The following is a 54,947-nucleotide window of genomic DNA, read 5'->3' on the forward strand; positions in this document are numbered from 1 at the left end:
TTGATGACGGCGCCAGCGAGGCCGCGCGCGACAAGTCTGCCGCCAGCGTCATAGGCCCGGTCGGCAAGGAAAAGCGCCAGCGTCTTCAACCGCGCGTGTTTGGCCGCCAGCTGAATCTCGCTGCCATGGGTCACGAAGACGACGAGACCAGCATCGACCGTGGCGATCGCATCCATCATCAGATCGGCCAGCACAGGATCGCGATTGACCATATTGCCCATGGCTGCGTGGAAGCTGATATGGGAGACAGTGACACCCTCGGCTTTGGCGATCGCCATCAGGGCGCCGAGCTGATAGAGCATCTGCTGGCGAAGCTCATCTGCCTGAAACGCTATTTCGCGTCGGCCGAACCCCAGCCGGTCGGGCAGGCCCGGATGCGCGCCGATGCCGACGCCGTTCAGTTTCGCAAGCCGGACCATGCGCCCCATCGTCTCGGGATCGCCGCCGTGGAAACCGCAGGCGATGTTGGCCGACGAGACGAGTTTCATCATCGCTTCGTCGTCGCACAGCCGGTAGGGACCAAATCCTTCGCCCATGTCGGAATTCAGATCGATCTTCATCAGCTCCTCCTTTTGAGGCCTCTTGGGCGACACGCATTAGGCCATCGCCTTCAGGGCGCGCTTGACCATTCGGGATGTCTGCCTGACATCGTCGACATAGCGGGCGATAGCCTGCTCCACCTTGCGCGCCTCCGCATGCGTCGAGCGAACGAACTTCAGGCGGGCGCCGATGCGGGCTTGGGCAAGCCGCCAGAGATCGCATTCAATCACGCCGGCGATCTTCGGATATCCGCCGGCGGTGTTCGCATCGCTCATCTGCACGATCGGTTCGCCGCCGGGCGGAACCTGGATCACGCCGGGCACGACGCCGTGGGAGCGCATCTCGATGGACGCCGTCGGCTTCATCGGCTCGCCTGATAAGCGGTAGCCCGTCCGGTCGCTTCGGGAGGAAATCCTCCAGGTCCGGCTCCAAAAAACTTCGCCATCGCCTGCGAAAAGATCGTGCTCGCCGGCCGGCAGGGCGCGGATCGGCAGCGTGCCGTCGACAGCAGCCGGGAAAACATCGCGCAGTGCCACGGCCGGTTCGACGACGGCAAGACCCGAGGCCGGCAGCATGGCGATCTCTGCGTCCTTGCCGACCGCGATCCGGTCGCCCTTCGCCAGAGGCCGGCCGGCATTGCCCCCGAAGCTACCGCGAAGCGACGTGCTTCGCGAACCCATGACAACGGGGATATCCAGCCCGCCTCCGAGCGAAATATAGGAGCGCGCGAGCCGCGGGGGCTGCTTCAGTTCGAGAACCTGTCCGGGCTCCGCGACGTAGGCGTACCAGGCAAGCAGTTCCGATCCATCCAGATCAGGATTGCCGTCGGCGCCGGTCACGGCAAAGACCACCCGCCGCTCGAAACGCAGGCTGAACGGGAAGGTCTGCACCTCTATCGCGGCTGCATTTTCATCATTGCCAACGAGAATGTTGCCGATGCGGACCGCGAGCGGATCCATCGCGCCGCTGGCCGATACGCCGATGTCGCGATAGCCGGGGCGGCCAAGATCCTGCACTGTGTTGAACGGGCCGCTTTCCAAGATCTCGATCATAGCTCGATCCTCGCTGGCAGGAACCGCACCGTATCTCCCGGCGCCATCATGGCGGGGCTCGGCAACATGGGGTCGAACATCTGCAGTGCCGCGAAGCCGATGGAATTCCAGCCGTTCGGACCCGTGAGCATGGCGACGCCGGTCTGCATGCCGCCGATGGTCACGCAGCCCTTCGGCATCTTCAGCGAGGGCACGGTCTTTCGCGGCATGTAGATGCGCGGATCGAGGCCATGCAGATAGCCGAAACCGGGAGCGCTGCCCAAGGCGAAGACACGGTAGGTCGCTTCGTGATGGATGCGAACGACTTCGCGATCGCTCAAGCCCGAGAGATCGCAAAGGGCCGGCAGATCCGTCGCATATTCGCCGCCATAATGGACGGGAATCTCGATGGTCTTGCCCTTGAGATCGATGCTGCGCGCATTCTCCCATGCCTCCAGCAGCCGGGCGACCACCACATCAGGATCCTCGGGCGTCTCCTTGAAGATCACCAGCAGGTTGGTCATGCCCGGAATGTTTTCGGCAAGGTCCGGCCAACCTTTCACGGCCTGGGACAGAGCCCAGATCCGCCGCTGCGCGATGAGATCGAAATCACCAGGGGCCTCGAGCAGGAAGGATCTGGCGCCGATCGAGGAAACCCGCGCCAGGCTTTTGGTGGCCGGAACGATCTCGCGTTGCGATGCATGTCTGTTCGTCGTGACGATCATGATGGGAGCCCGATTTCGAACAGAGGATCACCGAATCCGACCAGTGCGCCGGGCTCGGCGAGCAGCCTGGTCAAAATGCCGGAACGGCCGGCGCGAAGGGGAAGCAGGATATGCCCTACCCCGACAAAGCCGACGATATCCGCATCGGATACGGAGCGCGACAGATTTTGCGGCGCGGCGGAGGTGGGATGCTCGACATAGAAGCGGCCCGCCATCGGCGCCTTCACGACGTCCGCTACAGAGCCGGGAGCCAAACCGGGAGCACGGGGCGTCGCTTCGGTCGAACTGATCCGGGCGCCGTCTTTTCCGGCGACGAGGATGCGAAGCTGTCCGCCCGGCCGGGAAATTTCGAGACCGTCCACGCCGGCGGCCGTCAGCGCTTCGGTGAGCAATGCGATGGTCGCCGGATCGTTGAAATCGATCGCGCTCATGCCGCCCTCCGCAGTTTCAGCCATTGTTCGAGATAGTGAATGTCAGTCTCGCCGCGCGCGAATGCGCCATCCTCGAACAGAGCGCGCAGGAAGGGGATATTGGTGGAAATCCCCTCGACCTCAGTGCCGGCAAGCGCCTCGCGCATTCTTGCCATCGCTTCGGCCCGCGTCGGCGCATGGACGATCAGCTTGGCGATCAAAGAATCGTAATAGGGCGAGACCTTGTAGCCGGCATGAATATGCGTATCGACGCGGATGCCCGGTCCCGCCGGCAACGCCAGATGGGTGACGACACCGGCTGACGGCAGGAAACTATCCGGATCCTCGGCGTTGATGCGGCATTCGAAGGAATGGCCTTCGCAGGTCACATCGCCTTGGATGAGATCCAGGACGTGACCCTGCGCCACCCTTATCTGTGCCTGGACGATATCGACACCGCTCGTCATTTCGGTGACGGGATGCTCGACCTGAAGTCGCGTATTCATCTCGATGAAATAGAAAGCGCCGTCCTCATAGAGGAACTCGAAGGTTCCGACGCCCCGGTAGCCGATCTGAAGGCAGGCCTGCACGCAAGCCATGCCGACCGGCTGGATGATGTCGGGCGCGATTCCCGCCGCCGGCGCCTCCTCCACCACTTTCTGATGGCGGCGCTGCATCGAGCAATCCCGGTGTCCGAGCCACACGGCATTGCCGTGATCGTCGCAAATGACCTGTATCTCGATGTGGCGCGGATGCTCTAAGAATTTCTCCATGTAGAGCGACGGTGAGCCGAAGGCGTTGCGGGCCTCTTCCCGCGTCAACGCGATTGCTTCATGGAGCAAATCGGCCTTCGGCACGACGCGCATACCGCGTCCGCCGCCGCCGCCGGCTGCCTTGATGATGACGGGATATCCGATTTCCAGCGCTATGCGCTCGATCGTGGCGGGGTCATCGGGCAGCGCGGTGTCCGGACCGGGAACGCAGGGGACGCCGGCGGCTATCATCGCCCGCTTTGCCGAAATCTTGTCGCCCATGATGGCAATCGAGGAAGATGTCGGACCAATGAAGATCAGGCCGGCCCTTTCGGCGGCGTCGGCGAAGGCGGCGTTTTCCGATAGAAAACCGTAACCCGGATGAATGGCGCCGGCACCGGCCAGACGCGCCGCCAGAAGGATGGCATCCTGATTGAGATAGCTCTTGGCAGCACTCGACGGGCCGATGCAGAGAAAGCTGTCCGCAGTGCCATAAGGCGCTTCCCTGTCCGCCTCGGAGCAGATGGCGACCGTCTTCAGGCCGAGTTCGCGGCAGGCGCGCTGGATCCGGACTGCGATCTCGCCGCGATTGGCGATCAGAACGGTATCGAAGCGGAGCCCGGCAGCAGCGGAATGTTCGGACGTTTCGGGCATCAAGCAATCTCCGCCAGCAGATCGCCGGTCTCTACCTCGCCGTCGTCGATTTCGGTGAGATGCGTGATGCGCCCCGATCGCGGCGCGGCGATCGTGTTGAAGACCTTCATTGCCTCGATGATGAAAAGCGTTTGCCCCTCTTCCACCTCGTCGCCGATTGCGACGAATGGCGGTTCCCCAGGCGCCGGGGTCCGGTGCAGAACGCCGAAGACCGGCGCCTTCACCGCAAAGGTTTTCTCAGGCTTCGAAGGCATATCGGAGCCGGCACCCTGGGCAAGGCTTGTCGTCGATCCTGCCTCTTGCCGGGGCTCGGCAGCAGCCTCCTGACCCGGCGACGTGCGGAAAATCCGAACCGTCACGTCCTTTTCCGTCACGGTCAGCTCGGTAATGTTCGATCGTCCAACAAAGTCGATCAGCGTCTTGATTTTCGAGAGGTCCATATGCGTGCTCGGAATTTCAAATTCCACCGCGCATAGCTGAAGTCTCAGATCGCCCGGCGTTGTGATTTTCGTAGCACGACGCGCCGACTGATGGGGTCAGACGAAGTTTTGATGGAGCGTGATCTGCGCCCCATGGGAACATATCACCGAAGGCTCGCGAAATTCTCTCGACGGCAGCAGCTGCCGCCGGAATCACCAGGCGACTTTGAATCCTTCTCGAGAAGTTAAGCGTCATCGAACTGGTAGAGGCAACGGGCCTCGACGGCCTCGATGCCGGGAGCCTTGAGACCTCATGCGGAACAGCCATTCGTCGAATAGGGATAGCCAGACAGCCCCCTAGCGATGATTTGCGGAAATCTTGCGAAGATGATCTCTTATCATCGCGCGAAACTCGCGCAATGTTCGAAACCCGATGTGCTGTGCAAGTCGATGAACCGTCGTTTGAGAAACCTTACAATTGCGCGCAATCACAGCGGCACTTTCGAATACAATCATTTCCGGCCGTTCAATGACCTGCCTCGCAACTTGTTCGAGACTGTTTGGAAAGACGATCTGCCGTTTGGCGATCAGGTACTTCAGTTCCTGCAGCGTCGCGGGAGGACGACGGTCTCTATCCTGTAGCATGCGCCTCACCTTCCAAAGATCCGTCTTCCGGCAATCTCGGTGCGACCCGGATGCATAGTGGAAGGCGGCACGTCATCCCCGGTGGCGATGCGACAGTGTGAGAACATGGCCCGTCGCATCAAAGCTTGTTAATCGACCTGCACGGGCCTTCCTGTCTGCCAACTGACAGTGGCGGCCTCCGCCAGTTTCTGAGCCTGGAGGCCGTCGAGTCCGCCGGGCCTCGGTGAGCGGTTGCCGCTGTCGATCGCATCGATGAAAGCATTGATCTCATTGGCGTAGGCCTGGGCGTAGCGTTCGAGGAAGAAATATTGGACGGGATCGCCGCTAACACCACTCGCATTGGAAAGCTCGACGCTGGTTGCATGGATATTCCTCGCCGCAAGCATGCCGGCAGCTCCGTGGACTTCGATGCGCTGGTCGTAGCCATAAGTCGCCCGGCGCGAATTGGTGATAACGGCAATGCGCCCGGAAGCCGCCTGCATCTGCACGGCTGCAGTATCCACATCGCCCTCGGCCCCTATCGCCTTGTCGACGAGCGAAGATCCAAGTGCATTCACGACGACGAATTCTTCCCCCATGAGGAAGCGGGCCATGTCGAAGTCATGAATCATCATGTCGCGGAACAGACCGCCGGAGGATTTGACGTAATCGGCCGGCGGCGGCGTGGGATCCCGGCTGGTGATCGTCACGATTTCGATTTCGCCGATATCGCCGCGGCGCAGGCGCGCTTCCACACTGGTGAAATTCGGGTCAAACCGGCGATTGAAGCCGATCATCAAGGTGGACTTGTTCTTCTCGACGACGTCGAGGCAGGCATTGATGCGCTCGACCGACAGGGACACCGGCTTTTCGCAGAGGATTGCCTTGCCGGCCTTCGCGGCCGCTTCGATGAGATCGGCGTGGCTGGGGGTCGGTGTCGCAATCAGGATCGCATCGACGTTTGAGGACTTGATGATATCCTCCGCATCGGCAACCTCGGCGCCCGTCTGCGCGGCAAGCGCCTCTGCCGATGCCTTGAAGGCATCCGCCACATAGACGAGCTTCGCCTTCGGGTTCGCCGCAATAGTCACGGCATGCACCTTGCCTATCCGGCCGGCGCCGATCACTCCAAACCTGATCATTGATATTTCTCCATGAAGTGTAAGTGTTGACTACTCGAAATCTTCAAACCGTGAAGGCGTCGCGGAAACGGGCAAGCGCCGTCTCATCGTCGCCGGAAGCCCAGGCCTCCATGCCGATCGGGCCGCGATAGCCCATATCCTTGAGCGCACGAGCAATTGCCTTGTAGTTGATCTCTCCGGTACCCGGCTCCATGCGTCCCGGAACATCCGCCACCTGGATTTCGCCGATATGGGGCAGCGCGCGCCGGCATAGCTCAATCAGGTTTCCTTCGCCGATCTGAGCGTGATAGAGGTCGAGATTGAGCTTCAGCGCCGGTCGGTTTACCGACGAAACGAGCGCAAGCGTATCTTCGGCCTTGGCAAACGGTGTCTTTGGGTGATCGACTGCTTCATTGAGGTTTTCGAGCACGAAGGTGACGCCCTCTTTGTCACCGAGGTCGGCGATACGGCCAAGAGTATCGCGTGCCTTGAGCCACATAGCGCCCGTCACCTTGTCGGCCTTGACCACCGGCAAACCCTGGCCGTCGAGACCGGTCCCATGCAGGTTGAGGCGCGGGCAGTTGAGCTCTCTGGCGATCGGGATCGATTGCTTGGCCGTTCGCAGCAATTCGTCTGCGCCCGCGTCATCGGCGAGCGTACCGGTCACATAGCCCGTCATTGACGAGAAGACCGCTCCTGATCTTGCAAGGGCGGCGATGTTATGTCTCGTCCAATCCCAGATCTCGGCGTGAAAGCCGAGTTCGGTGATGCGCTTGAGCCTGTCGACGACAGGAAGCGATTTGAAGACCATCTCGGCACAGACCGCGAGCGTGAAGGGTGATGAGGCATTCGGCGAGCCGTCGTTCATGACCGTATTCCATGATTGATGATTGAGTGAAAGGCGGCGCCGGCCCTTGAAAACCAATCGAACGCCGCCTCGGAAGCAAGCCGGCTAGATCGTGCCGCCGAGTTCTTCGGACAATTGCTGCAGTTCCTTGCCGCCGGCCATGAGGTTCTGCAGCTCATCCATCGCGATATCAGCCTTGCCAAAGGTGCCAAGCGTCTGGCCGCGATTGAGGATGGTGAAACGGTCCGCGACGGCATAGGCATGGCGGACATTGTGGGTGATGAAAATGACGCCCAGACCGCTCTGTCGAACTTGGTGGATGTATTTCAGCACCATAGAGGTTTGCGCCACGCCGAGCGCGGAAGTCGGCTCATCGAGAATGAGGATCTTGGCGCCGAAGTAGACCGCACGCGCAATCGCAACGCATTGCCGTTCGCCCCCAGACAGAGTGCCCACTGCCTGATTGGGATCGCGGATATCGATGCCGATCTTGCGCATCTCTTCCCGCGTGACGTCGTTGCAATGCGTAAGGTCCAGGTGACGGAAAGGGAAGAAGCCTTTGCGAGGCTCCCGCCCCATGAAGAAGTTACGGGTGATTGACATCAGCGGGATCATGGCAAGGTCCTGATAAACAGTCGCAATCCCCGCATCGAGCGCGTCGCGCGGACTGCGGAAATTGACCGGCTTGCCTTCGACCAGGAACGAACCTCCGCTTGGGCGGACGACGCCCGAGAGCATCTTGATCAAGGTGGATTTGCCCGCGCCGTTGTCTCCAAGGAGACAAAGCACTTCTCCGGCCGACACTTGCATCGACACGCCGTTGAGCGCAATCACGGAGCCGTAGTGCTTGATGATATCGCTCACTTCGATGATCGGAGTTCGATTATTGATATCAGACATGATCAGCGCTCCCCGGTAACCTTGCGGCGGATGAAATTGTTGAAGAGAACGGCCAGCAGCAGCATCGAGCCCAGGAAGACCTGAAACCAGTCGGAATCGAATTTGGTGTAGGTCAGGCCGATCGAGACCGAGCCGAAGATGATCGCGCCGAAGAAGGCGCCAATCGCCGAACCATAGCCGCCTGTCAGCAAGCATCCACCAATGACGGCGGCAATGATCGCCTCGAACTCTTTCTGAAAGCCGCGTCTGGCGTCGGTCGAGCCAGCATCGAGCACGGTGATGATGGCAACCAGGGCTGCCGCGCATGCTGTCAGCGCAAACAGGCCGGTCTTAACTCTGTGAACGGGCACGCCGGAGTTTCTCGCCGCATTGGGATCGCCACCGGCGGCAAAGATCCAGTTGCCCATGCGGGTGCGCAGGAGGACCCAGGTCGCAGCAAGCGCAAGTGCGACAAACCACAATACGGAGACCGGGACGCCCGTGACCTTCGGCATGCCGTTGGGGAACTTGTCGATCAGATCGTGATCCGCGAGCCAGACAAATGCGCCCTTCAGCGCATCGCCGGAAAAAAAGCCCAGCAGCGGACTGTCTTTGACACGATCGCTGATGCCGCGAAGCTGCGTCGAACCGCCTGTCGCCCATTTCAGGCCGACGAGCGTCAGGCCACGGAGAATGAAAAGGAATGCCAGGGTCACGATGAAGGACGGAAGGCGCGTGCGAATGACGATCTGCCCATTGATCGCTCCCATGAACGCGGCGAAGAGCATCGTCATGACGATGGCAACCGAAAGCGGCTGGCCGAAATTCGTGAGGATGACGCCGAAGATCAGTCCGGCAAAGGCCACCATCGAGCCGATCGAGAGATCGAACTCTCCTCCGATCATCAGAAGCGCTGCTGCAATGGCAAGGATTCCCAATTGCGAGGCCGGCGCCATGATGGTCATCAGGCCGGAAAGCGAAAACATCGTCGAATCTGCGGTAAGAAAGAAAAAGACGATGACGAGAACAAGGCCTGCCACAGCACCAAGCTCTGGCCGCCGCATCATATGCGTCAGAAAACTCACTTGTTTGACGCGCTCATCGGTCTTCGGCGCAGCTGCCGTTCTCTGCTCAAGCGAAGCCATAACTCCTCCGACTGGATCGTAATTTAGGGTGGCGGGGCGCTGTTCGGCAGCGCGCTCGGTCAGCCAAACCCCCTCCCCACAAGGAGGAGGAGAGTCCGGGAGAATGCCTGACGGCAATTGCGGTTAGCGAATGCCCTTGGCGGAAAGATCCACAACTTGGGCAGCCTTTTCCTTGGTGATAAGGTTCGGGCCGGATGGAACATTCCCCCCCGGGATAAGCCCGTATTTGGCGTAGTTGGCCAAAAATACGACGGGCAGATAACCCTGTAGGAACTGCTGCTGATCGATCGCAAAAGCTGCCTTCCCATCGGCCACGGCCTTCAGGAAATCAGCTGAAAGGTCGAATGTCGCCACCTTGATCTTGCCGGTCATTCCGACATCCTCGACGGCAGCCAGGGATGGCTCGCCGGCCGTGCCGGCACCGAGCGCCATGACAGTGTCGATGGCCGTATTGGAACTCAGCGCCGCCTTGACCTTCGCGCGGACATCTGCCGGATCGTTGCTGACGGGTAGTACCGTGACCTTGCCGCCGAAACCGTCGGCAAAGCCCTTGCAGCGCAGATCGAGCGAAACATTGCCGACCTCCTGGTTCACGCACAGGCCTTCCTTGCCGCCCAGCTCTTGCAGCTTCGCGCCGGCGGTCTTGCCGGCGGTATATTCGTCCTGGCCGACATGGAGAAGTGCACCCAGCTCCTTTGAAACGTCAGAACCGGAATTGATTGAGATAACCGGGATACCGGCGGCGACAGCCTTCTTGATGGATGGGCCGAGTGCCGAGGCGTCTGGAATGGAGACGATAAGCCCATCGGGCTTCTGATTGACGGCAGCATCGATGAGCTGCCCCATCGACACCATGTCGAAGGTTTCCGGAGCGCGATAATCGACGCTGGCACCCATGTCCTTCGCCGCTGCGTTGACGCCGTTCTTGACGACCGACCAGAACGGATCATTGGCTTGGCCGTGGGTGACGGCGACGATGCGAATGTCAGCCGCGTTGGCGATTGCCGAAGAGCACATGAGCACAGCAGCAACGGCCGCACTCGTGAGAAGCGATTTCAAACCGAATTTCATTTTACCCTCCCAAAACACAGTCCGCTCCATGCGAACTTGCGAATGCTACCGGTTGCAACCCCTATTGCACCCGGTAGCAAGCTCGACAAAACTACTTTATTGTCGACGAAAATCAAGCATCCATTCCATTTTTATTTTTTTGTGGAATATTCATTCCATTCAAGAGGAGGCAGTCATGCGCAAACGGGCGACGGCGAAAGAGGTGGCGGAAGCCGCCGGCGTGTCGAAATGGACCGTCATCCGTGCGTTCACGCCAGGTGCGTCCATTGCGGACGCAAGCCGGCAAAAGGTGCTTCGGGCGGCGGAGACCCTGAACTATTCGCCCAACCTGCTTGCCCGAAGCCTCGCGACGAACACCACCCATCAGGTCGCCGTCTTCGTCGACGACTTCGCCAATCCGCATAAGCTTCCGGTTCTGGAGACGCTGACCGAGCGCCTGCAGGCGGAGGGTCTGCTGACAGTATTGATCAACATCAACCGCCATTTCGATCACGTTCACGCCTTGATCAATGCTGACCAACGACAATTCGATGCCGTGATCCTGTTCGGTACGGCCTTTCGCGAGGAAACGCTGGGTGATCGACGGCTAGGCCGAGGTTTCCCCCCGATGTTCGTTCTTGCGAGAGACAGCCAAATCCCCGGCGTTCCCGCGATTGCCTGCGATGCAGAAATCGCTCTCAGCGAGATCGTCGATTACCTGTTCGACAAGGGGTACCGCCGTCCTGGATTTATGGCGGGAGCTAGGACTCTATCGACGGCGCTCGGCAGGCGTCATCACTATGCAAATTTCTGGCGACGAAAAGGTGTCGAAGGCGTCACAGAATTGGCCGCGGAAAGATACAGCGCCCTGGCCGGCGCCGAATCGGCACGCACTTATCTGAACGCAACTTCGCCCGGATCGCGCATCGATGTACTGATGTGTGAAAATGATATTTTGGCGCTGGGAGCGATGGACGTTGCCCGCAGAGAGTTCGGTCTTGGGGTTCCGCAAGACTTGGCAGTCGTCGGCTTCGACAATATCGAACTCGGCGGGGCTCCTGCCTACGAACTAACCAGCTACGAACAGCCCACCGACGAGATGATCAACGCCATGGTCGCAATGATAACGGGCAAGCGCGATGCCGAAATGGTTGTCATGCGGGGACGGCTTGTGCCGAGGTCATCGGCATGACGTGTCTCAAGGATCTTCCCAGGAGCACCTCGCGTCGCACTTCTGACCACGATCGAATGGTGGTCATCCAGCTCTTGATGGGAATTGAACCGCAAACCCTGTGCTATGGTGGCCCGTGGGAGGGTCACCGATGAATCTCATGCTGACAAGATTCGTCTTGGGCTATCGTGAGCCTGACGCTCCCATCATTTTTAACGACGACAGTTTCGCTAAATCCAAGCCGCTGTGCCGTCGCATAGAGATGCAAAACCATCCCCTCCTCCAGACGTCACTCCCGATGTGGGGCGGAGCGTGCTCTGCCCCACGGCGCCCGCCTCCTCCAGGGATATCAGGTGAGTTTATTAGCGAGCGATGACGCTGGCGAGGAAGTCGTCACCCTAAGCTGCGACTTTGCGCTTCAAGCGCATTGAGTCTTTGCCTGGCGCCCGTCTGATGAGGAAATCCGCGTACATCCTGGCCTCCCTGTTGCGATGCGGCTACAGCGCTTCGAGTGCCAGGGCGATGCCCTGCCCGCCCCCGATGCAGAGCGTGGCGATGCCTTTCGACAGCCCATCGCGTTTCATCGAATGGAGAAACCGCGTGGTGAGGATGTCCCCCGTCGCGCCGATCGCGTGGCGATGCGCAACGGCGCCGCCTTCGACGTTGACGATATCCTCTGGCAGGCCAAGCTCGCGCATGACAGCGATCGGCACGGCAGCGAAGGCCTCATTGATCTCGATGCGCTCAATGTCGCCGAGCGTCCAGCCGGCCTTTTTCAGCGCCTTGCGAACGGCTGGAACGGGGCCAAGCCCGAACAGGCCAGACTCGACGGCGGCAACGCCATATCCTGCAAGCCGAGCCATGGGCTCGATACCTTTTGCATTGGCAAAGCCGCGCTCGGCGACGATCATCGCGGCGCCAGCGCTGTTCAGCCCCGGTGCATTGCCGGCGGTAATCGTGCCGCCCGGACGGAAGGCTGTCTTGAGCCGGGAGAGCGACTCGACGGTCGTATCCGGACGCGGCGCCTCATCCATTGCGAAACTCTCAGGCCCTTTACGGCCTTTGATCTCCACCGCAACGATTTCGTCCGTGAATCGGCCGGCATCTCGCGCGGCGGCAAAACGCTGCTGGGAACGCACGGCAAACGCGTCCTGCTCCTCACGAGAGAGCTGGAACTTGGTGACGAGGTCTTCCGTGTGCCGGTCGGAATGCTGGCCGAGGATCTGTGCCGGTCCCATGCGGTAGCCCCATCGTCCGCCATCCATCAGATAGGGCGCGCGGTCCATATTCTCCATACCGCCGGCAATGGCAGCATCGCTACCGCTGGCGGTTATTTCCAGCGCGGCGGTCAGGATCGCCTGCGCGCCCGAGCCGCAAACCCGATTGACGGTCAGCGCCGGGACGGAGACCGGAAGGTCCCCGCCGATTGCGGCCTGCCTTGCCGGATTCATCCGGTTGCCGGCTTGGATGACGTTGCCCAGCACGACCGTGCCGCCGTGAACGTACGAACATAATTTATCGTTGCCTTATGGTCACTCAATCGCTATTGTCGTACGATCGTAATCCTAACTTCAGGAGCTCATGATGACAGCAACTCCGCGGGTTGCGCTCGTAACAGGCGCCACCTCAGGCATCGGCAAGGCCACAGCGATCGCCTTGGCCGCTGCAGGTTTCCAGGTAATCGGAACCGGCCGCAACACCGCGCAACTCGCCGCGCCCGCCGGGATGACGTACCTCGACCTCGACGTGACCAGCGACGAATCGGTCGCCTCAGCGGTCAGGCAGGTGATCGAACGGTTCGGGCACATCGACGTCCTGGTCAACAACGCCGGCGTTGGCACAACCGGCGCGGCCGAGGAGTTCTCGATCACCCAGACGCAGGACGTCTTCGACATCAACGTCTACGGCGTCATGCGGACAACCAAGGCGGTCCTGCCGCACATGCGCGCCCAAGGCCGCGGACGCATCATCAATGTCTCCTCCCTCAGTGGGTTCGTCCCCAGCCCGTTCATGGCCCTCTACGTTTCGACCAAGCACGCGGTAGAGGGCTACTCCCAGTCGCTGGACCACGAGGTTCGCGATCACGGCGTGCGGGTCCTGCTCGTCGAGCCCGGCCCGATCAACACGCCGTTCGCAGGTCACAGCGTGGTGGCCGACACCCCAATGCCGCTCTACGCGGCGGGACGGCGCAACTACGACGATCTGCTGGAGAAGAACCTCAGCAGCGGCGACGACCCCGCAGTCGTCGCCACGGTGATCGTCGCGGCGGCCACCGACCGGAACCCGAAACTACGGCGCACCGCCGGCAGGACCGCCCGGATCATCAACGCGGTATACCACGTCGCCCCGGCCCGGATATTCGACCGCGTCATCCGCAGATTCAACCGGATGCCGAGCTGATCGCTGCCGAGATCCTCTAACCAGTCATTCGCAGGTTTCGCGGCAACCGGTTGTACATCACCAACGGCGGGGTCTCCGACCCCACGACTCGAAACTGCAGACCGCGAGGATGAACGTCCCGGCTCTCCTTGCCAACGCTGCACACTGACCTGGCCACAGCGGTATCCGGAGCGCAAACCGGCTAAAAGGAGGAAGGCATGGTGCGTTACACGAAAGAACACAAGCAGGAGACGCGGCAGCGGATCATTGCGACGGCCGGTCGACGGCTCAAGCGGGACGGTATCGACGGCTCCGGAGTCGCGACGCTCATGAAGGACGCGGACCTGACCAACGGCGCCTTCTACGCCCATTTCGAATCCAAGGACAGCCTCGTCGCGGAGGCGGTCACCGACCAACTGCAGACACTGCGCGCGAACATCGTCGAGCTGGCGGAGCCCGGCCCGGCCGGCCTCGAACAGCTCATGCGCTGGTACCTGTCGGCCCACCACCGGGACAACCCCGGCGACGGCTGCCCCAACGCCGCCCTGCTCGACGAAATCGGGCGCAGCGCGGACGCAATCAGGCAGGCGTACACCGACGGCGTGCTGGTCGTCATCGACGGCCTCGCCGCCCGATTGGCGCCCGAAGATCCGCCCTCGGCCCGCGTGAAGGCGCTCAGTCTCCTCGGCCTGATGGCCGGGACGCTACAACTCTGCCGCGCCCTGACCGACCGCCAGCTCTCCGACGACCTCCTCGCGCAGGGGCTCCGCAACGCCCTGGCGCTGGTGGACGCCGAACTCCGACCATGACCCTCGTTTCGGCGACAAGCCCGGCACACCCGGCGCGTCGTCCTCCATCAGACAGGAAAAAACGATGACCGAGCAGCCCTTAAACCGACAGCCGGCGGCATTTTCCTTCCTCAATGCCTGGGGCCACCGGCTAAATTTAACATTGGAGAAAACGCCGTGAAGGCATTCGTCGTCGATAAGTACAAGAAGAAAGGCGCTCTGCGCGTGGTCGCCATGGCGGAGCCGGAGTTGCAGGCCAACGACGTCCTCGTCCGGATTCAAGCTGCCGCAGTGAACCCGCTTGATTCCAAACTCCGCGACGGAGAGTTCAAACTTATCCTGCCCTATCGGCCGCCTTTCGTGCTCGGACACGACGTCGCCGGGACGGTTGTCAGGGTGGGAGCCGCCGTCAGGCGTCTAAAGGTGGGTGACGAAATCTACGCCCGTCCGCGGGATCATCGCATCGGAACATTCGCCGAATTCATCGCCATCGATGAAGCGGACGTTGCGCTGAAGCCCAAGAACCTCAGCATGGCCGAAGCGGCGTCCATCCCACTGGTCGGGCTGGCCGCATGGCAGGCGCTGGTCGAGGTAGCCAAGGTGAAGCCCGGCCAGAAGGTCTTCATCCAGGCCGGCTCCAGCGGTGTCGGGACTTTTGCCATCCAGCTCGCCAAGCACCTCGGGGCAACCGTTGCGACGACGACGAGCACTAAGAATGTGGATCTGGTCATAAGTCTCGGGGCGGATGTGGTGATCGACTACAAGACGCAGGATTTCGAGAAGGTCCTGTCGGGCTACGACCTCGTGCTGAACAGCCAGGATGCGAAGGCCCTCGACAAATCGTTCGGCGTGCTCAAGCCCGGCGGCCAGCTGATTTCCATCTCCGGTCCGCCCGATCCGGCTTTTGCCAAGGAACGCGGTCTGAACCTTTTCCTGAAACTGGTTTTGCACTTGTTGAGCCGAGGGGTCCGGAAAAAAGCCAAGAGCCTCGGCATGCACTACTCGTTCCTGTTCATGCGAGCGCAGGGTCAACAGTTAGGCGAGATCGCCACCCTGATCGAATCGGGCGCGATCCGCCCGGTGGTCGACAAGGTTTTCCCGTTCGAGAAGACCGGCGATGCCTTAGCTTACGTCGAGACAGGGCGCGCGAAGGGCAAAGTCGTCATAGCGGTCGCAGACTAGAATCCGTACCGGCCTCACCGGATTGGTGATGTCCCCTTTGCGGCATCACAGCTTCCAAAGGCCTTGCAGGAATAGATGAGGCGATCGGTGAAACTGACGCGGTTTGCAGATACTATCAGGCGGCTCGCCTGGCCATCCTTCCGAACACCAGGCGGGAGCATCCCGCCGAGCGCTATCGGACGGCGGGCTGACACCCCTGGGGGCCACCGGCAACAACAATCAGAGCGCCGCAATCGGTTCGCCTCAAAGCCTGGTCGCGTCTGGCCCGAGATCTCGATCTCAACAAGCTCCCTCGCACGACGAAAGTTATCGGGCTGGCCGACGTGACCGACGTTGCGCGACGGCTCCTTGAGGGACAGGTTCAGGGTCGCACGGTCGTCGACGTCAATGCCTAACCCTCGTGTAGTCGCGTGGTCAGCTGGCATGCGCACGAAAATCACAAGGCTTCATTGCCCACACTCTGCTGGAGATTTTTTGAATGCGTTTTCTGAAACAATCTGCCGTTTTCGCGCTCACTGTGGCTGCGGCACTCATGTCGTCGACAGCGTGGTTGAAACGCCCGCCGTTTGATCTCGACGCCGTTCCACGATAGAGGCGCGAATGACATGAGGGACGGTCAAAAAGGACTATCCGAGAAAGGGCAATGCAATGAGCGACCAGAACGACGACGATTACATCTATGACGAAGCAACCGGCGAGTGGAGGCCCGCTTCCGAAATCGCTGCGGATAAGGCCAAAGCCGCGCAAGTCCACGACGCATCCGGCAATCTTCTTGTCGACGGCGATTCCGTCGTGCTGATCAAGGACCTGAAGGTCAAGGGCGCGGGCCAGACCCTGAAGCAGGGCACCGTCATCCGGTCGATCCGGCTCACCGACAACCCGGAAGAGATCGACTGCCGCCACGACGCGATCAAGGGGCTGGTCCTGCGCACGGAGTTTGTGCGCAAGCGCTGATCGGCGATCTGCCTGGCGTTTCGGCAGGCGATAGCGATCGAGCCAAGTCGGACCGTGGGTGTTGCGCAGCCGGCGCAGGGTGCCACGGTCGTCATAGGGCGCTTCGCCCATTCACACCCGGCTCAGGATGCTTTTCCAGCGCCGCCATGTCTGGCGGCATAGTCCTGGAAGGCATTCACCTCTGCCGCCTTCTTGGCGGCCTGCTTATCGTCCGCCAACGGTCACGCGCCAACTCGCCGCGACTGTTCCACTCACTCAACATATAGGAGCGCTGGTGAAGCACTTCGCCTTATCCGCCCCTGTCTCGGTTGTCAGCGTTCAGAAAGAGGCCGGGCAGATGCGAGGCGCAGGCCATGACATGGGTGATCGCTTCCCTGTCATATTCGTCGTTTGAGCGGTAGACATCGAAATAGGTGTTCAGCCGGTCGACCCGCTCCGGCCACTGATTGACTGCCTGCAATCCCAGCGATACGCCATAATTGGCGAAGGCAATACGGACATGCGGTGCGTAGCTGGCACGCCCGTAATAACCGGGCGGGTCAATCCACAATCGATCGAGCGCCGCCAGGCTCCGTTCCGTCTGGACGCGTGCCCAATCCTCTGTCGGGAAGAAATGGCAGAGCCACAGCATCATGCCAAGACCGAGATCCTGGTCGATGTCGAGCGTGCGGTATTGCCGCTCGATCAGCGTTCGCATTTCGTCGATTTCGTCGGTCAGCGCCCTAGGGTCGAGGCAACGGTAGGAGACATATCCGTCAAAGGCATCCATGGCGCCGAGACCGTAGCCGGGATACGGCGCCCCCAGATCCTCCTCCACTTTCCAGATCACGCCGCGCCCGGGCAGGACGAAAGCCGGGTGGATCGCCTTGGCGACCGCGATGCCCTTCGCTCGGTACTCCGGCTTCACATCGCCCAGTTTGGCCAGCGCAAACAGCCACATGGCAAGATAATGAAAATACTGGCCATCTCGGTCTGACGCCTCGCCGATGCGATAGCCACGTGGCCGCCCCAGCACGCGATCGACCTCGCCGACCATTTCCTCCGCCGCATCCAGCCAGCGCTCTTCACCAGTCTGTCGGTAAAGCGACAGATAGAGCACGACACCGAACGCGTGGTCCAGAGATAGCGCAAGCCATTGGGCCAGATGCGCTCGCTGCGCATCCAGTCGAGCTTGGTCAGGACATAATCCATGTCGCGAAGCATCGTCTATTCACCGAAGGGATAGGTTTCTGGCATGCCGCGATGGTGCTCCGGCCCGAGCGGCGTCACTGCCTGGGTCTCATCGAACCAGGCGTAGGCATCGAATTGCTCGGGAAGAATCGCTTGGCTGTAGTGGCTCCACAGCTCTGTGTCTGGCCGGTAAACAACGCCGATGAAACGCTCGAGCCTCGGCTCCGAGAGGCGGCGCCTGAGCGGCTCGTGCTTGCCAGGCGACAAGTCGAGGAGGAAGCGGCGCTTGCCCGCATCATGGCACATCCTCTCATAGCTGTCGGCTCGGGAGGGGTTTACGCGCATGACCTCCATATCTCCATCCCAGTCAATGGCGGCCGCCACCGTACCGCTATGGGTGCCAAAACCGATGAGAGCCGTCTCGTCTCCGAAAGCCTCTCGGCAGAGCTGGCCGATGTTGAGCTCCTTACGCGTTGCGCCCATATCGGTAAAGCGCGCGTCACCGATATGACTGTTGTGGGCCCAGACGATCGCCTTGGCATCCGGTCCCTTCGCGTCCAGCAGATGCTGCAGCGTTTCGAACATATGAGTGTCACGCAGGTTCCAGCTTTCCGCTCCGCCATAGTACATGATGCGATAGTAGCGTTCCGCAGATGCGATCAGCCGGGCATTCTGGGTGGCATCGAGGAAGGCATCGCCGTCGTTGTCGGAATAGTCCAACCGCCTGCGGAAGAGGTCCTGGCATTGGTCGATCACCGCCTGCTCGCATTCCGCATAACCGCGGCTGAGGGCCGCCCGGCCATAAGTTGCGGGGTTCTTCTGCCAGGGCGTCAGGCAGCCGTAGCGCTCGCGCGCGACCGCTGCCGCCCGCGGGTCGACCCGATCCAGATAGTCAAGCACGGCGCCGATCGAATCGGTCATGTTGTAGATGTCGAGCCCGTAGAAGCCAGCCCGATCCTCCATGGCGTCGAGACCCGCATTGTGCTCCCGCATCCACTCCGTCAGTGCCCGAACTTCCGTGTTGCGCCACATCCAGGTCGGGAATCGTTGAAACGGAGACTCTTTACGGTCGGACACGCATCGATGTCGGACGTATCGATCAACTTTCGCCGCGTCCGGCCAATCCGCCTCGACAGCGATGATCCTGTAGCCGTGATTGGCGATCAAATGACGTGTGATCGCGGCTCGGGCCTGGTAAAATTCGACCGTCCCATGGCTCGCTTCCCCAAGCAAGACCACGCGTCGATCAACAAAGCGGTTGAACAGACGGCCGAAGGCGGGGTCGTCGAAACCGGGCAGGTCTTCGGCCGCTTCGGCGATCATCTCCGGCAGGCTCTGCTTTCGTGAGGCGCCGGGCTTGTGATTGCTCGCGGTGCGGCGTCCATCCTCGGACCATCCCTGCTCCCCGATCAGCGGCACGAACATCACAGCCCCAAGATTCGTTTCCTCGTAGCTGGTCTCGGTGCGCCGGAGGACCTTGCAGAGTGTCTGGCTGAACTCTTCACCGACAGGAATCACGAGCCGCCCGCCGATTGCGAGTTGTTCCTTCAGCGCCTCCGGCACGGCAGGACCACCCGCAGCCACCAAAATGGCGTCGAACGGCGCTTGTTCAGGAAGTCCGCGGGTGCCGTCGCCGGCAAGAACCTCCACATTGCCATAGGCGAGATCAGCCATCCGCCGCTTTGCCGACGTAGCCAAGGCCTCGTGGCGCTCGATCGCATAGACATGCTCCGCGATCTGGCCGATCACCGCGGCCGCGTAGCCGGAACCGGCTCCGACCTCGAGCACGCGATCGCCCGGGCGCACCTCCGCCGCCTCGATCATCGCGGCGACGATATAGGGCTGCGAAATGGTCTGCCCCTCCTCTATCGGGAGCGGCGCATCCTCATAGGCGAATTCTGCCATGCCTTCGGCAACGAAACGCTCTCTCGGCACGGTGCGCATCGCCTTCAGGACATGCTCATCCCGTATCCCCCGCCGTCTTATGTAGACCTCGACCATGTGATCGCGCATGCGCTGGTAGTCGACCATCCTGGCCTCCTTCCTTTTGCTCATCTTATGATCAGCCAGTTCAGCAGGCGGTGGCGACATCCAGTCAGGACCAGTGACGTTGCTGCTCCGAGACTACCGTTCGTTCAGCAGAACCTTCTCAGCTCGGGCAGCCTTTTCCCGTGCTGCCTTCCGTTCCTTACGGCTCCGCTGCCTCGCTCGCCAATTCTAGCTTCTGCATGATATCCACGTCCTCGACGCAAGCCGTGGCTCTGGAAAAATTCCCGATCGGCTTGCGCGGCTAAAGCCAAACATCATCGCCAACACTGTTACGATGTGGCGTCCTTAAAGCTCCATTTGTAGGTTGGATCGTCCTCCAGGAGCACGATCTGACGTTTCCCCACCAATTGCTCCGTCCGCTGCATGATGGCGTCGGTAACGGCCGACGGAGCTTCCTCATCATGCCATACGTCATCGTCTGCATATCGTTGATCTTCCTCGATCGCATCGATGACCATGGACGGTGTGAAGGCGGATCCGCTCCTGTTGAATTTTTCAAGAACGGCTTTGACGGCATCGACAACGAAATTCCGTTGTTGATCATCCAGCATGTTCATCTCCTATCACAGGACCAGTTTGAGCTCTTGCCGACTAAGGCCGGGAAAAGCTCAGCAACGATCGACATAGCGGTTCCCTGCGCGGTCTCGGTAGTAGCAGCGGCCGGGTTGTCCCGCGACATTCCCGATGAGGGCACCGGTTACGCCACCCACAGCCGCACCAACTGCGGCGCCGCGAACATTGCCTGTCGCTACGCCGCCGACGACGGCACCGGTGGCAGCACCGATTCCGGCCCCTCGTTCCGTCGGCGTACAAGCCGCCAATGACAACCCAACAATCCCTACGAGGAGAAATTTTTTCATTTGAACCTCCATTCCGGTTTGATCCTGATAGACGGCTATTTCCTCAGTAATTCATCGCTATGCGACGGACCGGGTGTCGGCTTTGTCGGGACCGTCACGTTAAGTCCACCGAACCAAGCCTGGCGCCTTAAGTTCCGAAGAAGCCAAAAATCAACTCCGACGGCCGGCAACTTGCGGCGCGTATTTGGGGTCCTTATGCTCATCTTGGTTGGGATTTGGTGTTTCGTCCGAGCAGATCGAACTCCGGTTCGTTGATCGGAGATACGGGCTTTACCGGTGGAGGCACCGGAGGCTTCGGATCAGGGGTGGGTTCGGGTGTTGTTGAGAGACTGAAACTCCTCTGCTTGGGGTTGAGAAAGAAAATCGTTAGGAGAGCGATTCACGGCCGATCCGCCCCCAACGGTCCAATCCGACGCAAATAGAAAAGCCGGCGCGAAGCGCCGGCCGATGTAATGGACCGCACTGAAATTACATGCCCTTTTCCTTGAGCACCTGTTCGGCATTCTCCGCAGTCACCTTCATGGTCGGCAGGACGACATTCTTTTCGACCTTTTCGCCATTGAGGTACTTGATCGCCTGGATCAACCCGTCGGCACCGGGGGTGGCGTAGAGGAAAGTGGCGGTCAGTTCGCCGTTCTTCACCCAGGTCACGCCCTCGCCCGGCAGCGCATCAATGCCGATGAACTTGATTTCCTTCTCGCGGCCGGCATCCTTGGCAGCGAGGTAGGCGCCATAGGCCATCGGGTCGTTATGACCGTAGACGAGGTCGATCTTCTCGTTGTTGCGCAGTACCGTCGCCATGATGTTATAGGCCTGGTCCTGCTTCCAGTCGCCCGATTGCTGATCGAGCAGGTTCTTGATTCCCGGCTCCTTGTCGGTGAATTCATGGAAGCCGTCATGCCGGTCATGTGCGGGCTGTGTGCCCATGCCGCCCCAGATTTCCACGATATTGCCGGTGGCCTTGCCCTTGCCGCCAAGCAGCTCCACGGCATATTCGCCGGCAGCGCGGCCGATCAACTTGTTGTCGCCACCGACGAACTGGACATACTTGTCCGTCTCGACGTTGCGATCGAGTACGAAGACCGGGATTTTCGCGTCGATCGCCTGCATCACGACGCCGGTCAGGCCTGCGGATTCCTTCGGCGAGACCAGGATGGCATCGACTTCCTGCCGAATCAGGTTCTCGACGTCCGCCACCTGCTTCTCGGTTTTGTCCTCGCCGTCGGTGATGATCAGCTCGACCTCGGGATGCTTGGCAGCCTCGGCGATGATGTCCTTGTTGAACTGCGCCCGCCAGGGCTCGATCGTAGTCGCCTGGGAGAACCCGATACGCCATTTCTTGTCCTGCGCCATCGCGTCGCCGGAAGCAACGAGCGATGTGGTGGTGAAAAGTGCGGCTGTAACAACCGCGAGTGTGAGCATGTCACGACGTTTCATTTCCGTTTCCTCCAGTGTTGAGAGACATGGTCTCCTTGGGCGGACGCTCCTCCCGGGATGCCTCCGATCTTGCAGATCCCGGCATGGTCAACCGGAAGCGCGCAAGAATGTCGCGTGCATTGCGCTCCTGGACGAGCACTGTGCCGATGATGATAAGCCCCTTCAGCACCAGCTGAAGGTTCGAATTGATGTTGTGCAGCTGCAGAATGTTGGACAGCAGACCGAAGATCAGCACCCCGCAGAAGGTGCCCGCGAGGCTGCCGCGCCCGCCCATGAGGCTGGTGCCACCAATGACGACGGCGGCGATGGCGTCGAGCTCCAGCCCGGCGCCGGCATCGGGCTTGCCCTGCCGATACTGCGCCACGTAGAGGATCGCCGCTATGCCCGCGAGCAGCCCGGACATCGCATAGGTGACGATCTTCACCTTGCCGCTGTCAATTCCCGATAGCCGGGCCGCCTCCTCGTTGCCGCCGATCGCATAGACGAAGCGCCCGAACGGCGTAAATTTCAATACGACGCCATAGATGACGATCGCCGTGATGAAGAATATGCCGGGCATCGGGATGACGCCGAAGACGAGCGAGCGCAGGATGTCGAAATCCGCCGTAGCGTTGGAGCCGGTATAGACCGGCAGCACGGCATTGTTCTGCCCAGCCGTCAGCCGCGCCACGCCGAGCGCGGTCACCATCATCGCAAGCGTGACGATGAAGGGTTGGAGCCGCCCCACGACGATGACGACGCCGTTGATCGTTCCAAACAGCAGGCCCACCGCGGGCACGACAAGCAGCACGCCAAGCACGCCGAACTTGCTCTCGCTCTGCGGCAGCAGGAAGAAGAGGAGGGCTGCGCCGATGACGAGCCCGACAAAGACCGGGACATAGACAGCCCGCACCCTATCGAGCGTAAGATCGCGTCCGTGGGCTATGGCGGTGCGGCTCTTTTCGATATTGAGGAAGACGAAACGCATGACCGCCGCGCCGATCACCAACGCTGCGAGCAGTACCGACGGGACGCCGACGAAGAACGCAGGCGTGTCTCCCGGCACGGTCAGAAGCATGGCGCAGACAACACTGCAGACCGCCATCAGCGAACCGACCGAAAGGTCGATGCCGCCGGTGATGATCACAGCCGTCATGCCGGTTGCGATCAGGCCGGTCGTGGAAACCTGCCGCAGCACATCAAGCAGATTGCCACCGGACAGAAAGATGTTCTTGCCCGAGGAGGTCACCGGCGACCAGATCACACCGATCAGGAAGATGGCGATCAGTCCCCAATAGAGCTTCGTGCGGGAGACGAGTTTCATCACTGTCATGCCGTTACCTTTTCTTGCCGTCTCAGCGCGCGCGGTGCCGCGAGCTGCATTATTCGCTCCTCATTCGCCATGGCGCGATCGAGGACGCCGGTCTGCCGCCCCTCCGACATGACGAGGATCCGATCGGCGAGATGCAGCAGTTCCGGCATCTCCGAACTCACGACTACGATGGCCATGCCCTCGCCAGCCAGCCGAAAGATCAGTTCGTAGATCTCGCTCTTGGCGCCGACATCAATGCCACGGGTCGGCTCGTCTAGCAGCAGGATGCGCGGATTGGCGGCGAGGCATTTGCCGATCACCACTTTCTGCTGGTTGCCGCCCGAGAGCGTCCCGGCGACCTGCTTCGTACCGGAGGCGCGGATGCCGAGCGTGCGCACGGCATCCGCCGCCAGCACTTCCTCGCCCGCGAAGTCACGAACCCCGAAACGCGCCAACCGCCCGACCAGCGGCAGCGCCACGTTGTCCAATACCGTGTCGTTGAGATGCAGGCCCTGCCCTTTGCGGTCCTCGGTGACGTAGCCGATGCCAAGGCGACGCGCTTCGACCGGCGAGGTCACGCTTACCGGCTTCCCGTCTATGAGGATCTGCCCATCGACCTGGCCCTCCCTGACACCCGTAATGGCCTGTAATATTTCCGTCCGTCCGGCGCCCAGCAATCCGCCGATGCCGAGTATTTCACCGGCCGCGACGTCAAAAGTGACGCCTTTCAGCACCTGCTTCCAGCCTCGACGGTCCGAGATCGACAGCCCGAGGCCCCGGACCGAAAGCACGGGCGCACGGACAGCGCTCGCGTCTCGCACATTGTCCGGGCGATTAAGATTGCGTCCCACCATGGCTGAGATGATCCCGTCTTCGTCGATCTCGCTCATCGCCCTGGTCCAGACGTGACGCCCGTCACGGAACACCGTGGTCCGATCACTCAACTGCATCACTTCGTCGAGGCGGTGCGATATGTAGATGATGCCGACACCCGACGCAGCGAGCTGCCGCATGATGGCGAAAAGCCGCTCGCACTCCCCGGGCGACAGTGCGGAGGTCGGCTCGTCCATGATCAGAATGCGGGCATTGAGAGAAAGCGCCTTGGCGATCTCGACGAGCTGCTGTTCGCCGATGCGCAGCGAACTGATCCGCGCCTCCGGATCGAGTTCGATGCCAAGATGGGCAAGCAGCCTGCGCGCTTCACGAACACAGCTTTTGCGGTCGACAAACAGCCCGGCAATCAACGGTTCACGGCCCAGGAACATGTTCTCGGCGACCGTCAGTTCGGGAACGAGATTGAGCTCCTGGTGGATGATCGCGACGCCCGCGGCTTCGGCTTCGCGCACGCTCGCAAAACGCATCTGTCTGCCATCGATCTCGATCGCACCTTCATAGTCGGTGTAGACGCCGGAAAGAATCTTCATCAGCGTGGACTTGCCGGCGCCGTTCTCACCCATCAGGGAATGTATCTCGCCGGACAGGAGATCGAAACTAACGCTATCCAAGGCCGCGATTCCGCCAAATCTCTTGGAAATGCCCTTGGCAGCCAGCAATGGCGCACCGGGCAAGTGGGGCGTGCCTACGCCCTTGGGAAAATCGCGCAAGTCTTCGTACATGACAATGACGGCCTCCCCACCATCTTTGTCCCGGCTACGAGCATGAGCTAATCTAAACGTTTCGATATTGTCAAGACGCCAAGATCTTATTTGTTGCCGTAGAGGCCGCGATGCCGTAATATTGACCGAATATTTGCACTCTAAACGTTTTGAAAAATGGCCCCAATTTCGTCGAAACGCAAGAAGACGGCACCGACCATGCTCGACGTCGCGGCAACGGCTGGCGTCTCGGTTGCCACAGTTTCCGCCTTCGTCAATGGTACGGTTCCCGTCAGCACCGAGCTGCGCGGCAGAATCGAACAGGCGATCCGATCAATCGGCTACAAGCGCAATGCCATCGCTCGCAGCCTGAAGATGGGCACGACCAAAACGATTGGGCTCGTCATCGCCGATATCACCAACCCTTTCTTCACCGATGTAACCTCAGTAATTCAGGATGTGCTGCACCGGTCGGGCTATGCCGTCATGCTCTGCTGCACCGACGAGGATCCCGCCGTGCAGGACGAACAGATTTCGCTTCTACTCGACCGCATGGTGGACGGACTGATCATCGCTCCCGCCGGCGACGATCACGCTCTCAAACGCATGCTCTCCCGCGCCGACATCCCGACCGTACTGATTGACCGGATCTGTGGCGGCATAAACGCAGATGCGGTCGTGCTCGACAATCAGCGTGCGGTGCAGGACGCCATCAATTACTTGATCAGCCTCGGCCATAGGCGGATCGGGTATATTTCTGGCTCGCTCGACACCTCGACCGGTATCGGCCGCTTGGCCGGCTACAAGGCAGCCCTCGAAAGCGCGGGGATTCCCATCAGCGATGATCTGATCCGCTTCGGCAATTTCCGCGAGCGCGACGCCTACAACGCCGCCATACAGCTCCTCGTACAGGCGGATCGGCCGAGTGCGCTGTTTTCGGCCAACAACCTCATGGTAATTGGCGTGATGAAGGCCATCCGAGACACGGGCCTCCGCTGCCCTGATGACATTTCGGTCTCAAGCTTTGACGACTTTCCCTGGGCCGATGTCTTCCAGCCGAACCTCACCACCGTCGCCCAGCCAGTCCAAGCCATCGGCGAACAGGCCGCCCGGCTCATCCTGGAACGGATTGCGCATCGGGGTGACCAACCTCCGCAACGGATCGTGCTCTCCGGACGCTTGATGATCCGCGATTCCTGCCGGCCGGTTGCTGACCCTCTTGGATCCTGAGAGCGATTAGAACGGTGCGCTCCCATCCAAGGTTCCCCGCGCGCCAAAGAGTAACCTGCGGAATGAACTGAACGGCACGTGGCCTTAGCAGGCTGCTGCAAACCCTCTGGGCGAGCTGATCTGGTAGAAGCTTTATGGCACACATCGCGCGGTGCGATTTCGCACAGGAGGTCAGGCCATATTCCTGAGCATCTGGAAAAACGGCTCAGATCTCCGATGGGAGATTCTCCGGATTCCACGCGACTTCCCATAGGTGCCCGTCCGGATCCGTGAAATATCCCGCGTAGCCGCCATAGAAAGTCTCTTCAGCTGGCTTGACGATCTCCGCTCCAGCTTGACGCGCCTGTTGCATGACCTCATCCACGTCACCGCGCCGCGACACGTTGTGACCGATTGAAAATGAGGTGCTGCTGGTCGGCGCTTTTGCCAGACCGCAATCATAGGCCAAGTCCTCCTGAGCCCAAATTGCCAGCTTGAGCCCGCCAGAGAGATCGAAAAATGCCACGGCGCCATGTTCGAATTCGCTGCCTACGATGCCTCTTGTGGGCAGCTTCAGACCCTCACGATAAAAGGCAAGTGATCGCTCAAGATCAGCAACGCCGAGCGTCAATACGGTGATTCTGGGCTTCATGGACCTTCCTCCAGTTCATTGTAGGCACGCCCTGGCTCGATGGTGTCCCGAGAGGCACGGTATCGTATCGTTCGCAGCCCATCGATAACCGACGCCAAGCGTTCGATCGCGATGGCGGGTTCTTGATATCGCTTTCCCTTTGACAGAGCGCCGTCACACTGAACTCGAGCCGGCAGACGGGACCTCAATGTCGATAAGCAGACCTCCATCCAACCAGGTTTTCTCAAGACGTCCTTTAAGCTGCTTTTCAACCATTGCGCCGACGATGACCGTGCCAAAACCTCGCTTGGCCAATCTAGGTGGGGTGGGGGCGCCAACCTCCCGCCATTGGATATTGAAGCCGAGGCCTGACGGTGCAGGCTTCCAGCTGATTGAAAGCCTGCCTTGCGCAGCGGCAAGGGCACCGTGATGGGCTGCGTTGACGGCAAGCTCATGGAGCACGAGCGCGAGTGGCTGGACGACCGGTGCAGGCATTCTGATGTCAGGCCCACTGAAAAAAGCGCGGTTGGCCGCGAACGGCGTCACCTGTTGGCGAACGAGGTCCTCCACGGAAATGCTCGTCCATCTTCGCTCAGCAAGCAGAGCGTGGGCACGGGCGAGCGCCTGCACCCGGTGTTGAATTGCCGCGGCGTAAAGGGCCGGGTCATCGGCATTGCTGAGGCGGACGATGCTGTCGACGATTGCCAGGACATTCTTCGACCGGTGGTCGACTTCCATCAGCAGGCGGTGCTCGGAGGCCTCCAGTGCCTCGATCCGCCGATATTCCGTCATATCGATTTGAGATCCAAAGAAATACAGTATCCTTCCGTCATCCCCATGGATGGGACTTAGATGCAAGCGGTTCCAGAACTGCTCCCCGTTCTTCTTATAATTAAGGATCTCTACGCTGACCTCACGCTCGCCGACGATAGCGGCACGAATTTCGGCGACGGCAATTGGAGACGTCGCGGGGCCCTGCAGGAAACGACAGTTGCGGCCTAACACTTCATGGGCCTCATAACCTGTCAGTGCGAGGAATGCCTTGTTTGCAAGCACGATCGGCTGATCGGATTTACGCGCGTCGGTGACGACCATCGGCATCCTGGTGCGTTCAAATGCGATCGCTGCCAGCTCTTTCCGATCGGCGGAGGCTGCTTTTGAAGATGCGGAAGGCAAATCCCCATGCAGTTTTTCTCTCGAATGGCCTGTCATGCTTCCACGCTCACTAAGACGTCGGCTGATAACGCGGCTCGCGTATCTTTGTTTCCGAGAAGGTCGCTCGTTTGAGTGCGCGATTCACTCACCCTACACCTGCCGAGCGAAGCGCCACAGCGGTCTTGGCCAACACGATGGCCTCCGCTATAGAAGCGGGATGTGGTCGATCGGCCTTGCAGCTCCGGAGGATCAGGCGCACCATATGATCATGAAACTCTTTTCCAATTCCAGCCGGTCACGGGAGCGCTTTCTCGAAGCCATCCTGCAAAGCGCGATCGAGTATGCAATCATCTCCACGGACCTGGATGGGCTGATAACCACATGGAACGAGGGCGCGCGACGGATCCTCGGATGGGATGAGCCCGAGATTATCGGCCAGCCCGCGGCCATGATCTTCACCGAGGAAGACAGGCAGGCCGGGACTCTCCAGCGGGAAATGGCTGCCGCATTAACGGAAGGTCATGGCAATGATGAGCGCTGGCACGTTCGCAAGGACGGCTCGTTGTTCTGGGCATCCGGGCAGATGATGGCGTTGACGTCGGACAACGGGGAAGTCGAGGGCTTCGTAAAGATTCTAAGAGATCGCACCGAGCAGCGAGAGAATAAGGAGCGACAGCGCGTCCTGATGCACGAGCTCTCTCACCGCATGAAGAATACGCTGGCGGTCGTTCAGGCTATCACCAGCCAATCCTTCCGAAACGCCAGCTCTATGGAGGATGCGGAGCAGTCGATCGCGGCACGCATCAATGCTTATTCGAAGGCACACGACATTTTGCTTCAGCAAAACTGGCTGGGCACGACCATGGCGACGATCGTCGAGGCGACCGCGATCAATCTTGGGCTCGAGGCGTCACGACGTTTCAATGCAAGCGGTCCCGCGGTTGAACTGGGGCCTCAGGCGGCTCTTTCGTTTTCCCTCGTGCTGCACGAACTTGTCACCAATGCCAACAAGTACGGCGCGCTGTCGGTCGATACCGGGACGATTGAAATCGAGTGGTCCGTGCACGGCGAGGCGGGCGAAAAGCGCCTGGACTTCAGGTGGCAAGAAGCCGGGGGCCCGGCGGTGGTGGCGCCGAACAACAAGGGGTTCGGCACGCGCCTCGTCAACTCCAGCCTGGCGGCCTTCGGAGAGGTCGCTCTTGATTACCCGCCGACAGGGTTCATCCTGAAGCTCGATGCGTCGCTCCAGAAGCTGCAATACAAGACCTATTCCGACGCCGAGCAATAAGTGGAATGCTGAGCCGGCATTGGGGAAAACACACTGCGCCAGGCTGCAGGCGTCTCAGTCTCTCCGATCGAAGGGGATAAACCGCCTGTCCTCATAGACTCGCAGATAATTCGAGTGAACAGGCTCGGCGAGCCGACGCGATTTCATGTACGCCAGTGCTGAACATATTGGCCCGCCGGCGGCTGGTTCCACGTCTACCACTACGCGCAGGTTGCCGGGTATGCCTATTGATTCCAGCCGATCCAACCTTGCTATCGTATCCTCGCCAGGCTCGTAAAGTTCACCGACGACGCGGTAGCCAATGCCCGGTTCATTGAACATCATCGGAGCGAACCAAGGGCCGGCAATCAGCATCGGATAACATTCCCGCGTCCGGAAAATTCCAAGAAACCTGGCGCCGAAAAGACCTTGCTCATGAAGAGGAAAGCCTTTTTTTAAAGTTCCAAAAACGAATAGGTTCCGTGTCATTCGGGCCAACCCCATGCGTGATCGGCTAATCCCCCACAAGATTGGAGCGATCGTGATCGCCTGCGTTTCCATCAGGTCGAGGAGGATCACGCTCAGTCACGCTTCATCACGGGTGGCGCCGTCGCCAGGTTGTCTGCTGCGTCTGTTTCGGGCAATCCTTCTACCCTTTCATTGTCCGGCTGGGCGCGGCGCGTCGCCGATCTCTCCGAAGGACGGCCGGCTCGCCCTTTAACGCGCTTGCCGACAACTGCACCGGGGTCTTCACCTCCGCCTTCGGACCGGATCGGCTCGAGCTCCATCTCCGGTGGGCGCAGCTTATTCCGGTCTTCGATAGGGTCGTTTGATTTCTTCTGCATGATCGATCGGGCCTTTCTTCAATGCCGGCGGTGATCCCAGGACGTCCGCGGCTTTCCCTACGGCTTGAGGACGACCTTTATGCAGCCGTCCTTCTTGTCGCGGAAAGTCTTGTAGAGATCAGGACCTTCTGCGAGGGTCGCACGATGCGTGATAATGAACGACGGATCGATTTCGCCCTTTTGGATGCGTTTCATGAGTAGTGGCAGATAGTGCTGCACTGGCGTCTGCGCCATTCGGAACGTCAGGCCGCGATTGATCGCCGAACCCATCGGGATCTTGTCGAGGAACCCGCCGTAGACGCCGACGATCGACACCGTGCCGAAGTTGCGGCAGCAATGGATTGCCTGGCGAAGAACGTGGGGGCGATCGGTTCCCATGAACGTAGCGACCTTGATGCGGTCAAGCCTTGAGTCCCAGCTCGCCGACGCATCGGCTTCGGTGCCAACCGCGTCGATGCACGCGTCGGCGCCGCGCCCGTTGGTCAGCTCCATGAGCTTGTCGTAGATGTCTTCGTCCATGAAATCGAGAGTGGTTGCTCCCGACGCTTGGGCAAGAGCAAGCCGTTCCGGCACGGTATCGATTGCGATAACGCGTTCGGCGCCGAGGATGAAGGCCGACTTGATCGCCATCTGTCCGACGGGGCCGCAGCCCCAGATCGCGATCGTATCCCCCGGCTGGATATTACAGAAGTCAGCGGCCATGTAGCCCGTCGGAAAGATATCGGAGAGAAAGAGCACCTGCTCATCCGTCAGTCCATCCGGCACCTTTATCGGTCCGACGTCCGCATAAGGCACGCGCAGGTACTCCGCCTGACCTCCACTGTAGCCGCCAAGAAGATGCGTGTAGCCGAACAGGCCCGCGGGTGAATTCCCCCACATCTTTTTGACCTTCAACGGATCGGGGTTGCTGCGTTCACATCCGGAATAGAAGCCGCGCTGGCAGAAGAAGCATTCGCCGCAGGAGATCGTGAAAGGCACCACGACACGGTCACCGACCTTGAGCTTTTTATTGTCATTGCCGACTTCGACGACCTCGCCCATGGTCTCGTGGCCCATGATGTCGCCGCTATGCATGTCCGGCATCACACCGTTGAACAGATGGAGATCCGACCCGCAGATCGCGCAGGCTGTTACCTTGATGATAGCGTCGCGCCCTTCCTCGATTTGAGGGTCCGGAACACTCTCGCATCGAATATCGTGTTTACCATGCCAGGTCAGTGCTTTCATGTTGCCGTCCGCCTTTCGATCCCGAGCGCAAAGCGGACGCGCCGCCTTCCCACTCTTTCGGTTTTGAAACGTCCGCGAGACGGCTTTTTCGTCCCCGGTCTTGAAACTCAAGACAGCCAAACCGTGATCCGAGGGAGTTGTTCCAGAAAGCGAGGTGGATCCGTTTGCCCGGAACAAATCCGCCTTGGGTTTGTTTAGCGGCCGAATCGACAATGGCGGGCATGAAATGAACTTCAATCTTGATCCGTATTGCGGCAGCGCTCCGGCACCTCAGCTGCTGATGTCGGATTGGAACTTCGATCCTTACCTACTGTCTGCGATAGGCGTTGCGGCTGCGTTGACTTGGCTCCCGGCGCGTCGGGAGAAGCGCGTCGGGCAGTGGCTTGTCGCCATCGCTCTTTTCACCGTCGCCTTCGTTTCCCCGCTTTGTGCGCTCAGTTCAGCATTGTTCTCGGCAAGGGCAGTTCATCATATCGTATTGATCTCGCTCGTTGCGCCGCTTGCGTGGCGCTTTCTCTTCAGCCACGCGATGCTCCTGGATCGAGTGCCGTCGATTTTCATATTCGCATTTCACACAACGATGCTCTGGCTATGGCATCTGCCCCTGCCCTATGCCTGGGCTCTCTCGGGAAGCACTTCCTACTGGATCATGGAGGTCCCACTTTTTGTGTCGGCGGCCTGGCTGTGGAAGGAGATCCTCGATGCTCGACGGCCTTCAGGCGGCGCACTTGTGGTCTGCGCCGCAACCCTTCTGCAGATGACAGCGCTCGGTGCGTACCTGACCTTTGCATCTCACCCTCTGTTCAGCCCGCATTTGCTGACGTCGCCAGCCTATGGCCTGTCGCCCCTCGAAGATCAGCAACTGGCAGGCCTACTGATGTGGATTCCCGCATCACTGCCCTTTGCTGCGGCCTTCCTGCTCAGGATTGCTCGAGCCATCAACCGGTCTGCCGGTGAGCTTTTAGCCGGACGAAACGCAGTCGTGGCGAGATTGCCGCGTTAGGCATCGGCGCATTGTGCGTGAGCACTGCGCGACAGCAGTCCAGCGATAATTGCGCCGCGCGGCAGGGAACAGTTTGGCGCTTTTGAAGTTCTGATGCCACCAACCAGGAGACCAGACCATGAAGAAGTTCATCATCGCCTCACTTGCCGTTTCGCTTGCTGGACCTGCCATGGCCCAATCCGCCGCGGAAAAGACCGGGGTCAACTCGCTGATCGGCGTTGCACCGAAGACGGCGGACTTCGTGCAGGAGGCCGCCACCAGCGACATGTTCGAGATCGAATCCAGCAAGCTGGCACTCGAGCGCGGTGATGCGGCAACCAAGGCCTTTGCTCAGCAGATGGTGACGGATCACCAGAAGACCAGCAGCGAACTCAAGGCGCTGATTACCGGCGGCAAGGTGCTGGCGCAACTGCCAAGCGCCATGACGAGCGCCCAGCAGGACATGCTCGACAAGCTGAAGGGACTTCAAGGCGATGATTTCCTTAAGCAATATCATTCCGATCAGGAATCCGCGCACGAGGACGCGGTCGACCTCTTCAAGCGCTATGGTGAAGGCGGCGACAATGCCGAGTTGAAAGCTTGGGCGGCAAGCACGAGGCCTGCGCTTGAACACCATCTGCAGATGGCGGAGGAGCTTAACAAATAAGATTGCGCCGACGCTGCGATGGAGCATTTCCGTGACTCGGAGAAAACGGAAATGCTCCAGGAACCTTTCTTTCCTCTTCAGGGTTAGGCGGCCGGACATTGGGAGCCTATGCTGATGAATTATCTCTGGCTGTTTGCAGTGGCAGGAGGAGCAGCGCTTCTCGGAATTGCCCTTGCTTTCGGAATGATCAAGCAGGACGGGCGACGGTCTGTCTTCGCCATAGCCGGTGCTTTCATCGTTGCCATCGGCGCGCTAGGACTGGGCATCTATATTGCCCAGGCGCCGGCGGCCCCGGTGCGCGCCTCGGACAGGGAGCAGTCGCAGCAAAGGCTTCCAGGTGCTGCGACGACCGAGAAGGACCTGCCGGGAAAGTGACGCCCAAACAATCGCCGATCAGCATGCTTTCTGGCTAAGGCCCAAAAACACGCCATCGGCAGGAGGTATATCGTGACGAATTTAGCGGCTGTCTCGGAGCGTGAGTTCGCCTCGGCTCTCGAGGCAATGACGGACGACGAGCTTTTCGAACTGATGGCTGATCTGGAGAAGCGGAGTGAAGCATTGAATCGAGCTTCGCCGACCGATGAGATCTTCGCAAAGATCGTTCTGGCGGAGAGCGCGATCGAAAGGCGGTTTCCCGGCCAGATGCTGTTGCCGTACAAGGAATGGAAGAACAGCCCCGACCATTTGACGCTGCAATAGCGCTTACGACTTATATCAACGAGCTACTGAACCGCAGCCAATGAGCGATGGCCGAGACCAGGCCAGCTGCGGCCTGATACTCCCGGAACATCGTCGGCATCAGCCGCAAACGCCTCCACGGACGTGCGATTGCGAACGATAACAACTCCCCGGTGAGAATGGATGAAGTGCTGGCCCTCGAGGATATGCAGCGCTTGGGTGACGCTGGAACGACGCACACCGAGCATGGTCGCCGTGTATTTTGAGTCAGTGCGATCTCCTCGCCGTCGATACGATCGTGGCACATCAAATCCACTTCGCCTTGGGGCGCCTCAATGGGAAATCCTGCCGCTCTGGCCGCCCCTCAAATCAACCATTGTCGCGCGAAGCTGTAGGAGCTCATCAACGATCCTCTGCCAACACTCGTCGTCGGCTCTGGCGATCGATAGCATCGAAGCGCGGATCGTCTGAAGCAGACGAATGAGCGCCGGGTATCGGCCGGCACCGCCGCCTGCAGCGTCGCCATCGCAGATTTCTTGAAGTTCATCAACGATCTGCCCCACGACAATCTGCCGATCGACGGCATCGAGCGCGGCCGGATCCGCGGCGATCGCCTTGAAATAGAGAAGTCTGTCCATCATAGCACACTGGTTAAGCCAATATTGACGGCAGGACGCAGCGTTTCGCAATGCGGTGCTTTCGTCGAGGTCGATACGCTGTCGAAATCCATATGCATATATCGCATCAGGCCACTGAGTTTGCGCTGGTCTCGAATGCCGCACTCGAACCAAGATACAAGTTCCCTCGCGACATACTGCGCCACCGGACTGGTAATCCCATATGACTTCTCTTGACACCATCCCTGCAAAACAGCCTGCAACATGGCGATATCACCAGGCTGCAGAGCCGGCTTCGTAATTCCAGAGTGCTGCGTCATCGTGTTCCTCCCCAAGCATATGAGGCGATCCTAAAATTCCAAATTTTCGATTTCAACCGCTGGTGCGGAACCGTACGAGTCCGGATCCCCTTCACCCTGCCGTCGGCCAGGGAACCAACGCGGCACGATCGGGTTCGGCGGATTAAATGAACGTGGTATGGCAAGCTTGAATATGATACCCACAGCCCTGCCAGAGCGGCCTGAAATGCCATTTGGCGGCATGATCACGGTCCAACCGACTTTTGCAGGCGTCCGCTATGAAATCGCTCAGTCCGGTCGCTGGAAAGACGATCGTCATCATCGGAGGTCCCGGCTTTGTCTCAGACGGCGTCAAGGAGGCATGGGCCGCCTGGCAAGCCGTGGTCGTCATCAGCAGCGTCGATTTGGTCGCGACGCATAGCTCAGATGAAACCTTGGCATGCGACGCCGCGATCATCGACGTCACCATCCCCGACCAGGCGATGCTGACAATGAACGAATGGCTGGAGACGCGGCGAATACCCTTCGTCTTCGCTCAAGGGCATCGGTCCGAAGCGCTCTCAGCCGGCTTTGTCCTTAGCGATCGCCCCGCCGATATCAACGCGATCGTCGCGGCATTGTTCGGACCCGGTTCGGGTTACTATCACTAGATCCGTGCGCTTGCGTACGCAGCGTTGCGCTTGATGTGTGCGGACCTCATGATGATGGCTGCATAATTCGAAGCCTTTATTCGAGGAAAGGCGCTATGCTCGATTCTCAGTCTGCTCACTTGATGGCCCTTGATTCAGCTGACCTCAGTCATCTGCAGGCGATTTTGAACACCATATGTCGCGAGACGGGAAAGCCTCTGCGAGCGCCTGAGACGCAGGAGATCGCGGCTTTGCTGATCAGTCTTTACCGACATGGAGTGGCAGACCAGAACAAATTGCTTTCGGTGGGTCGCCTGGCATCTGTCCGCAAGCGCCGCCGCTGAACGCCGATCACGCCAGTCTTGATCAAAAGATCACTCAGCGCCCAAGTGGACTGCCGATCAGCCGTCGATATTCCTCCTCCGCCGCCCCGTAGGAGCCATGCGCCTCTTCGATCAATCCGCGCCTGTTAAGAATGACGATCTGCCTTCTGGTGGACCTGATCAGACCTTTGCCTTCCAGCAGATGCAACGCGACCGTCACTCCGGCGCGACGGACCCCCAGCATCACGGCGAGAAACTCGTGGGTCAGCGAAATCGTCATGCCGTCGGCCCGATCATGGACCATCAACAACCACCGCGCGAGCCGCTCCTCGAGCTTAGCGTGGCCATTGGCAAGCACGGTCGATGTCGTCTGCGCCAGCAACGCCTGGACATAGGCAAGAAGTAGACTGCGCAAGGCCCGACTCTCTTCCATGGCTGCGGAAAGAATGGGTGCCGGCAATTTGAAGCCGTAGCCTGAGATCTGCATGAATGTCCGGTTGGCGGATTGATCACCGCCGAGCATCACGGCGGCACCTGTCATTCCCTCCCGGCCGACGATGCCCACTTCGATATCGCGCCCGCCCGGAAATCTTGCCACGATCGATGCAAGCCCAGCCTCGAGGATATAGATGTCGCCGACCGGCCTATTCTCCAGCTCAAGAATCAAGGGGACATCGAGAGTGATTGGCTCCATATGAGGCACGATCAGATCGCGCTCTTGTGGGCCCATGGCCCGCAACAGCTCATTTCTAAAATTCAATTGGTCGTCATCCATGTTTCGTCCACATACGGGCGTCCTTCGCCCGTTGCTGCTGCGAACCTAACCATCTAGAATCGTTGATCAATACACTGTGCCATAGCGTACAGACGGTTCGAAGTCTGCGCGACCTTGTTCGCTGTGAACAAGAGGGCCTGACGGTTTCGATGGCCCAAACCGCTCGAATGACGGCCGGCCGGCTACCTCTCGTCGGCAGCGCCTTTCTCGACGAGGTTATTTGCAGATGGAGAGCGTGAGCCGGAGCAGTCGGTCTCAGGGTTGGATTGGGGAGCGCCAAGACGGCATCGAGATCAGGATCTCGGACAATCCACCCTCCTGGCAGCACACCAAGGCAGAGCCAAACGCGATTTGGACCCTCGGCATAACTCTTCTCAGTCGCAATGATTAAACATCAAAGATTATGTCGGACTTCAAATTGCAAAGCGTGCTTTACACCTCTCAAGGACGCGCGCCACCGCGCGGTTGCACGAGCCACGACACCCTTTACGGGAACAATTCGCATTGGTGAGGGTTAGCTGCACCTGAGCGCCTCATGTGGATCTAAGACATGACCTATCCAACCCCTTCTTCGCGCGTACTCATCTATTCTCACCCGTTTCGCGCTGTCCCACTTCATTTTTCAGCGGCGTGTTTTGTCGGAGCGTTGGCCACGGATATCGCCTATTGGCGGACGGCAGAGATGATGTGGACCAATTTTTCGTCGTGGCTGCTGACCGCCGGCCTGCTGCTTGGCGGAATTGCCGCAATCGGAGGCATTGCCGATGTCGTGACAGGACAGCTGTCGTTGAGATGGGGCATCGGAGTGTTCTATACGCTCGGCAATCTAGCAGCCTTCATACTCGCGCTCTTCAACGCCTTCGTTCACAGCCGCGACGCATGGACATCCGTGGTTCCGACCGGTCTGACGCTGTCGGCGGTGACGGTGGTCGTCATTGTCATCAATGCGGTTCTTGGGCGAATGGTTCAGCGGCGGTATTTTAAGGTCATTGCGTGATGAGCCGATCTCTTCTCTCAAGCAAACTCCGTGCCCTGGCCTTCTCGCTGCTTTGCGGTTGCAGCCTCGGCCTGACAGCCTGCAGCGAGGATGAAGCCGATCCTAGCAGCGAAATCGGTGCCAATCCGAAACTGCCCGCACAATCGCAATATCTCCTCCCGCCGATGCACATCGCCTCGGTCGTCGGGTGGAAGGAAAACGAGACGCCAGTGGTTCCGAAGGGTCTTCAGATCAAGGCTTTCGCCACAGGACTGAAGCATCCTCGTGCCGTCTACCTGCTGCCGAATGGCGACATTCTCGTAATCGAATCGGTCGCGCCGCCGGAGGCGGCCATCAAGCGTCCGAAGGACCTTATCATGGGATGGATCGAGGCAATGGCAACGTCAGGCGGCAAGGCGAGCACCGAAGGGAGCAACCGCATCACCTTGCTTCGCGATGCCGACGGTGATGGTGTGGCCGAGGTCAAGGAGACTTTTCTCGATCATCTCAACTCGCCATTCGGCGTGGCGCTTGTCGACAACGATCTCTATGTCGCGGCGACCGACGCGATCATCCGTTATCCCTATCAACCGGGTGAAACCAAGATCAGTGCGCCGGGCACGGTACTGACGGAACTTCCGGGTGGACCGATCGACCACCACTGGACGAAGAGCCTCGTTGCCAGTGAGGACGGCCGGTTGCTCTATGTCGGCGTCGGCTCGAACAGTAATATCACAGAGAACGGCTTGGAGGCGGAGAAAGATCGTGCGTCGATCTGGGAGGTCGACAGACAGACGGGACGCCACCGCATTTTTGCGGACGGCTTGCGCAATCCCAACGGATTGAGCTGGGAACCACAGACCCATGCTCTTTGGACCGTGGTCAACGAACGTGATGAACTCGGCCCCAATCTGGTTCCGGACTACATGACCTCGGTCAAGGATGGCGGCTTTTACGGATGGCCCTACAGCTATTTCGGCCAGAATCTCGACCCACGGGTCGAGCCGCAACGGCCCGACCTTGTCGCCAAGGCGATCGTTCCCGACTACGCGCTGAGCTCTCACGTCGCGCCTCTCGGCATGGTGTTTTACACCGCCCAAAATTTGCCGGCGCAATATCAAGGCGGAGCGTTCATAGGCGAACATGGAAGCTGGAACCGTTATCAATTCAACGGCTACAAGGTCGTCTATGTGCCCTTCAAGGACGGGCGTCCGAGCGGCAAACCGGAGGATGTCGTCACCGGCTTTCTGCGAGGCGAGGACGAAACACATGGCCGGCCGGTCGGACTTGCCGTCGACAAAGCCGGGGCGCTGTTAATCGCCGACGACGTCGGCGACACGATCTGGCGCATCACCGGTGCGCGTTAGCTCCTGGCGAACATAGAGATGGCAGCACGGCTTACTCGACGATATCGGCCTGTCATTTTCGGCTGACGAATTTGTTGAACCGGCTTGTCCCATCCTCGGTCTTGTCCTGATAAAGAAAGGCCAGCTCGTTTTCATCGAAAATGGCGAAGAATTCGTCCCAGGAGATCTTTTCCAGGTTCTCTTCCGGCTCTCCGAAGTCTATCCGCAATATGCCACCTTGCTTGGCGCCTTTGACACGGGAGGGTTGTCCCTTGCGCGCTTCCACCCATTTGCGAATTGCCGAATGATCGGTCGTCGTATTTGCGGTCGTCATGGAAACCTCCGTTCGATTTCGGCCCGCGGTCTCTCTCGGGCACGGCGTCGAACCGATTCCATGACGGAAAGTTCCAGCCGATAGCGTGTTTGGCCAATGACGCGGAGGCCGGATGGTCATCGTCCGTGATCATGCCACGCTGGAACAGTCCGCTTCCGACGCTTGTTGTAAATTTGAGGAGGAATAGGAGCGATCAAGTCGCGTCGATGTCGCGTGACGACATGGGCAGCTGAAAACGCGACGTAGGATCGAGGTAGGATGACGGTGCGATAGCGCACGAAGGCTGCATTTCGGTATGAAAGGTCTATTGTATAATTCCGCATTTTAGGAGTTTGGCCATGAACGTTGCAGGGACGACGTCCATCCTTCTGATGGAGGATGAGATTTTCATCGCGATGGACGTGGAAAACATCCTTCATGGCGCCGGCTTCGATCGGATAGAGACAGTGTCGTCTTGTCGAGCAGCCGAAGAGTGGCTGACAGCGAACGATCCCGATCTCGTGGTGATGGACATCGAATTGACGGACGGTGTTGCTGGAGCGATCGCCAGATCTTTGCGCGACCGCCATATCCCATTCATCGTTTACACCGGCGCTCACCGGAAGATGCACCCGGATGCCTTATCATTTTCCGAGGGCGTGTGGTTGGAAAAACCCTGCGAGCCAGCGACATTGCTGACGGAGGTTATGCGCTGCATACGTCAGGGGCCGACGTCGATTGTGGTCGATGGCTGCAGGGAAAGCAAAAAGACGCGATAAGGCCATCTGGCGGGAACATTGCCGTTGTTCTTTGGTTTGGCGAACCAAAGGGAGAGGCAGATGAACCAGGAATCGGACGGTCGGGCTCTGATTATCTACATCGGCGCCATCACGTTAGTCGGGCTTTTGATCGTTTTCGGCTCAATAATCTCGTTTAACGCAAGCGGCAGAAATGACGAGCCTGCAAAGATCTCGACGGAAGCGAAGCCCTGATGGACAGGCCCGAAAAAGATCCTATTCAGGCAACCCGTCCCAGCGCTGAACAACAGCGAAATAGCCTTTCAGGTGGGCGGATTGCGGTCACCTTGATCGCGACCGTGGCCGCCATCGCCTTCCTGCTTTACATCATGATCCTCGTCTACGGGCTGGCGCACAGAATGTGACTGCATCCGTGGCGGATCTGCCTGGCATATTCGGGTGCTGGCCCAAAGACGCTAGCTCGGAACCTTTCATTGCGACACAGGTTTGCGGTCTTTGACAAGCAGAGGACGAGTTCGATGCCCAATGCCGCCGATATATTGATAGACACGCTGATCGAGTGGGACGTGAAGGTCATCTTCGGCCTTCCTGGAGACGGGATCAACGGGATCATGGAGGCGTTGCGCAAGCGCCAGGATCAAATCCGCTTCATTCAGGTCCGGCATGAGGAATCGGCCGCCTTCATGGCGTGTGCCTACGCCAAGTTCACAGGAAAGCTCGGCGTCTGCCTCGCAACCTCTGGTCCCGGCGGCACTCATCTGTTGACAGGCCTCTACGATGCCAAGCTCGACCAAATGCCGGTCCTGGCGATCACCGGAACCCAGTTTCACGACCTGATCGAGACCTTTACCCAGCAGGACGTCGACCTGACCCGCGTCTTCGACAACGTCGCAATCTACAATGCGCATGTCAGTGACGCCTCGCACATGGAAAACGTTGCCAGTCTCGCCTGCCGCTCGGCGCTCTCGCGCCGCGGCGTCGCTCATCTCTCCATCGCCAACGACGTCCAGGAGATGGACGCGAAATCGCGCTCGAAACGGAACCGGCCAAAACACGTGCCGAACCGCTTTTTCCGCGGCCGCCAAGTGCCCGACGATAGCGAGCTCGATCATGCCGCCAGGATATTGAATGGCGCCCGCAAGGTTGCGATCCTCGCCGGCCGGGGTGCTGTCGGCGCCCAGGAGGAATTGCGGGAGACTGCCGATCTGCTCGCCGCGCCCGTCGCCAAAGCCCTGCTCGGCAAAACGGCTCTCGCCGACGACGATCCCTTGACGACCGGCGGGATTGGAATTCTCGGCACTGAACCGTCACAACGGGTCATGGAGCAATGCGACGCGGTGCTGATCGTCGGCTCCTCGTTTCCCTATATCGAATACTATCCGCTGCCCGAAGCCGCCCGTGGCGTGCAGGTCGACAGCGATCCCCAACGCATGGGCCTGCGCTTTCCCATCGATGCCGGCCTGGTAGGCGACGCCAGGGAAACGCTGCGGCTCCTCAATGTCAGGCTGACAAGGAAGACGGATCGGTCGTTTCTGGAACAGGCGCAAACGGCAATGTCCGGCTGGCGCCGAAAGATGGAGATGATGGAGACGGAGCGAAGCGCGCCCTTGAAGGCACAGGCCGTGGTCCGCGCCTTCGGCAATCGCATTGCACCTGATGGTGTCCTCGTAGCCGATTCCGGCCAGAACACCGAACTCGCGGCCCGCCACATTGACCTCGGCACGGGGAACCGGTTCGCCGTCTCGGGCGCGCTCGCCTCGATGGCCTCCGGCCTGCCTTATGCGATCGCCGCTGGCGCTGCCGATCCGAAACGGCCGATTTACGCGGTCGTCGGCGATGGCGGGTTCGGTATGCAGCTCGGAGAGTTCTCGACCGCCGTCCGTCTCGCTCTCCCGCTGAAATTGCTGGTGATTTGCAACGGCATGCTCAATCAGATTGCCTGGGAACAGATGATGTTTCTCGGAAATCCGCAATTCGCCTGCGAGTTGGCACCGATCGATTTCGCCCTTGCTGCAGAAGCAATGGGAGGCCGCGGCTTCACGATCCGGCAGTTCGATCAGATCGAACCGACTTTGACTGAAGCTTTCTCAGTTGCCGGGCCTGTCGTCGTCCAAGCCTTCGTCGACCAATACGAGCCGATGATGCCGCCTAGGATGCCGAAAGACTACGCCAAGAACTTTCGCGATGCTCTTACCGAGACGCCTGGTCATGAGGCGATCGAGGCAAACATATCCCGCTCGCCGCTTCGCGAGATGATGATCGCCGGCGAACAGCAACAGGAGATATCCGAAACTACGACCGATTTGCCGGGCACACCGTGAAGTGTCAGCTGGCGGAAAGAACATTGTGAGCAGTTTGTCTACTGTCGATGGCTGTCTTCGTGGCGTAGCGCATCGCTTGCGCAGGTTGTTGCCCCTATCAATTGGGCTTATAGCCGGGGTTCTGGCTTGCGCTCTGGTCTCGATTTTTCTCTTTCGCTACATCACCGATGCTGATCCGCGCTTCGATTCAAAGACCGCCGCGTTAACGGCTGGCGACGCAACGAAAGGAAAACTGGTTTTTCTGGCCGGCGAATGCACGTCCTGCCACGCGACCCCGGGCCAGCCCGACCGATTGACATTAGGTGGCGGTCTGGCTCTCGCCTCACCCTTCGGAATATTCAGGCCGCCGAACATCTCGCCGGATCCAACGGACGGAATCGGAGCGTGGTCGGTCGCCGATCTCGCCAATGCATTGATTGCCGGCGTTTCCCCCCGTGGCGAGCACTACTATCCGGCATTCCCCTATCCAAGCTATACCGGCATGTCGCTCGACGATGTGAGAGACCTTTACGCCTACCTGCAGACGTTGCCGCCGGTAGCCGGACGGCCGCCACCACACGATCTGGCCCTGCCGCTCAGATTTCGCCGTCTGCTTGCGTTTTGGAAGCTGCTATTCTTCCGCGAGGGTAAGTCCGGGGCGACGGTCGGGGGCAACGCCGCTTATGATCGCGGCGCTTACCTGGTCGAAACGCTCGGCCACTGCGCCGATTGTCATTCGACCCGCAACGTGCTCGGCGCCATCAAGCCGTCGACGCGCTTTGCCGGAGGGCCGGATCCCGAGGGGACCGGCTTCGTGCCGAATATCACCCCGCGCCGGATCGGCCACTGGTCTGAGGCCCAGATCGCCGTGATGCTCAGCACCGGTGAGACGCCGGACCATGGCCGGGTCGGCTCGTCGATGGCGGATGTCGTCGTCAACACCGCACAGCTTCCGCAAAACGATCGTGATGCGATTGCACGCTATGTCAAATCGCTAGCGCCTCGGCCGACGCCCCATCCTTAAATCATTGCGCATAGAGGTAGGCGGCGAGATCCCTTGCCTCGGCCTCGGATATCCCGGTTGCCGGCATGGCCGAAGTTGCCGAAAAGCGTTGCGGAAAAACGATCCATTGCACGAGATTCTCGGGCGTGTTGTTGACGACGCCGCCGATATAGAGGCGTTGCCGTAGATCGGTTAGCGCCCCGCCGACCTTTCCGTCTGCCCCAGGAACGCCTGGGATAATGTGGCATCCCACACATCCATAGCGGCGAAATATCTCCTCCGCCCGCGTGGGGTCGCCTGATGTCATGGCGATGGCAACGTTCTGCCGCCTCTCCCGGTCTTTGACGATATTGGCTGCGATGCCGGTCAAGACCAGTATCAGGACGACACCGGCCACGACGTAGCTAAGGCGAGCATAAGCGATCTGCATGGGCGCCTCTATTGATTTGCAGCTCCGGCATGTCGAGCGCCGCAGAACCGGCATCATCAAGTTGGGGAGTGATCAGCGCTCGCATGGATTCAACAGCAACGTCGCTGCTCCCTGTAAAATAAGCGCAAAGGCAAAGGTCGATCCGACCATGACCCCGACTTTGCTGATGAAGCGGGCACTACGCGAAGCCGTCGAAACATGACTGTGCCATGAAATAAGCGCGCCCCCGACTGCCAGCGCGACCGCCAGAAAGGTAACGAATATGATCCAACCAGTTCCCACGTCGCAATCGGCGTAGGGGAGCATCTGCCCGAGTTGGCTGCTTGCTGCCCAAGCGGCTGGCGATAACGTCAATCCGGAGATTCTTGCTGCTGCGACATTCATTGGCGAGGCACCCAATAGATGCAGAGGTAGAGCGGAAGCCAGGTAATGACCACAAAGTTCCAATAAAGCGCGTTGTCTTGAACATCGCCGTAGCGACGAGCGTTGTCGCCGTGCCGGGAAAACATCAGACATGTCAGCACCAGCGTGTCGATCAGATCGGTAAGGATATGCGTGGTATGCAGCCCGAGCAGGGTCCAGACGATCGAGCCATAGGCGTTGTCATCCCAACTTATATGAAGAGCCGGAAATTCGAAAACGCGCAAAGCAAGCGGAGCAATGCCCAAGAGCGACATCACCACCAGGCCGAGCTGTACCCTTCTCAGTTTCTTCTGCTTTGCCCAACGCGATACCATCATATTAGGGATAACGCTGATAAGAAGCAGGCCTGTCAGACATGTACCGGCCAGCAAATCAGGCGGTGGCGCATCGATCGGCCACTGCGGTGCGAGGCTCACCAGGTAGAAATAGACGGCAATCGCCAGGCCGAAGCCCGACCCTTCGATGAGCATGAAGGCTCCCGTCGCCCACCACGTCGGAGACGCAGTGCCCATCCCGTGCAGGGGCAGTCTTGAGACGTCGAGCACAATCCGATCCTTCATGATTCATCCTCCGGGCTGCCCTTGGGCCAGAACCATCCGATGAGGGTGACTGCGATCGGAATGGAGCCCCAGACGACGGCCCAGGGCGAAAACATCGACCAGATCAGCATGACGGAGGTGGCTATCGCCGCCCAGAGCGGCCAAACGCTGTCACTTGGAGACGACTCGCGTGCCTCAGGCAGTGCTTCGACAACGCTGGTCACCAGAAGCTCCCGACGATCGGTCCTCAGCCCGCTTGCAACTGTCAGCTCGCCAGCGCCTGGGGAAAACGCTTCGCATGAATCGACAACTGGAATGCGCCGGAAATTATATGGCGGCGGTGGCGACGATGTCGCCCATTCGAGGGTCGTTGCTTTCCAGGGATTGGGGCCGGCTGGCAGTCCGCTTCGCCAACTGCGGACGATGTCAACGAAGAAAACGAGGAAACCCAGTGAGAGGACGACCGAGCTCAGACTGATGAAGAGGTTCAATCCGGCCCAGGGCAGCTCGGGCTGGTATGTATATACGCGACGCGGCATACCGATTAATCCGAGTATATGCATCGGAAAAAACGTCAGGTGAAATCCGATGAAGATCAGGCAGAATGCCCAGCGGCCCATCCGCTCGTTCATCATCCTGCCGGTCATCTTGGGAAACCAGTAATAAATGGCGGCAATCAGCGGAAAAACCGCGCCACCGATCAGCACGTAGTGGAAGTGCGCGACGACGAAATAAGTGTCGTGCACCTGGGTGTCGAAGGGAACAGATGCCACCATGACGCCGGTCAGGCCGCCGATCACGAATGTGACAATGAATCCGATCACGAACAGCAAGGGGGTGCGAAGGACCGGCCGCCCCGCCCACATCGTCGCCAGCCAACAGAAGATCTGGATACCGGCCGGGACCGAAATGGCCATGCTGGACGCAGTGAAAAAGCTCTCTCCAAGCCGGGGTAGCCCAACCGTGAACATGTGATGCACCCAAAGCCCGAAGGAAAGCACGCCGGTGGCAATCAGGGCCATCACCATCAGCAAGTAGCCGAAGAGCGGGCGCCCGACGAAAGCCGGAAGAATCGTTGACACCATTCCGACGGCTGGCAGAAAGATGATGTAGACCTCGGGGTGACCGAAGAACCAGAACAGATGTTGCCACAGCAGTGCGTCGCCTCCTTCCGCCGGATTATAAAACTGGGTTCCGACCAGGCGGTCGAGGATCAGCGTCGAACTGGCGAACATGATTGCCGGCATGGCCATGATGACGAGGAACGACATGACGAGCATTGCCCAGACCAGCACGGGGATCTTGTCCAATGACATGCCTGGTGCTCGTTGTTTAAAGACGGTGACGACGATTTCGACGGCGACCGCGAGAGCCGAGAGTTCGGTGAAGGTGATCATTTGCGCCCAGATGTCAGCGCGTTTGCCCGAGCCATATTCGGGCCCGGACAGCGGCACGTAGGCAAACCAGCCGACGTCAGGCCCTGTATCGAGGGCAAAGGACAACCAGAGCAGGAGCCCTCCGAAGAGGAACACCCAATACGAAAAAGCGTTGAGGCGCGGGAACGCGATGTTGCGGGTGCCGACCAAGAGAGGCACAAAGTATACTCCTATGGCTTCCATCACCGGAACGGCGAAGAGGAACATCATGTTCGATCCGTGCATCGTGAAAATCTGGTTGTAACGGTCGGGGCTGATGAATCGCGCCTCCGGCTGTGCCAGTTGCAGGCGCATGGCAAGCGCAAGCAATCCGCCAAGGATGAGGAAGATGAAGGCCGTCACGATATAACGTCGGGCGATGATCTTGTGATCGACACATGCGACGGCGCCCCAAAAACCCCGGCGCGAACCCCAGGCGACGGCAAGCTGGCGGTCGACTTCGGCGTCGTCAAACCCGATGTCCGTCTCAACCGGTGAGGCTTGGTCCTGTTTCATCGCAGACTTCCCATATAGGCGGAAAGCTGCCGCAGCTCATCAGCCGTCAGCGGCACGATCGGCATGTTGTTTCCAGGTTTCAGCGTCTGGGGATCTGCAATCCAGGCGGCAAGCGAGCCGCGGGTAGTTTCGAGCAAGCCTGCCGCAATGGTTCGGCGGCTTCCGACATGGGTGAGATCGGGCCCGGTCGATCCCGCTGCGGGTGTTCCCCGGATCGCGTGACAGGCAGCGCACTGCTTTGCCAGAAAGACAGCCTGGCCAGCTATGGCCTCTGCTGCGCTCGGTGTCGCGGCATCGAGGCGTTGCCCGGCCAGCCAGCGTTGATAGTCGGCATCGTCTTCGGCAATGACGACGAAGGCCATGTGGCTATGCTGAAGGCCGCAGAATTCGGCGCATTGGCCGCGATAGATACCTGGCTTTTCTGCCCGCAGGGTCAGGAGATTTTCTCGCCCCGGAATAAGATCCAGCTTGCCTGCGAGGCTCGGCACCCAGAAGGAATGAATGACGTCGGCGGCCTGAAGTCGAAGGCGGATGGTTTTACCCACAGGAATGTGCAACTCGTTCGCCGTCTGGAATAGCTGCTTTTGATCCCGACCGGTATAAATGAACTGCCACCACCATTGCTGAGCCCGGACAATAATCGTCACGTCGGGGTCGCCGCCACTGGTCAGGGCGCGCGTCGTATAAAAACTTGCAAGGGTGAGAATGCCGACGGTGAGGATGGTGGCGGCGGTGGCCGTCGCCACGGCAATCGTCATCATCCTCTCCGACCGATGATCAAGTCGCGGGGTCTGGTCTTTACTGCGCACAAGCGTGATCGCCATGACGCTCACCACCGCGAGCCAAATGGCGGCCGCCACCAACGCAATGAAAATGATCAGGTTCTTCAGCGCGACTGCCGCCTCACCTTGAGCGTCGAGAACCGATTGGGCGCTGCTGCAGCCAGAGAGCACGATCAAGAGCGCAAGCGGCGGATGGAAAACCCTCACGGTGATGGCCCCTGCTCAGTATGCAGCGGGATCGGGGCCTCCTCGAAAAATATGGCTGCGGGCGCTCGGTTTTCGGCAGGTCGCGTATTTCGATCGTCGTCGCGGCCAGGGGCGACAGAGCTGGCGGAATAAGCTCCAACCGCCTTGATATAGCCCGCAAGCTGCCAGATCTGATCGATCGTCATCTTGTCTTTGAATGCCGGCATGCCATGCGGCCGTCCGTCACGAATAGAGGCGACGATCGAGACCATCGAAGGACCATAAAGCCACCAGCCGTCGAGGAAGGATGGGCCAGTGCCACCTCGACCGTCACCGTGACACGTCGGGCAACCAAACCAGGTGTAGAGCCGTTTGCCCTGGCTGAGATCGTAGCCCGTCGTCTCATAAGGCTTGCCCAAGGCAAAAGTTATCTCGGGAGGCGCTCCACCGATTCCATTTTCCATCACTCGAATACCGCCCAGTGCTGCCGCTACCGGCGGGTCGATACGGTACTGCCTGGGCTCCCGCAACCAGCCGACAGCAACGGCCAGAACGATGGCAAGGATTAAAACTAAGATGCTCAAATACCATCCAAAGCTCCCCTTCAAAATCTTATCCGGCATCGCGTGATCCTCTAGAGCATGATCCCGAACGCATGATCGGATTTCAGATGACATCATGCTCCAGCCATATATCTTGAAACAGAATTTCGGTTTGGGCCGATCGGCCCTATATCATTCTGTTTCCAAGCTCATTCACTCAAGTGGCGCTGCTTCACATCGGCTGAGCCGGACGGGCAGCAGCTTGTAAGATGGCGTTTTGGCTTTCTCGTCGTGATGGCTGAGTGGAAACAGCGGATTGGCTTCAGGGTAATAGGCTGCGCAACATCCGACCGGAATGTCGTAGGGGACAATTCTGAAGCCGGAGATCATGCGTCTAGTCTCGGGCTCAATGGCCGTCGACAGATCGACAAAGTCTCCGGCGGCAAAACCCAACCGGGCAATATCGGCGGCGTTCACAAAAACTACGCGGCGCGTACCGTCGACGCCCCGGAAGCGGTCGCTATAACCGTAAATCGTCGTGTTGAACTGATCATTTGACCGTAAGGTCGTAAGATGAAGAACTTGTTCGTCGCCAACGCTTTCAAACTGCGGAAACAGGCGTTGCGGAGTGATGAAATTCGCCTTGCCGTTCGGAGTCACCCAGCGGCGTTCCCTGGCCGGCAGCGGCCGTGGAAAACCGCCGGGCTGGAAGAGCCGCCGGTTGAACCCCTTGAAGGTCTCCGGATATGTCCGCTCAATGGCATCGCGAATCTCGGAATAATCCGCAACCCAGCTATCCCAAGGCACGGGGCTTGCCGGCAACGTCGCCTTCGCCATGCCGGCGATTATGGCCGGCTCGGACAGCAGGTCTGGGCTGGCCGGCGTCGCCCTGCCCCGCGAGCCGTGGAAATGTGCCACCGAACTTTCCATCGACACCGCCTGCGGGCCGCTTGCCTGCTTATCGATCTCCAACCGGCCAAGACACGGAAGAAGGTAGGCGATCTCGCCATGGATGACATGGCTTCGGTTAAGCTTAGTGGCAATCTGCACGGTCAGGCGTAGCTTTCGCCATGCAGCTTCCATCGCCGCCGTCTCAGGGGCTGCGCGTAGGAAATTGCCGCCGAGGCCGACGAAGGCCCGGCTATCGCCGCCCAGAATGGCTTTGCAGACATCGATGGTCGTGTGACCCTTCCAGCGCGGCGGATCGAAATGATAAAGTTCCGCCAGCTTGTCCAGCGGCACAAGATCCGGCTTTTCGGTTATGCCGACCGTGCGCTGCCCCTGGACATTGGAGTGGCCTCTGACGGCGCAGATATTGGCGCCGGGCTTGCCAATATTGCCTCGCAAAAGGGCAAGATTAACCACCATCTGAACATTTTGAACGCCCATGACATGCTGTGTCAGTCCCATCCCATAGACCATAAGAACCGCATCGGAAGCGGCATAGGTACGGGCCGCGTGCGTCATCTGCTCGCGGGTCAACCCCGATACCTGTTCCAATTCTGGCCACTGATAGCGCCGGGCGGCGGCGGCGAACTCCTCGAAGCCGGCGGTGTGTTCGGTGATGAAATCATGGTCCAGGACGTGTTTTCTATCGACCGCCCGCATCGAGGCCGCAAAGGCAACGGCTGCCGCATTGGCAGGATCGCCCGGCACTGCATCGGATCCAGCGACTCTGCTGAAACCGGAGCTATGCAGGGCGTCGTCGGCCTCTATCAAAGCCTTGCAGACACCAATGATGGCCGCGACGTCTCCACCGTTCCTGACTTGATAATATTCGCTGGAAATCGGCGTTTCCTTGCCGGTCAGCATCTGGCTCGGCACCTGCGGATTGATGAAGCGCAGTAGCCCCGGTTCTCTGAGCGGATTAAAGGTTACGATCTTAACACCACGGTCGACCGCATCCTGAAGGTCATGCAGCAGACGTGGCGACGACGTTCCGACATTCTGGCCAATATAGAATATGCAGTCGCAATTTTGAAAGTCGGAAAGAACCGCCGTTCCGACGGAAGCGCCGATGCTTTCCGGCAGCGCGACGGATGAACTCTCGTGACACATATTGGAGGAGTCGGGCAGATTGTTGCTGCCGAAGATGCGAGCGAAGAGCTGATACATGTAGGATGTCTCGAGCGAAGCCCTGCCCGAGGTATAGAAGTCCACCTTCTCCGGCGAAATCGCCCGCAATTCGCGTCCGATCTCTTCGAAAGCGGCAGCCCACGAAACCGGAACATATTTATCCGCCGTCGGGTCCCATCGCATCGGGTGGGTGAGACGCCCCTGTTCCTCCAGGTCGTGGTCGCGCCAGCTTTCGAGTTCGGTCAGGGTATACGCCGCGAAAAAAGCCCGATCTGCTCGTTGGTTTGTCGTCTCCCATGTCGTCGCCTTGGCGCCGTTCTCGCAAAATTCAAGCGGATGGGGCTTCGCGGGTTTGGCCCAGGCGCAGCTCACGCACATATATCCATCCGGCTTGTTCTGATGCGCCAAGAGCGCTGGGCCCGAGAGGGGGATATGTTCGCGGATAAGAATTTCTCCCACCGATTTTGCCGAGCCCCATCCGCCCACTGGCCCGCTGTCAAATCCGATTTTCGGTGTTCTTCTGGGTTTTGACGTCATGATTTGAACTATCCCGAAAGTTACTTCGCAACTGCTGCTGATGCCCGGCGGGGCAGCCGCCGGTCGGACATCCAGTCTTGACACTGGAAGATCGAATCGACTGCCGCCAATGTTGCTGCCAAACTCCCGAAAGGACCCGTTGTTCCGCGGTCGCAGAGATGCGGTTGGGACCCCCGGAATTCTGCCCCATCACGCGGTTGTGCACCGATGATCAGGCGGGCCTTGGCGCCCTTTTACGCCGGCGGCGGTTTTGTGGTCCCCCGCCGGTGCATTTTCTCTTCGATTTCGTCCAGTACCTCTTCCGGCCTCACCTGCTCCTTTAGTTCCTCGAGCTCTTCTGTCGTCTCGATTTCGATGCCGAGCTTCTCGGCAATGGCTGAGACCAGGGTCAGCAACTCCGTCGTCTCATGCTCTGCCAGAAGACAGATCTGCAGGTTGAGATCGGCGCGCTTGTCGTCAGCTTCCGCCATACGATTTTGGCTGATCAGCACGAATGTCGAGATGAAAATGGCTTCGACGGAAGCGACCATCGCCAGAATGACGAATGAGGGGTCGAAGACCGGCATGAGCGGAAGCAGGCCGATATTGAAGATGATCCAGAGCGTAACGATCAGCAGGTGCAGGTAGACGAACTTCATCGATCCCGCGAAACGGGTAATGGCATCGGCCACCCGCTCCTGCCGGCTCGATTGTCGCGCCTCCTCCTCTCGCCGCTTCAGCAGAGCCTCGATGTTGCGGTCGAGACGTCTCGATATCGTGCTTTGCTTCTGCTCGGATCTCGGCGCCGACATTGAATCTTCCATGTTGGAAATCCAAACCTCCTTGAAAGCAGAGAGTTCCGCGCGTTAGCAGTGCTGCTCATTTTACCGGCGAACCGGCAACTCCCGATGGCTTGGCTTCCCGCTCCCGCCGCTTTCACAGCTGTTCAGAGACGACCGGATGAGTTCGACGGCCCGCTTACCTATGCCGGGAAGCGCCAGGAGTTCGTCGTCGGTCATGGAGGACAATTTACTGACACGCTTGATGCCGCTGGAAAAAAGCGCCTTGACGATCCAGACAGGAATTTTGCTGCGGACGAGCATATCGCTCGAGGCTCCCCGCGGCTTTGATGTCTTCCCTGCTGGTCGAGAGGTCATGTTCCATCCCGCAGATGATTTGCGACCGCCAAAACCGGAAAGAGGCTCGGCGGTTCCAGCCGATTCACCGGTGACTGCAAACAATTTCATCCGGTCGGGCCGACGCCGCCCCTTCATCCGTGCCGATAGATGTCGTCGATGATTTCAGCGACCTCGACAAGGCATTCGCAGGACGGATCGTAAGCCTGACCACTGGCGAGCCGGGCCGCCCAGTCGGCTGCCGCGCGGCCGCCCCAATCGTCGGGAGGCCGGACAATTTCTTCGGTCGATGTGCCGCGGAAGCGATAGGCCGCAAAGTCATAGAACGACCCGCCGACATTTCTGAAGGATGCACCCCCGGATGTGCCGAAGAAGTCGGCGCCGATGACCGCATCGCATCCTGCCTGCAGCCGCCAGGAGCAGGCGAGGCGGATGACAGCACCCGTCGCCAACGTCAGAGTGGCCACGGCGAAATCTTCGACATCCCCCGCTGCGCTGATCGGCTCGCCGCCTTTCATTAGCGTGCTCGTGGTGTCGACCACCTCGGGAAAGTCGAGGCACCAGAGCGCGATGTCGATGAGGTGGACGCCGAGGTCGATCACGCAACCTCCGCCCGACAGCGACTTGTCGTAAAACCAGGATTTGTCGGGACCGTAGGCATTGTGGAAGACCAGATCGGCGGCGAAGACCGTGCCAACCTCACCAGTTCTGATCAGATCGCGGATGCGCTGCATGCCTTGCGTGTAACGATAGGAGAGATCGACGCTCAACAGCCTGTCGGCTGATCTGGCGGCGGCCACGACCGCTGCCGCTTCGGCGCCGGATCGGCCGAGTGGCTTCTGACAGAATACTGCGATCCCAGCCTGCAGCGCCCGGATCGACTGCCCGGCGTGCAGGGCGCTTGGAGTGGCGATGACGACGCCGTCGAGGTCGAGCGACAAGAGTGCATCGAGATCGCCGACGATTTCCGCATCCGGCGCAAGGCGCAGGGCTTCCTTCAGCATGTCTTCGGAAGGATCGGCGATGGCAACAGCTTTAGCCATCTGCGTGCGGAGGATTGCTTCCATTCTATTTCTGCCGATCCAGCCGACACCGAGGAAGCCGAGTCTGACGGGCTTGACCCGCATCTGCAGCGAGCGCTCTACAAACCTGTTCATCAGCACGTCACCATCGCCTTGAGGAAACCATCTGGCCTGTCCCGAGTGGCGTCGAGCGCCTCGCCCAGGCCCTCGAGCGGATAGACATGAGTATAGAGCGATGATGGATCGAGCCTGCCGGAAACGACGGCTTCGATCGCCTGGCGCATGCCGCTGATATAAATCCTGGGATCGCGTTCATGAGCATTGATGACGTCGAGGCCACGCCAGTTCCAGAGCTGCATATTGACTTGCCTCGGCCCGTCCTGATGGTATCCGGCCACGACCAACCGGCCGCGCTCCGCGGTCAGCTCGCCGGCCAGGTCGAGCGGCCATTGCTTGCCGACCGCCTCTATGACGCAGTCGCAGAAAGCACCGTTGGTCAACACTCTCACAGCTTCGATGATCCGCCAGTGGTCATCCATCGCCAGTACTTCGGCGGCGCCCATGCGCTTGGCGATATCGAGGGAAAACGGACGGCGCGAGATGGCGATGACGCGCGCACCGGCGCCGCTGACAAGCTGAGTCAGCAAGGCGCCGAGAAATCCGATCCCGATGATGGCGACGGTCTGGCCCGGCTCGATGCGGCTGCGCCGGAATATGTTCATCGCGCAGCCGAGCGGTTCGCCCGGGAAGGGTTGGCCGTCGAGCGCCGGCGGCAGCGGCACGACCATGTCGGCATCCGCGATATCGTGGGTGGCGTAGGCATGATATGAGAGCGCAGCGACGCGGTCTCCCACGCTGAGGCCAGGCACCCCGTCCCCAAGCGCATCGATCCTCCCCCAACCCTCGTGACCGAGACCACCCGGCTCCGTCGGAAAGGTCATCCATTCCGGGCCGGCCCAGGGGCCAAGATTGGAAGCGCACACGCCCGATCCTTCGAGCCTGATCCTGATTTGACCGGGTCCTGGCTGAGGAAGAGGTCGCTCTTCAACTGATATTTGGCCGGGCCCTGTAACAATCGCCGCGCGGATTGTTGCCTCCGATGCTCTTGGCAACATGTTCATGAATTGCTCCTTCATTGAGGATCACCCGTTTGCTTGTCGGCAGACGTTACCGCTGCAGCCATGCCAAGGATCAAGTAGCCGGTCCCTCACCACGTAGCCGCCCTTCGATCTGGCCGCCGAACTAACGATGGCACCAGATGTTCCGGATGAAGTCAAAGAACATGTCAAAGAAGATGACATTGATGCAGGAACAATCTTCGCCTCGGTTGGTTCGGCAGGTCATCTTCAACTTGAGCGGACGGAAATCAGATGGCGATGATCCTTGTAACTGGCGGCTGCGGCTTCATCGGAAGACATGTTGTCGAGGAGCTTCTCGACAATAGCTATGAGGTGCGGGTTCTCGATGCATTGATCGATCAGGTTCACGGCGATGCTGAAACGTCGCTGCCGGAGGCAGCCGAAATCATCCGCGGCGACGTCAGAGACAAGACTGCGGTCGAACGGGCTCTGCTGGGTGCCGATGGCGTCATCCATCTCGCTGCGGAGGTGGGTGTCGGACAGTCAATGTACGAGATTGCTCGATATGTCGGGGGCAATGATCTTGGCACCGCCGTTCTTCTGGAGGCGATGATCGGCCGCCAGCCTAAACGCGTTGTCGTCGCCTCGTCCATGAGCGTCTATGGCGAGGGCCGCTATCAAACCGCCGACGGTGCGCAGCTCGACCTGGTCAGGCGGCGCAGCGACCAAATCAGGGCCGGCCAATGGGACCTGCGCGGCGCTGACGGCAAAGACCTGAGGCCGGTTGCGACGGATGAGGAAAAGCCCGTCGATCTCGCCTCGATCTATGCGCTGACCAAATATGCGCAGGAAAAACAGGTCCTGATCTTTGGCGAAGCCTATGGCACCGAGGCAGTGGCGCTCCGTCTCTTCAACGTGTTCGGCGCCGGCCAGGCCTTGTCAAACCCCTATACCGGCGTCTTGGCAAATTTCGCTTCAAGGCTCGCCAATGGTCAGCCGCCGATGATCTTTGAGGATGGCGAGCAGCGGCGAGATTTCGTGCATGTGCGCGACGTTGCGCGCGCTTTCCGCCTGGCGCTCGAAAAGCCTAATGCGCCGGGACATGTCATCAACATCGGCAGCGGTCAGGCCTATACGATCGCGGAAGTCGCAACGCTTCTCGCCGATGCGATGGGCGTGCCTGAGATCCGGCCCGAAATCATGAACAAGGCA

General features: G+C 59.7%; 60 protein-coding genes and 1 pseudogene (2 of these 61 only partly in view). 22 read left to right on the forward strand and 39 right to left on the reverse strand.

The window, feature by feature from the left end; genetic code table 11:
- The 12 genes from HFO99_RS13155 to HFO99_RS13210 all read right to left on the reverse strand — a co-directional run.
- Positions 1 to 560, reverse strand: the 5' portion of a protein-coding gene (locus tag HFO99_RS13155; protein ID WP_222361628.1) for a 5-oxoprolinase subunit PxpA. It extends 208 nt beyond the left edge of the window; the window shows 560 of its 768 coding nt (coding positions 1-560); the start codon lies at positions 558 to 560; the stop codon falls past the left edge of the window.
- Between the two features lie 36 nt (positions 561 to 596).
- Complete coding sequence (locus tag HFO99_RS13160; protein ID WP_222361630.1) at positions 597 to 1,592, reverse strand: biotin-dependent carboxyltransferase family protein; 996 nt, start codon at positions 1,590 to 1,592, stop codon at positions 597 to 599.
- The gene (pxpB, locus tag HFO99_RS13165) at positions 1,589 to 2,296 is read right to left on the reverse strand and encodes a 5-oxoprolinase subunit PxpB (protein ID WP_222361632.1); all 708 of its coding nucleotides are present in this window, start codon (positions 2,294 to 2,296) and stop codon (positions 1,589 to 1,591) included. Before pxpB ends, HFO99_RS13160 begins: the two co-directional genes overlap by 4 nt.
- Positions 2,293 to 2,727 carry an acetyl-CoA carboxylase biotin carboxyl carrier protein gene (locus HFO99_RS13170; protein WP_222334465.1) on the reverse strand — a complete coding sequence of 145 codons (435 nt, stop codon included), beginning with the start codon at positions 2,725 to 2,727 and terminating at the stop codon, positions 2,293 to 2,295. Before HFO99_RS13170 ends, pxpB begins: the two co-directional genes overlap by 4 nt.
- Positions 2,724 to 4,112 carry an acetyl/propionyl/methylcrotonyl-CoA carboxylase subunit alpha gene (locus HFO99_RS13175; protein WP_222361634.1) on the reverse strand — a complete coding sequence of 463 codons (1,389 nt, stop codon included), beginning with the start codon at positions 4,110 to 4,112 and terminating at the stop codon, positions 2,724 to 2,726. Before HFO99_RS13175 ends, HFO99_RS13170 begins: the two co-directional genes overlap by 4 nt.
- Complete coding sequence (locus tag HFO99_RS13180; RefSeq protein ID WP_222361636.1) at positions 4,112 to 4,552, reverse strand: acetyl-CoA carboxylase biotin carboxyl carrier protein; 441 nt, start codon at positions 4,550 to 4,552, stop codon at positions 4,112 to 4,114. The genes HFO99_RS13175 and HFO99_RS13180 overlap by 1 nt, the downstream gene beginning before the upstream one ends.
- A gap of 336 nt (positions 4,553 to 4,888) precedes the next feature.
- The gene (locus HFO99_RS13185) at positions 4,889 to 5,176 is read right to left on the reverse strand and encodes a MurR/RpiR family transcriptional regulator (RefSeq protein ID WP_222334468.1); all 288 of its coding nucleotides are present in this window, start codon (positions 5,174 to 5,176) and stop codon (positions 4,889 to 4,891) included.
- A 128-nt stretch (positions 5,177 to 5,304) separates the two neighbouring features.
- Positions 5,305 to 6,297, reverse strand: a complete 993-nt coding sequence (gene iolG, locus HFO99_RS13190; protein ID WP_222361638.1) for an inositol 2-dehydrogenase — start codon at positions 6,295 to 6,297, stop codon at positions 5,305 to 5,307.
- 43 nt (positions 6,298 to 6,340) lie between these two features.
- Positions 6,341 to 7,144, reverse strand: a complete 804-nt coding sequence (locus HFO99_RS13195) for a TIM barrel protein (protein WP_222361639.1) — start codon at positions 7,142 to 7,144, stop codon at positions 6,341 to 6,343.
- A gap of 84 nt (positions 7,145 to 7,228) precedes the next feature.
- Positions 7,229 to 8,023 (reverse strand): ATP-binding cassette domain-containing protein, encoded by a 795-nt coding sequence (locus HFO99_RS13200; protein ID WP_222334471.1) that lies wholly within the window; start codon positions 8,021 to 8,023, stop codon positions 7,229 to 7,231.
- 2 nt (positions 8,024 to 8,025) lie between these two features.
- Positions 8,026 to 9,147, reverse strand: coding sequence for an ABC transporter permease (locus tag HFO99_RS13205; RefSeq protein ID WP_222334472.1), 1,122 nt, complete (start codon positions 9,145 to 9,147; stop codon positions 8,026 to 8,028).
- Positions 9,148 to 9,270: 123 nt separating this feature from the next.
- Positions 9,271 to 10,218, reverse strand: a complete 948-nt coding sequence (locus tag HFO99_RS13210; protein ID WP_222334473.1) for a sugar ABC transporter substrate-binding protein — start codon at positions 10,216 to 10,218, stop codon at positions 9,271 to 9,273.
- A 175-nt stretch (positions 10,219 to 10,393) separates the two neighbouring features.
- Between HFO99_RS13210 and HFO99_RS13215 the strand changes: the two genes are divergently transcribed.
- A complete protein-coding gene (locus tag HFO99_RS13215; protein WP_222334474.1) occupies positions 10,394 to 11,389 on the forward strand; it encodes a LacI family DNA-binding transcriptional regulator in 996 nt (331 codons plus the stop codon).
- A 476-nt stretch (positions 11,390 to 11,865) separates the two neighbouring features.
- On the opposite strand, the pseudogene HFO99_RS13220 reads toward HFO99_RS13215, so the two are convergent.
- Positions 11,866 to 12,861, reverse strand: a pseudogene (locus HFO99_RS13220) (thiolase family protein); the annotation flags it as partial.
- 88 nt (positions 12,862 to 12,949) lie between these two features.
- On the opposite strand from HFO99_RS13220, the gene HFO99_RS13225 reads away from it, so the two are divergent.
- From HFO99_RS13225 to HFO99_RS13240, 4 genes are all read left to right on the forward strand, one after another.
- Entirely contained in the window at positions 12,950 to 13,768 is an 819-nt protein-coding gene (locus HFO99_RS13225; RefSeq protein ID WP_222361643.1) for an oxidoreductase, read from the forward strand.
- Positions 13,769 to 13,965: 197 nt separating this feature from the next.
- Positions 13,966 to 14,556, forward strand: a complete 591-nt coding sequence (locus tag HFO99_RS13230; protein ID WP_222361645.1) for a TetR/AcrR family transcriptional regulator — start codon at positions 13,966 to 13,968, stop codon at positions 14,554 to 14,556.
- A 156-nt stretch (positions 14,557 to 14,712) separates the two neighbouring features.
- Positions 14,713 to 15,717 (forward strand): NADP-dependent oxidoreductase, encoded by a 1,005-nt coding sequence (locus tag HFO99_RS13235; RefSeq protein ID WP_222334478.1) that lies wholly within the window; start codon positions 14,713 to 14,715, stop codon positions 15,715 to 15,717.
- Positions 15,718 to 16,365: 648 nt separating this feature from the next.
- Positions 16,366 to 16,671: an alkylphosphonate utilization protein gene (locus HFO99_RS13240; protein ID WP_222334479.1), complete on the forward strand. Its 306-nt coding sequence runs from the start codon at positions 16,366 to 16,368 to the stop codon at positions 16,669 to 16,671.
- A gap of 289 nt (positions 16,672 to 16,960) precedes the next feature.
- Here the strand turns inward: HFO99_RS13240 and HFO99_RS13245 are convergent, their stop codons facing one another.
- The 7 genes from HFO99_RS13245 to HFO99_RS13275 form a co-directional block, all read right to left on the reverse strand.
- Positions 16,961 to 17,770, reverse strand: coding sequence for a hypothetical protein (locus HFO99_RS13245; protein WP_261323122.1), 810 nt, complete (start codon positions 17,768 to 17,770; stop codon positions 16,961 to 16,963).
- A 107-nt stretch (positions 17,771 to 17,877) separates the two neighbouring features.
- Positions 17,878 to 19,872, reverse strand: a complete 1,995-nt coding sequence (locus HFO99_RS13250; protein WP_222361647.1) for a protein-L-isoaspartate(D-aspartate) O-methyltransferase — start codon at positions 19,870 to 19,872, stop codon at positions 17,878 to 17,880.
- Positions 19,873 to 20,159: 287 nt separating this feature from the next.
- Positions 20,160 to 20,441, reverse strand: a complete 282-nt coding sequence (locus HFO99_RS13255) for a hypothetical protein (protein WP_222361649.1) — start codon at positions 20,439 to 20,441, stop codon at positions 20,160 to 20,162.
- A 57-nt stretch (positions 20,442 to 20,498) separates the two neighbouring features.
- On the reverse strand, positions 20,499 to 20,750 hold the full coding sequence (locus HFO99_RS13260) for a YMGG-like glycine zipper-containing protein (RefSeq protein WP_222361651.1): 252 nt from the start codon (positions 20,748 to 20,750) through the stop codon (positions 20,499 to 20,501).
- 468 nt (positions 20,751 to 21,218) lie between these two features.
- Positions 21,219 to 22,187 carry a substrate-binding domain-containing protein gene (locus HFO99_RS13265; protein ID WP_222361653.1) on the reverse strand — a complete coding sequence of 323 codons (969 nt, stop codon included), beginning with the start codon at positions 22,185 to 22,187 and terminating at the stop codon, positions 21,219 to 21,221.
- Positions 22,174 to 23,499: an ABC transporter permease gene (locus HFO99_RS13270; RefSeq protein ID WP_222361655.1), complete on the reverse strand. Its 1,326-nt coding sequence runs from the start codon at positions 23,497 to 23,499 to the stop codon at positions 22,174 to 22,176. The genes HFO99_RS13265 and HFO99_RS13270 overlap by 14 nt, the downstream gene beginning before the upstream one ends.
- Entirely contained in the window at positions 23,496 to 25,094 is a 1,599-nt protein-coding gene (locus tag HFO99_RS13275) for a sugar ABC transporter ATP-binding protein (RefSeq protein WP_222361657.1), read from the reverse strand. Before HFO99_RS13275 ends, HFO99_RS13270 begins: the two co-directional genes overlap by 4 nt.
- Positions 25,095 to 25,292: 198 nt before the next feature.
- On the opposite strand from HFO99_RS13275, the gene HFO99_RS13280 reads away from it, so the two are divergent.
- Positions 25,293 to 26,303: a LacI family DNA-binding transcriptional regulator gene (locus tag HFO99_RS13280; RefSeq protein ID WP_222300469.1), complete on the forward strand. Its 1,011-nt coding sequence runs from the start codon at positions 25,293 to 25,295 to the stop codon at positions 26,301 to 26,303.
- Positions 26,304 to 26,508: 205 nt separating this feature from the next.
- Here the strand turns inward: HFO99_RS13280 and HFO99_RS13285 are convergent, their stop codons facing one another.
- Positions 26,509 to 26,934: a VOC family protein gene (locus tag HFO99_RS13285; RefSeq protein ID WP_222361659.1), complete on the reverse strand. Its 426-nt coding sequence runs from the start codon at positions 26,932 to 26,934 to the stop codon at positions 26,509 to 26,511.
- Between the two features lie 153 nt (positions 26,935 to 27,087).
- Positions 27,088 to 28,125, reverse strand: a complete 1,038-nt coding sequence (locus tag HFO99_RS13290) for a PAS domain-containing protein (protein WP_222361661.1) — start codon at positions 28,123 to 28,125, stop codon at positions 27,088 to 27,090.
- Positions 28,126 to 28,330: 205 nt separating this feature from the next.
- Here HFO99_RS13290 and HFO99_RS13295 point away from each other — a divergent pair, with 205 nt between their 5' ends.
- Positions 28,331 to 29,356, forward strand: coding sequence for a sensor histidine kinase (locus HFO99_RS13295; protein WP_222361663.1), 1,026 nt, complete (start codon positions 28,331 to 28,333; stop codon positions 29,354 to 29,356).
- Between the two features lie 54 nt (positions 29,357 to 29,410).
- Here the strand turns inward: HFO99_RS13295 and HFO99_RS13300 are convergent, their stop codons facing one another.
- From HFO99_RS13300 to HFO99_RS13310, 3 genes are read right to left on the reverse strand one after another with little or no spacing between them, the layout of a single operon-like run.
- Positions 29,411 to 29,914, reverse strand: coding sequence for a gamma-glutamylcyclotransferase family protein (locus tag HFO99_RS13300; RefSeq protein ID WP_315860479.1), 504 nt, complete (start codon positions 29,912 to 29,914; stop codon positions 29,411 to 29,413).
- Positions 29,915 to 29,916: 2 nt separating this feature from the next.
- Positions 29,917 to 30,180, reverse strand: coding sequence for a hypothetical protein (locus HFO99_RS13305; RefSeq protein WP_222361665.1), 264 nt, complete (start codon positions 30,178 to 30,180; stop codon positions 29,917 to 29,919).
- Between the two features lie 57 nt (positions 30,181 to 30,237).
- Entirely contained in the window at positions 30,238 to 31,407 is a 1,170-nt protein-coding gene (locus HFO99_RS13310; protein ID WP_222361725.1) for a zinc-dependent alcohol dehydrogenase, read from the reverse strand.
- A 226-nt stretch (positions 31,408 to 31,633) separates the two neighbouring features.
- Between HFO99_RS13310 and HFO99_RS13315 the strand changes: the two genes are divergently transcribed.
- From HFO99_RS13315 to HFO99_RS13330, 4 genes are all read left to right on the forward strand, one after another.
- Positions 31,634 to 32,410 (forward strand): cytochrome c oxidase assembly protein, encoded by a 777-nt coding sequence (locus tag HFO99_RS13315; protein ID WP_222247881.1) that lies wholly within the window; start codon positions 31,634 to 31,636, stop codon positions 32,408 to 32,410.
- Positions 32,411 to 32,528: 118 nt separating this feature from the next.
- Positions 32,529 to 33,056: a DUF4142 domain-containing protein gene (locus HFO99_RS13320; RefSeq protein ID WP_222361667.1), complete on the forward strand. Its 528-nt coding sequence runs from the start codon at positions 32,529 to 32,531 to the stop codon at positions 33,054 to 33,056.
- Between the two features lie 114 nt (positions 33,057 to 33,170).
- Positions 33,171 to 33,431 (forward strand): hypothetical protein, encoded by a 261-nt coding sequence (locus tag HFO99_RS13325; protein ID WP_222361668.1) that lies wholly within the window; start codon positions 33,171 to 33,173, stop codon positions 33,429 to 33,431.
- 72 nt (positions 33,432 to 33,503) lie between these two features.
- On the forward strand, positions 33,504 to 33,755 hold the full coding sequence (locus tag HFO99_RS13330; protein WP_409994932.1) for a hypothetical protein: 252 nt from the start codon (positions 33,504 to 33,506) through the stop codon (positions 33,753 to 33,755).
- 311 nt (positions 33,756 to 34,066) lie between these two features.
- Here HFO99_RS13330 and HFO99_RS13335 read toward each other — a convergent pair whose 3' ends face one another.
- Positions 34,067 to 34,375, reverse strand: coding sequence for a hypothetical protein (locus HFO99_RS13335; protein WP_261323124.1), 309 nt, complete (start codon positions 34,373 to 34,375; stop codon positions 34,067 to 34,069).
- A complete protein-coding gene (locus tag HFO99_RS13340) occupies positions 34,372 to 34,671 on the reverse strand; it encodes a hypothetical protein (protein WP_222361670.1) in 300 nt (99 codons plus the stop codon). Before HFO99_RS13340 ends, HFO99_RS13335 begins: the two co-directional genes overlap by 4 nt.
- A 257-nt stretch (positions 34,672 to 34,928) precedes the next feature.
- Between HFO99_RS13340 and HFO99_RS13345 the strand changes: the two genes are divergently transcribed.
- Positions 34,929 to 35,300 (forward strand): hypothetical protein, encoded by a 372-nt coding sequence (locus HFO99_RS13345; RefSeq protein WP_222361672.1) that lies wholly within the window; start codon positions 34,929 to 34,931, stop codon positions 35,298 to 35,300.
- 357 nt (positions 35,301 to 35,657) lie between these two features.
- Here the strand turns inward: HFO99_RS13345 and HFO99_RS13350 are convergent, their stop codons facing one another.
- Positions 35,658 to 36,377 carry a Crp/Fnr family transcriptional regulator gene (locus HFO99_RS13350; protein ID WP_222361674.1) on the reverse strand — a complete coding sequence of 240 codons (720 nt, stop codon included), beginning with the start codon at positions 36,375 to 36,377 and terminating at the stop codon, positions 35,658 to 35,660.
- Between the two features lie 550 nt (positions 36,378 to 36,927).
- Between HFO99_RS13350 and HFO99_RS13355 the strand changes: the two genes are divergently transcribed.
- Positions 36,928 to 37,374, forward strand: coding sequence for a DUF2231 domain-containing protein (locus HFO99_RS13355; protein ID WP_261323125.1), 447 nt, complete (start codon positions 36,928 to 36,930; stop codon positions 37,372 to 37,374).
- A complete protein-coding gene (locus tag HFO99_RS13360; protein WP_222361676.1) occupies positions 37,374 to 38,720 on the forward strand; it encodes a PQQ-dependent sugar dehydrogenase in 1,347 nt (448 codons plus the stop codon). The genes HFO99_RS13355 and HFO99_RS13360 overlap by 1 nt, the downstream gene beginning before the upstream one ends.
- Before the next feature lie 52 nt (positions 38,721 to 38,772).
- On the opposite strand, the gene HFO99_RS13365 is transcribed toward HFO99_RS13360, so the two are convergent.
- The gene (locus HFO99_RS13365) at positions 38,773 to 39,033 is read right to left on the reverse strand and encodes a hypothetical protein (RefSeq protein WP_025396604.1); all 261 of its coding nucleotides are present in this window, start codon (positions 39,031 to 39,033) and stop codon (positions 38,773 to 38,775) included.
- A gap of 338 nt (positions 39,034 to 39,371) precedes the next feature.
- Here HFO99_RS13365 and HFO99_RS13370 point away from each other — a divergent pair, with 338 nt between their 5' ends.
- From HFO99_RS13370 to HFO99_RS13390, 5 genes are all read left to right on the forward strand, one after another.
- Positions 39,372 to 39,791: a response regulator gene (locus tag HFO99_RS13370; protein ID WP_222247891.1), complete on the forward strand. Its 420-nt coding sequence runs from the start codon at positions 39,372 to 39,374 to the stop codon at positions 39,789 to 39,791.
- 60 nt (positions 39,792 to 39,851) lie between these two features.
- Entirely contained in the window at positions 39,852 to 40,004 is a 153-nt protein-coding gene (locus HFO99_RS13375; RefSeq protein WP_222247892.1) for a hypothetical protein, read from the forward strand.
- The gene (locus tag HFO99_RS13380; RefSeq protein ID WP_222300124.1) at positions 40,004 to 40,174 is read left to right on the forward strand and encodes a hypothetical protein; all 171 of its coding nucleotides are present in this window, start codon (positions 40,004 to 40,006) and stop codon (positions 40,172 to 40,174) included. Before HFO99_RS13375 ends, HFO99_RS13380 begins: the two co-directional genes overlap by 1 nt.
- Positions 40,175 to 40,288: 114 nt before the next feature.
- Positions 40,289 to 42,091, forward strand: coding sequence for a thiamine pyrophosphate-binding protein (locus HFO99_RS13385; RefSeq protein WP_222361678.1), 1,803 nt, complete (start codon positions 40,289 to 40,291; stop codon positions 42,089 to 42,091).
- A gap of 142 nt (positions 42,092 to 42,233) precedes the next feature.
- Positions 42,234 to 43,094 carry a c-type cytochrome gene (locus tag HFO99_RS13390; protein ID WP_409994935.1) on the forward strand — a complete coding sequence of 287 codons (861 nt, stop codon included), beginning with the start codon at positions 42,234 to 42,236 and terminating at the stop codon, positions 43,092 to 43,094.
- Position 43,095: 1 nt separating this feature from the next.
- Here the strand turns inward: HFO99_RS13390 and HFO99_RS13395 are convergent, their stop codons facing one another.
- A complete protein-coding gene (locus HFO99_RS13395) occupies positions 43,096 to 43,503 on the reverse strand; it encodes a c-type cytochrome (RefSeq protein ID WP_222361680.1) in 408 nt (135 codons plus the stop codon).
- Between HFO99_RS13395 and HFO99_RS13400 the strand changes: the two genes are divergently transcribed.
- Positions 43,502 to 43,705: a hypothetical protein gene (locus HFO99_RS13400; protein ID WP_222361682.1), complete on the forward strand. Its 204-nt coding sequence runs from the start codon at positions 43,502 to 43,504 to the stop codon at positions 43,703 to 43,705. The two genes, HFO99_RS13395 and HFO99_RS13400, sit on opposite strands and share 2 nt — an antisense overlap.
- A 178-nt stretch (positions 43,706 to 43,883) precedes the next feature.
- Here the strand turns inward: HFO99_RS13400 and HFO99_RS13405 are convergent, their stop codons facing one another.
- The 9 genes from HFO99_RS13405 to HFO99_RS13445 all read right to left on the reverse strand — a co-directional run bounded on the left by HFO99_RS13405 (position 43,884) and on the right by HFO99_RS13445 (position 53,777).
- Entirely contained in the window at positions 43,884 to 44,486 is a 603-nt protein-coding gene (locus HFO99_RS13405; RefSeq protein ID WP_222361684.1) for a heme-copper oxidase subunit III, read from the reverse strand.
- The gene (gene ctaD / locus HFO99_RS13410) at positions 44,483 to 46,396 is read right to left on the reverse strand and encodes a cytochrome c oxidase subunit I (protein ID WP_222361686.1); all 1,914 of its coding nucleotides are present in this window, start codon (positions 46,394 to 46,396) and stop codon (positions 44,483 to 44,485) included. Before ctaD ends, HFO99_RS13405 begins: the two co-directional genes overlap by 4 nt.
- On the reverse strand, positions 46,393 to 47,355 hold the full coding sequence (coxB, locus tag HFO99_RS13415) for a cytochrome c oxidase subunit II (protein WP_261323129.1): 963 nt from the start codon (positions 47,353 to 47,355) through the stop codon (positions 46,393 to 46,395). The genes ctaD and coxB overlap by 4 nt, the downstream gene beginning before the upstream one ends.
- Before the next feature lie 26 nt (positions 47,356 to 47,381).
- Positions 47,382 to 47,987 (reverse strand): c-type cytochrome, encoded by a 606-nt coding sequence (locus HFO99_RS13420; protein WP_222361688.1) that lies wholly within the window; start codon positions 47,985 to 47,987, stop codon positions 47,382 to 47,384.
- A 132-nt stretch (positions 47,988 to 48,119) separates the two neighbouring features.
- The gene (locus HFO99_RS13425) at positions 48,120 to 50,519 is read right to left on the reverse strand and encodes an FdhF/YdeP family oxidoreductase (protein WP_222361690.1); all 2,400 of its coding nucleotides are present in this window, start codon (positions 50,517 to 50,519) and stop codon (positions 48,120 to 48,122) included.
- A gap of 233 nt (positions 50,520 to 50,752) precedes the next feature.
- Positions 50,753 to 51,310, reverse strand: a complete 558-nt coding sequence (locus tag HFO99_RS13430; protein ID WP_222300138.1) for a DUF1003 domain-containing protein — start codon at positions 51,308 to 51,310, stop codon at positions 50,753 to 50,755.
- 72 nt (positions 51,311 to 51,382) lie between these two features.
- A complete protein-coding gene (locus HFO99_RS33415) occupies positions 51,383 to 51,745 on the reverse strand; it encodes a helix-hairpin-helix domain-containing protein (protein WP_261323130.1) in 363 nt (120 codons plus the stop codon).
- Between the two features lie 23 nt (positions 51,746 to 51,768).
- Positions 51,769 to 52,791, reverse strand: a complete 1,023-nt coding sequence (locus tag HFO99_RS13440) for a Gfo/Idh/MocA family protein (protein WP_222361692.1) — start codon at positions 52,789 to 52,791, stop codon at positions 51,769 to 51,771.
- A complete protein-coding gene (locus HFO99_RS13445; RefSeq protein ID WP_222300142.1) occupies positions 52,791 to 53,777 on the reverse strand; it encodes an MDR/zinc-dependent alcohol dehydrogenase-like family protein in 987 nt (328 codons plus the stop codon). The genes HFO99_RS13440 and HFO99_RS13445 overlap by 1 nt, the downstream gene beginning before the upstream one ends.
- Positions 53,778 to 53,904: 127 nt before the next feature.
- Here HFO99_RS13445 and HFO99_RS33420 point away from each other — a divergent pair, with 127 nt between their 5' ends.
- Together HFO99_RS33420 and HFO99_RS13450 are read left to right on the forward strand one after the other, a co-directional pair.
- Positions 53,905 to 54,036 carry a hypothetical protein gene (locus tag HFO99_RS33420; protein WP_261318610.1) on the forward strand — a complete coding sequence of 44 codons (132 nt, stop codon included), beginning with the start codon at positions 53,905 to 53,907 and terminating at the stop codon, positions 54,034 to 54,036.
- Positions 54,027 to 54,947, forward strand: partial view of an NAD-dependent epimerase/dehydratase family protein gene (locus HFO99_RS13450; RefSeq protein WP_222361694.1) — the 5' portion only. Its footprint extends 186 nt past the window's final position; only the first 921 of its 1,107 coding nucleotides appear in the window; the start codon lies at positions 54,027 to 54,029; its stop codon lies beyond the right edge, outside the window. The genes HFO99_RS33420 and HFO99_RS13450 overlap by 10 nt, the downstream gene beginning before the upstream one ends.

Origin of the sequence: Rhizobium leguminosarum (assembly GCF_019798305.1) — a bacterium.
In the GTDB taxonomy this organism is placed as follows: Bacteria; Pseudomonadota; Alphaproteobacteria; order Rhizobiales; family Rhizobiaceae; genus Rhizobium; species Rhizobium leguminosarum_U.

What these genes read in the sequence shown, in the direction of transcription:
- HFO99_RS13445 (WP_222300142.1), bottom strand. Translation starts at nt 53,777, where the DNA reads ATGAACATGTTGCCAAGAGCATCGGAGGCAACAATCCGCGCGGCGATT.
- HFO99_RS13160 (WP_222361630.1), bottom strand. Translation starts at nt 1,592, where the DNA reads ATGATCGAGATCTTGGAAAGCGGCCCGTTCAACACAGTGCAGGATCTT.
- HFO99_RS13440 (WP_222361692.1), bottom strand. Translation starts at nt 52,791, where the DNA reads ATGAACAGGTTTGTAGAGCGCTCGCTGCAGATGCGGGTCAAGCCCGTC.
- HFO99_RS13270 (WP_222361655.1), bottom strand. Translation starts at nt 23,499, where the DNA reads ATGACAGTGATGAAACTCGTCTCCCGCACGAAGCTCTATTGGGGACTG.
- HFO99_RS13215 (WP_222334474.1), top strand. Translation starts at nt 10,394, where the DNA reads ATGCGCAAACGGGCGACGGCGAAAGAGGTGGCGGAAGCCGCCGGCGTG.
- HFO99_RS13200 (WP_222334471.1), bottom strand. Translation starts at nt 8,023, where the DNA reads ATGTCTGATATCAATAATCGAACTCCGATCATCGAAGTGAGCGATATC.
- HFO99_RS13365 (WP_025396604.1), bottom strand. Translation starts at nt 39,033, where the DNA reads ATGACGACCGCAAATACGACGACCGATCATTCGGCAATTCGCAAATGG.
- HFO99_RS13355 (WP_261323125.1), top strand. Translation starts at nt 36,928, where the DNA reads ATGACCTATCCAACCCCTTCTTCGCGCGTACTCATCTATTCTCACCCG.
- HFO99_RS13360 (WP_222361676.1), top strand. Translation starts at nt 37,374, where the DNA reads ATGAGCCGATCTCTTCTCTCAAGCAAACTCCGTGCCCTGGCCTTCTCG.
- HFO99_RS13290 (WP_222361661.1), bottom strand. Translation starts at nt 28,125, where the DNA reads ATGACAGGCCATTCGAGAGAAAAACTGCATGGGGATTTGCCTTCCGCA.
- HFO99_RS13195 (WP_222361639.1), bottom strand. Translation starts at nt 7,144, where the DNA reads ATGAACGACGGCTCGCCGAATGCCTCATCACCCTTCACGCTCGCGGTC.
- HFO99_RS13320 (WP_222361667.1), top strand. Translation starts at nt 32,529, where the DNA reads ATGAAGAAGTTCATCATCGCCTCACTTGCCGTTTCGCTTGCTGGACCT.
- HFO99_RS13225 (WP_222361643.1), top strand. Translation starts at nt 12,950, where the DNA reads ATGATGACAGCAACTCCGCGGGTTGCGCTCGTAACAGGCGCCACCTCA.
- HFO99_RS13325 (WP_222361668.1), top strand. Translation starts at nt 33,171, where the DNA reads ATGAATTATCTCTGGCTGTTTGCAGTGGCAGGAGGAGCAGCGCTTCTC.
- HFO99_RS13420 (WP_222361688.1), bottom strand. Translation starts at nt 47,987, where the DNA reads ATGCCGGATAAGATTTTGAAGGGGAGCTTTGGATGGTATTTGAGCATC.
- HFO99_RS13295 (WP_222361663.1), top strand. Translation starts at nt 28,331, where the DNA reads ATGATCATGAAACTCTTTTCCAATTCCAGCCGGTCACGGGAGCGCTTT.
- HFO99_RS13230 (WP_222361645.1), top strand. Translation starts at nt 13,966, where the DNA reads ATGGTGCGTTACACGAAAGAACACAAGCAGGAGACGCGGCAGCGGATC.
- HFO99_RS13375 (WP_222247892.1), top strand. Translation starts at nt 39,852, where the DNA reads ATGAACCAGGAATCGGACGGTCGGGCTCTGATTATCTACATCGGCGCC.
- HFO99_RS13185 (WP_222334468.1), bottom strand. Translation starts at nt 5,176, where the DNA reads ATGCTACAGGATAGAGACCGTCGTCCTCCCGCGACGCTGCAGGAACTG.
- HFO99_RS13250 (WP_222361647.1), bottom strand. Translation starts at nt 19,872, where the DNA reads ATGGTCGACTACCAGCGCATGCGCGATCACATGGTCGAGGTCTACATA.
- HFO99_RS13315 (WP_222247881.1), top strand. Translation starts at nt 31,634, where the DNA reads ATGAACTTCAATCTTGATCCGTATTGCGGCAGCGCTCCGGCACCTCAG.
- HFO99_RS13285 (WP_222361659.1), bottom strand. Translation starts at nt 26,934, where the DNA reads ATGAAGCCCAGAATCACCGTATTGACGCTCGGCGTTGCTGATCTTGAG.
- iolG (WP_222361638.1), bottom strand. Translation starts at nt 6,297, where the DNA reads ATGATCAGGTTTGGAGTGATCGGCGCCGGCCGGATAGGCAAGGTGCAT.
- HFO99_RS13240 (WP_222334479.1), top strand. Translation starts at nt 16,366, where the DNA reads ATGAGCGACCAGAACGACGACGATTACATCTATGACGAAGCAACCGGC.
- HFO99_RS13275 (WP_222361657.1), bottom strand. Translation starts at nt 25,094, where the DNA reads ATGTACGAAGACTTGCGCGATTTTCCCAAGGGCGTAGGCACGCCCCAC.
- HFO99_RS13340 (WP_222361670.1), bottom strand. Translation starts at nt 34,671, where the DNA reads ATGACGCAGCACTCTGGAATTACGAAGCCGGCTCTGCAGCCTGGTGAT.
- HFO99_RS13385 (WP_222361678.1), top strand. Translation starts at nt 40,289, where the DNA reads ATGCCCAATGCCGCCGATATATTGATAGACACGCTGATCGAGTGGGAC.
- HFO99_RS13335 (WP_261323124.1), bottom strand. Translation starts at nt 34,375, where the DNA reads ATGATGGACAGACTTCTCTATTTCAAGGCGATCGCCGCGGATCCGGCC.
- HFO99_RS13210 (WP_222334473.1), bottom strand. Translation starts at nt 10,218, where the DNA reads ATGAAATTCGGTTTGAAATCGCTTCTCACGAGTGCGGCCGTTGCTGCT.
- pxpB (WP_222361632.1), bottom strand. Translation starts at nt 2,296, where the DNA reads ATGATCGTCACGACGAACAGACATGCATCGCAACGCGAGATCGTTCCG.
- HFO99_RS13425 (WP_222361690.1), bottom strand. Translation starts at nt 50,519, where the DNA reads ATGACGTCAAAACCCAGAAGAACACCGAAAATCGGATTTGACAGCGGG.
- ctaD (WP_222361686.1), bottom strand. Translation starts at nt 46,396, where the DNA reads ATGAAACAGGACCAAGCCTCACCGGTTGAGACGGACATCGGGTTTGAC.
- HFO99_RS13280 (WP_222300469.1), top strand. Translation starts at nt 25,293, where the DNA reads ATGCTCGACGTCGCGGCAACGGCTGGCGTCTCGGTTGCCACAGTTTCC.
- HFO99_RS13205 (WP_222334472.1), bottom strand. Translation starts at nt 9,147, where the DNA reads ATGGCTTCGCTTGAGCAGAGAACGGCAGCTGCGCCGAAGACCGATGAG.
- HFO99_RS33420 (WP_261318610.1), top strand. Translation starts at nt 53,905, where the DNA reads ATGGCACCAGATGTTCCGGATGAAGTCAAAGAACATGTCAAAGAAGAT.
- HFO99_RS13260 (WP_222361651.1), bottom strand. Translation starts at nt 20,750, where the DNA reads ATGAAAAAATTTCTCCTCGTAGGGATTGTTGGGTTGTCATTGGCGGCT.
- HFO99_RS33415 (WP_261323130.1), bottom strand. Translation starts at nt 51,745, where the DNA reads ATGAAATTGTTTGCAGTCACCGGTGAATCGGCTGGAACCGCCGAGCCT.
- HFO99_RS13370 (WP_222247891.1), top strand. Translation starts at nt 39,372, where the DNA reads ATGAACGTTGCAGGGACGACGTCCATCCTTCTGATGGAGGATGAGATT.
- HFO99_RS13345 (WP_222361672.1), top strand. Translation starts at nt 34,929, where the DNA reads ATGAAATCGCTCAGTCCGGTCGCTGGAAAGACGATCGTCATCATCGGA.
- HFO99_RS13380 (WP_222300124.1), top strand. Translation starts at nt 40,004, where the DNA reads ATGGACAGGCCCGAAAAAGATCCTATTCAGGCAACCCGTCCCAGCGCT.
- HFO99_RS13430 (WP_222300138.1), bottom strand. Translation starts at nt 51,310, where the DNA reads ATGTCGGCGCCGAGATCCGAGCAGAAGCAAAGCACGATATCGAGACGT.
- HFO99_RS13305 (WP_222361665.1), bottom strand. Translation starts at nt 30,180, where the DNA reads ATGCAGAAGAAATCAAACGACCCTATCGAAGACCGGAATAAGCTGCGC.
- HFO99_RS13175 (WP_222361634.1), bottom strand. Translation starts at nt 4,112, where the DNA reads ATGCCCGAAACGTCCGAACATTCCGCTGCTGCCGGGCTCCGCTTCGAT.
- HFO99_RS13395 (WP_222361680.1), bottom strand. Translation starts at nt 43,503, where the DNA reads ATGCAGATCGCTTATGCTCGCCTTAGCTACGTCGTGGCCGGTGTCGTC.
- HFO99_RS13400 (WP_222361682.1), top strand. Translation starts at nt 43,502, where the DNA reads ATGGGCGCCTCTATTGATTTGCAGCTCCGGCATGTCGAGCGCCGCAGA.
- HFO99_RS13265 (WP_222361653.1), bottom strand. Translation starts at nt 22,187, where the DNA reads ATGAAACGTCGTGACATGCTCACACTCGCGGTTGTTACAGCCGCACTT.
- HFO99_RS13180 (WP_222361636.1), bottom strand. Translation starts at nt 4,552, where the DNA reads ATGGACCTCTCGAAAATCAAGACGCTGATCGACTTTGTTGGACGATCG.
- HFO99_RS13405 (WP_222361684.1), bottom strand. Translation starts at nt 44,486, where the DNA reads ATGAAGGATCGGATTGTGCTCGACGTCTCAAGACTGCCCCTGCACGGG.
- HFO99_RS13255 (WP_222361649.1), bottom strand. Translation starts at nt 20,441, where the DNA reads ATGCTGGATGATCAACAACGGAATTTCGTTGTCGATGCCGTCAAAGCC.
- HFO99_RS13170 (WP_222334465.1), bottom strand. Translation starts at nt 2,727, where the DNA reads ATGAGCGCGATCGATTTCAACGATCCGGCGACCATCGCATTGCTCACC.
- HFO99_RS13310 (WP_222361725.1), bottom strand. Translation starts at nt 31,407, where the DNA reads ATGAAAGCACTGACCTGGCATGGTAAACACGATATTCGATGCGAGAGT.
- HFO99_RS13350 (WP_222361674.1), bottom strand. Translation starts at nt 36,377, where the DNA reads ATGGATGACGACCAATTGAATTTTAGAAATGAGCTGTTGCGGGCCATG.